Annotated in this window: 54 protein-coding genes and 3 pseudogenes (2 of these 57 cut by a window edge); 32 read left to right on the forward strand and 25 right to left on the reverse strand. The window is 62.9% G+C overall.

The window, feature by feature from the left end:
• The 6 genes from AAFG16_RS14675 to AAFG16_RS14700 form a co-directional block, all read left to right on the forward strand.
• On the forward strand, positions 1–337 hold the 3' portion of the coding sequence (locus AAFG16_RS14675) for a nitronate monooxygenase family protein (protein WP_342739570.1). The gene continues 674 nt to the left of window position 1, outside the view; 337 of the gene's 1,011 nt are visible here — the last part of the coding sequence; its start codon lies off the left edge, out of view; its stop codon occupies positions 335–337.
• 95 nt (positions 338–432) lie between these two features.
• On the forward strand, positions 433–1,593 hold the full coding sequence (locus AAFG16_RS14680; protein ID WP_342739571.1) for an iron-containing alcohol dehydrogenase: 1,161 nt from the start codon (positions 433–435) through the stop codon (positions 1,591–1,593).
• A 73-nt stretch (positions 1,594–1,666) separates the two neighbouring features.
• Positions 1,667–2,866 carry an ABC transporter substrate-binding protein gene (locus AAFG16_RS14685; RefSeq protein WP_342739572.1) on the forward strand — a complete coding sequence of 400 codons (1,200 nt, stop codon included), beginning with the start codon at positions 1,667–1,669 and terminating at the stop codon, positions 2,864–2,866.
• 151 nt (positions 2,867–3,017) lie between these two features.
• A complete protein-coding gene (locus AAFG16_RS14690) occupies positions 3,018–3,746 on the forward strand; it encodes a glutathione S-transferase (protein ID WP_342739573.1) in 729 nt (242 codons plus the stop codon).
• Between the two features lie 30 nt (positions 3,747–3,776).
• On the forward strand, positions 3,777–4,478 hold the full coding sequence (locus AAFG16_RS14695; protein WP_342739575.1) for an SDR family NAD(P)-dependent oxidoreductase: 702 nt from the start codon (positions 3,777–3,779) through the stop codon (positions 4,476–4,478).
• The gene (locus AAFG16_RS14700; protein ID WP_283086887.1) at positions 4,451–4,636 is read left to right on the forward strand and encodes a hypothetical protein; all 186 of its coding nucleotides are present in this window, start codon (positions 4,451–4,453) and stop codon (positions 4,634–4,636) included. The genes AAFG16_RS14695 and AAFG16_RS14700 overlap by 28 nt, the downstream gene beginning before the upstream one ends.
• A 353-nt stretch (positions 4,637–4,989) precedes the next feature.
• On the opposite strand, the gene AAFG16_RS14705 is transcribed toward AAFG16_RS14700, so the two are convergent.
• Both AAFG16_RS14705 and AAFG16_RS14710 read right to left on the reverse strand, forming a co-directional pair.
• Positions 4,990–5,250, reverse strand: a complete 261-nt coding sequence (locus AAFG16_RS14705; RefSeq protein ID WP_283085196.1) for a hypothetical protein — start codon at positions 5,248–5,250, stop codon at positions 4,990–4,992.
• 174 nt (positions 5,251–5,424) lie between these two features.
• Positions 5,425–6,213 carry an SGNH/GDSL hydrolase family protein gene (locus AAFG16_RS14710; protein ID WP_283085197.1) on the reverse strand — a complete coding sequence of 263 codons (789 nt, stop codon included), beginning with the start codon at positions 6,211–6,213 and terminating at the stop codon, positions 5,425–5,427.
• Between the two features lie 138 nt (positions 6,214–6,351).
• Between AAFG16_RS14710 and AAFG16_RS14715 the strand changes: the two genes are divergently transcribed.
• The 6 genes from AAFG16_RS14715 (at position 6,352) to AAFG16_RS14740 (ending at position 12,271) form a co-directional block, all read left to right on the forward strand.
• The gene (locus AAFG16_RS14715) at positions 6,352–7,584 is read left to right on the forward strand and encodes a hypothetical protein (protein WP_342739576.1); all 1,233 of its coding nucleotides are present in this window, start codon (positions 6,352–6,354) and stop codon (positions 7,582–7,584) included.
• Positions 7,585–7,589: 5 nt separating this feature from the next.
• A complete protein-coding gene (locus tag AAFG16_RS14720) occupies positions 7,590–8,174 on the forward strand; it encodes a protein-S-isoprenylcysteine O-methyltransferase (protein ID WP_342739577.1) in 585 nt (194 codons plus the stop codon).
• A gap of 201 nt (positions 8,175–8,375) precedes the next feature.
• Positions 8,376–8,573, forward strand: coding sequence for a hypothetical protein (locus AAFG16_RS14725; RefSeq protein ID WP_084334208.1), 198 nt, complete (start codon positions 8,376–8,378; stop codon positions 8,571–8,573).
• Between the two features lie 88 nt (positions 8,574–8,661).
• On the forward strand, positions 8,662–9,351 hold the full coding sequence (locus AAFG16_RS14730) for a hypothetical protein (protein ID WP_283085200.1): 690 nt from the start codon (positions 8,662–8,664) through the stop codon (positions 9,349–9,351).
• A 640-nt stretch (positions 9,352–9,991) separates the two neighbouring features.
• On the forward strand, positions 9,992–10,438 hold the full coding sequence (locus tag AAFG16_RS14735; RefSeq protein WP_342739578.1) for a Rap1a/Tai family immunity protein: 447 nt from the start codon (positions 9,992–9,994) through the stop codon (positions 10,436–10,438).
• 216 nt (positions 10,439–10,654) lie between these two features.
• The gene (locus AAFG16_RS14740; RefSeq protein ID WP_342739579.1) at positions 10,655–12,271 is read left to right on the forward strand and encodes a B12-binding domain-containing radical SAM protein; all 1,617 of its coding nucleotides are present in this window, start codon (positions 10,655–10,657) and stop codon (positions 12,269–12,271) included.
• On the opposite strand, the pseudogene AAFG16_RS14745 reads toward AAFG16_RS14740, so the two are convergent.
• Positions 12,251–12,469: pseudogene (locus AAFG16_RS14745) on the reverse strand (lipid A biosynthesis lauroyl acyltransferase); the annotation flags it as partial. The gene AAFG16_RS14740 and the pseudogene AAFG16_RS14745 sit on opposite strands and share 21 nt — an antisense overlap.
• Positions 12,470–12,818: 349 nt before the next feature.
• Between AAFG16_RS14745 and AAFG16_RS14750 the strand changes: the two are divergent.
• Positions 12,819–16,178, forward strand: coding sequence for an adenylate/guanylate cyclase domain-containing protein (locus AAFG16_RS14750; protein WP_342739580.1), 3,360 nt, complete (start codon positions 12,819–12,821; stop codon positions 16,176–16,178).
• A 63-nt stretch (positions 16,179–16,241) separates the two neighbouring features.
• On the opposite strand, the gene AAFG16_RS14755 is transcribed toward AAFG16_RS14750, so the two are convergent.
• On the reverse strand, positions 16,242–17,495 hold the full coding sequence (locus tag AAFG16_RS14755) for a patatin-like phospholipase family protein (RefSeq protein ID WP_342739581.1): 1,254 nt from the start codon (positions 17,493–17,495) through the stop codon (positions 16,242–16,244).
• A 414-nt stretch (positions 17,496–17,909) separates the two neighbouring features.
• Here AAFG16_RS14755 and AAFG16_RS14760 point away from each other — a divergent pair, with 414 nt between their 5' ends.
• Entirely contained in the window at positions 17,910–18,353 is a 444-nt protein-coding gene (locus AAFG16_RS14760) for a winged helix DNA-binding protein (RefSeq protein WP_342739582.1), read from the forward strand.
• Between the two features lie 3 nt (positions 18,354–18,356).
• Here AAFG16_RS14760 and AAFG16_RS14765 read toward each other — a convergent pair whose 3' ends face one another.
• Positions 18,357–18,689, reverse strand: coding sequence for an aminotransferase class III-fold pyridoxal phosphate-dependent enzyme (locus tag AAFG16_RS14765; protein ID WP_283086888.1), 333 nt, complete (start codon positions 18,687–18,689; stop codon positions 18,357–18,359).
• A 378-nt stretch (positions 18,690–19,067) separates the two neighbouring features.
• On the opposite strand from AAFG16_RS14765, the gene AAFG16_RS14770 reads away from it, so the two are divergent.
• The 3 genes from AAFG16_RS14770 to AAFG16_RS14780 all read left to right on the forward strand — a co-directional run bounded on the left by AAFG16_RS14770 (position 19,068) and on the right by AAFG16_RS14780 (position 20,697).
• The gene (locus AAFG16_RS14770; protein WP_342739583.1) at positions 19,068–19,658 is read left to right on the forward strand and encodes a TetR/AcrR family transcriptional regulator; all 591 of its coding nucleotides are present in this window, start codon (positions 19,068–19,070) and stop codon (positions 19,656–19,658) included.
• 270 nt (positions 19,659–19,928) lie between these two features.
• Positions 19,929–20,243 (forward strand): hypothetical protein, encoded by a 315-nt coding sequence (locus AAFG16_RS14775; protein ID WP_342739584.1) that lies wholly within the window; start codon positions 19,929–19,931, stop codon positions 20,241–20,243.
• Positions 20,224–20,697, forward strand: coding sequence for a winged helix-turn-helix domain-containing protein (locus AAFG16_RS14780; RefSeq protein ID WP_342739585.1), 474 nt, complete (start codon positions 20,224–20,226; stop codon positions 20,695–20,697). The genes AAFG16_RS14775 and AAFG16_RS14780 overlap by 20 nt, the downstream gene beginning before the upstream one ends.
• A gap of 279 nt (positions 20,698–20,976) precedes the next feature.
• Here AAFG16_RS14780 and AAFG16_RS14785 read toward each other — a convergent pair whose 3' ends face one another.
• A complete protein-coding gene (locus AAFG16_RS14785; RefSeq protein WP_342739586.1) occupies positions 20,977–21,426 on the reverse strand; it encodes a cytochrome b/b6 domain-containing protein in 450 nt (149 codons plus the stop codon).
• 218 nt (positions 21,427–21,644) lie between these two features.
• On the opposite strand from AAFG16_RS14785, the gene AAFG16_RS14790 reads away from it, so the two are divergent.
• Complete coding sequence (locus AAFG16_RS14790) at positions 21,645–22,823, forward strand: acyl-CoA dehydrogenase family protein (protein ID WP_342739587.1); 1,179 nt, start codon at positions 21,645–21,647, stop codon at positions 22,821–22,823.
• Between the two features lie 650 nt (positions 22,824–23,473).
• Here AAFG16_RS14790 and AAFG16_RS14795 read toward each other — a convergent pair.
• The 13 genes and pseudogenes from AAFG16_RS14795 to AAFG16_RS14855 all read right to left on the reverse strand — a co-directional run bounded on the left by AAFG16_RS14795 (position 23,474) and on the right by AAFG16_RS14855 (position 35,516).
• A complete protein-coding gene (locus AAFG16_RS14795) occupies positions 23,474–24,448 on the reverse strand; it encodes a tripartite tricarboxylate transporter substrate-binding protein (RefSeq protein ID WP_342739588.1) in 975 nt (324 codons plus the stop codon).
• A 23-nt stretch (positions 24,449–24,471) separates the two neighbouring features.
• Positions 24,472–25,188 (reverse strand): GntR family transcriptional regulator, encoded by a 717-nt coding sequence (locus AAFG16_RS14800; RefSeq protein ID WP_283085213.1) that lies wholly within the window; start codon positions 25,186–25,188, stop codon positions 24,472–24,474.
• Between the two features lie 23 nt (positions 25,189–25,211).
• Positions 25,212–25,952: an SDR family oxidoreductase gene (locus AAFG16_RS14805; protein WP_342739589.1), complete on the reverse strand. Its 741-nt coding sequence runs from the start codon at positions 25,950–25,952 to the stop codon at positions 25,212–25,214.
• A gap of 24 nt (positions 25,953–25,976) precedes the next feature.
• The gene (locus AAFG16_RS14810) at positions 25,977–26,756 is read right to left on the reverse strand and encodes an SDR family oxidoreductase (protein WP_342739590.1); all 780 of its coding nucleotides are present in this window, start codon (positions 26,754–26,756) and stop codon (positions 25,977–25,979) included.
• 7 nt (positions 26,757–26,763) lie between these two features.
• Complete coding sequence (locus tag AAFG16_RS14815; RefSeq protein ID WP_028137140.1) at positions 26,764–27,144, reverse strand: carboxymuconolactone decarboxylase family protein; 381 nt, start codon at positions 27,142–27,144, stop codon at positions 26,764–26,766.
• Between the two features lie 27 nt (positions 27,145–27,171).
• Positions 27,172–28,410 (reverse strand): ABC transporter substrate-binding protein, encoded by a 1,239-nt coding sequence (locus AAFG16_RS14820; protein WP_342739591.1) that lies wholly within the window; start codon positions 28,408–28,410, stop codon positions 27,172–27,174.
• 35 nt (positions 28,411–28,445) lie between these two features.
• Positions 28,446–29,681, reverse strand: coding sequence for an ABC transporter substrate-binding protein (locus AAFG16_RS14825; protein WP_342739592.1), 1,236 nt, complete (start codon positions 29,679–29,681; stop codon positions 28,446–28,448).
• Positions 29,682–29,715: 34 nt separating this feature from the next.
• Positions 29,716–30,423, reverse strand: coding sequence for an ABC transporter ATP-binding protein (locus tag AAFG16_RS14830; RefSeq protein WP_342739593.1), 708 nt, complete (start codon positions 30,421–30,423; stop codon positions 29,716–29,718).
• Positions 30,402–30,473 (reverse strand): annotated as a pseudogene (locus AAFG16_RS14835) (hypothetical protein); the annotation flags it as partial. The gene AAFG16_RS14830 and the pseudogene AAFG16_RS14835, both read right to left, overlap by 22 nt.
• A gap of 239 nt (positions 30,474–30,712) precedes the next feature.
• Positions 30,713–32,182, reverse strand: a pseudogene (locus AAFG16_RS14840) (ATP-binding cassette domain-containing protein); the annotation flags it as partial.
• Between the two features lie 2 nt (positions 32,183–32,184).
• Entirely contained in the window at positions 32,185–33,120 is a 936-nt protein-coding gene (locus AAFG16_RS14845; RefSeq protein WP_342739594.1) for a branched-chain amino acid ABC transporter permease, read from the reverse strand.
• Between the two features lie 79 nt (positions 33,121–33,199).
• Positions 33,200–34,591, reverse strand: coding sequence for an MmgE/PrpD family protein (locus AAFG16_RS14850; RefSeq protein ID WP_342739595.1), 1,392 nt, complete (start codon positions 34,589–34,591; stop codon positions 33,200–33,202).
• A 31-nt stretch (positions 34,592–34,622) separates the two neighbouring features.
• On the reverse strand, positions 34,623–35,516 hold the full coding sequence (locus AAFG16_RS14855; protein ID WP_283085222.1) for an NAD(P)-dependent oxidoreductase: 894 nt from the start codon (positions 35,514–35,516) through the stop codon (positions 34,623–34,625).
• A 227-nt stretch (positions 35,517–35,743) separates the two neighbouring features.
• Between AAFG16_RS14855 and AAFG16_RS14860 the strand changes: the two genes are divergently transcribed.
• The 11 genes from AAFG16_RS14860 to AAFG16_RS14910 all read left to right on the forward strand — a co-directional run bounded on the left by AAFG16_RS14860 (position 35,744) and on the right by AAFG16_RS14910 (position 45,145).
• Positions 35,744–37,120, forward strand: a complete 1,377-nt coding sequence (locus AAFG16_RS14860) for an MmgE/PrpD family protein (protein ID WP_342739596.1) — start codon at positions 35,744–35,746, stop codon at positions 37,118–37,120.
• A gap of 28 nt (positions 37,121–37,148) precedes the next feature.
• Positions 37,149–37,538: a carboxymuconolactone decarboxylase family protein gene (locus AAFG16_RS14865; RefSeq protein ID WP_028137131.1), complete on the forward strand. Its 390-nt coding sequence runs from the start codon at positions 37,149–37,151 to the stop codon at positions 37,536–37,538.
• Positions 37,539–37,549: 11 nt separating this feature from the next.
• Positions 37,550–38,359 carry an N-acyl homoserine lactonase family protein gene (locus tag AAFG16_RS14870; RefSeq protein WP_283085224.1) on the forward strand — a complete coding sequence of 270 codons (810 nt, stop codon included), beginning with the start codon at positions 37,550–37,552 and terminating at the stop codon, positions 38,357–38,359.
• A gap of 89 nt (positions 38,360–38,448) precedes the next feature.
• A complete protein-coding gene (locus AAFG16_RS14875) occupies positions 38,449–39,177 on the forward strand; it encodes a GntR family transcriptional regulator (protein WP_342739597.1) in 729 nt (242 codons plus the stop codon).
• A 47-nt stretch (positions 39,178–39,224) separates the two neighbouring features.
• On the forward strand, positions 39,225–40,187 hold the full coding sequence (locus AAFG16_RS14880) for an ABC transporter substrate-binding protein (protein ID WP_283085226.1): 963 nt from the start codon (positions 39,225–39,227) through the stop codon (positions 40,185–40,187).
• A 5-nt stretch (positions 40,188–40,192) separates the two neighbouring features.
• Positions 40,193–40,948, forward strand: a complete 756-nt coding sequence (locus AAFG16_RS14885) for an ABC transporter permease (protein WP_283085227.1) — start codon at positions 40,193–40,195, stop codon at positions 40,946–40,948.
• Positions 40,927–41,733: an ABC transporter ATP-binding protein gene (locus AAFG16_RS14890; RefSeq protein ID WP_342739598.1), complete on the forward strand. Its 807-nt coding sequence runs from the start codon at positions 40,927–40,929 to the stop codon at positions 41,731–41,733. Before AAFG16_RS14885 ends, AAFG16_RS14890 begins: the two co-directional genes overlap by 22 nt.
• A 7-nt stretch (positions 41,734–41,740) precedes the next feature.
• The gene (locus AAFG16_RS14895) at positions 41,741–42,538 is read left to right on the forward strand and encodes an ABC transporter permease (protein ID WP_092218420.1); all 798 of its coding nucleotides are present in this window, start codon (positions 41,741–41,743) and stop codon (positions 42,536–42,538) included.
• 9 nt (positions 42,539–42,547) lie between these two features.
• Positions 42,548–43,207 carry a polysaccharide deacetylase family protein gene (locus AAFG16_RS14900; protein ID WP_342739599.1) on the forward strand — a complete coding sequence of 220 codons (660 nt, stop codon included), beginning with the start codon at positions 42,548–42,550 and terminating at the stop codon, positions 43,205–43,207.
• Between the two features lie 3 nt (positions 43,208–43,210).
• Positions 43,211–44,065, forward strand: a complete 855-nt coding sequence (locus tag AAFG16_RS14905) for a fumarylacetoacetate hydrolase family protein (RefSeq protein WP_342739600.1) — start codon at positions 43,211–43,213, stop codon at positions 44,063–44,065.
• Positions 44,066–44,101: 36 nt separating this feature from the next.
• Positions 44,102–45,145, forward strand: a complete 1,044-nt coding sequence (locus AAFG16_RS14910) for a 5-methyltetrahydropteroyltriglutamate--homocysteine methyltransferase (RefSeq protein ID WP_283085231.1) — start codon at positions 44,102–44,104, stop codon at positions 45,143–45,145.
• A 152-nt stretch (positions 45,146–45,297) separates the two neighbouring features.
• Here the strand turns inward: AAFG16_RS14910 and AAFG16_RS14915 are convergent, their stop codons facing one another.
• Genes AAFG16_RS14915 through AAFG16_RS14930 form a run of 4 tightly spaced genes read right to left on the reverse strand, consistent with a single transcriptional unit; the run spans position 45,298 to position 48,270 of the window.
• Positions 45,298–45,915 (reverse strand): HupE/UreJ family protein, encoded by a 618-nt coding sequence (locus AAFG16_RS14915; RefSeq protein WP_283085232.1) that lies wholly within the window; start codon positions 45,913–45,915, stop codon positions 45,298–45,300.
• A complete protein-coding gene (locus AAFG16_RS14920; RefSeq protein WP_283085233.1) occupies positions 45,912–46,517 on the reverse strand; it encodes a HupE/UreJ family protein in 606 nt (201 codons plus the stop codon). The genes AAFG16_RS14915 and AAFG16_RS14920 overlap by 4 nt, the downstream gene beginning before the upstream one ends.
• Positions 46,518–46,534: 17 nt before the next feature.
• A complete protein-coding gene (locus AAFG16_RS14925) occupies positions 46,535–47,527 on the reverse strand; it encodes a HupE/UreJ family protein (RefSeq protein WP_342739601.1) in 993 nt (330 codons plus the stop codon).
• Positions 47,524–48,270: a peptidylprolyl isomerase gene (locus tag AAFG16_RS14930; protein WP_342739602.1), complete on the reverse strand. Its 747-nt coding sequence runs from the start codon at positions 48,268–48,270 to the stop codon at positions 47,524–47,526. The genes AAFG16_RS14925 and AAFG16_RS14930 overlap by 4 nt, the downstream gene beginning before the upstream one ends.
• A gap of 458 nt (positions 48,271–48,728) precedes the next feature.
• On the opposite strand from AAFG16_RS14930, the gene AAFG16_RS14935 reads away from it, so the two are divergent.
• The 3 genes from AAFG16_RS14935 to AAFG16_RS14945 all read left to right on the forward strand — a co-directional run bounded on the left by AAFG16_RS14935 (position 48,729) and on the right by AAFG16_RS14945 (position 51,898).
• A complete protein-coding gene (locus AAFG16_RS14935; protein WP_342739603.1) occupies positions 48,729–50,750 on the forward strand; it encodes a hypothetical protein in 2,022 nt (673 codons plus the stop codon).
• A gap of 38 nt (positions 50,751–50,788) precedes the next feature.
• A complete protein-coding gene (locus AAFG16_RS14940) occupies positions 50,789–51,184 on the forward strand; it encodes a hypothetical protein (RefSeq protein WP_342739604.1) in 396 nt (131 codons plus the stop codon).
• 90 nt (positions 51,185–51,274) lie between these two features.
• Positions 51,275–51,898, forward strand: coding sequence for a 2OG-Fe(II) oxygenase family protein (locus AAFG16_RS14945; protein ID WP_342739605.1), 624 nt, complete (start codon positions 51,275–51,277; stop codon positions 51,896–51,898).
• A gap of 9 nt (positions 51,899–51,907) precedes the next feature.
• Here AAFG16_RS14945 and AAFG16_RS14950 read toward each other — a convergent pair whose 3' ends face one another.
• Together AAFG16_RS14950 and AAFG16_RS14955 are read right to left on the reverse strand one after the other, a co-directional pair.
• Positions 51,908–54,538: a spermidine synthase gene (locus AAFG16_RS14950; RefSeq protein ID WP_342739606.1), complete on the reverse strand. Its 2,631-nt coding sequence runs from the start codon at positions 54,536–54,538 to the stop codon at positions 51,908–51,910.
• Positions 54,539–54,690: 152 nt separating this feature from the next.
• Positions 54,691–56,370: the 3' portion of a TonB-dependent receptor gene (locus AAFG16_RS14955; protein WP_342740906.1), read on the reverse strand. Its footprint extends 333 nt past the window's final position; 1,680 of the gene's 2,013 nt are visible here — the last part of the coding sequence; its start codon lies beyond the right edge, outside the window — the gene reads right to left on this strand; its stop codon occupies positions 54,691–54,693.

Raw genomic sequence — 56,370 nt, forward strand, 5'->3', positions numbered from 1 at the left:
CGTGCTGGTGATGCGCGCCCTGCGCAACACCGAGCGGGTGCTGAAGAACAAGGGCGTCAGCGAATTGCTCGAGATCGAGCGCGAGAAGGGCGCAAGTCTGAAAATCGACGACATCCTCGACCAGGTGGCCGGCGTCTATCCGAAGGTGATGGTCGATGGGGAGATGGATGCCGGGGCCTGGAGCTGCGGCATGGTGGTCGGGCTGATCCACGACATCCCGACGGTCAAGGAACTGATCGACCGCATCATGGCGGAAGCGGAGGCGATCATCCGCCAGCGGTTGACCGGCTTCCTTGACGGCAAGGTCGAGACGCAACGGGCGCGTGCGGTCGCCTGACGAAGGGCGAGATACGAGCACAAGACCGGGGTGGCTGACGGCGTCGCGATGCTGACGCCGCAGTGGTGAGCAGAAAAGAACATCAGGGAGGAAGCATGCCTGTCGTAGGTAGCCATCAATACCCCACCATGGAATCCGTGATCTACGGCAAGCCCGCGGCGGAGGCGCTGCGGGAGGAGGCCGAGCGCCTGGGCGCCAAGCGCGTCTATCTGATCGCGAGCCGCACGCTCAATACGACGACCGACGAGATCGAGAAGATTCGGACGGCGCTCGGTCCACGCCATGCCGCGACCTTTGACGGGGTGCCGCAGCACACGACCCGGGACGTGGTCACGCAGATCGCCCGGCAGGCCAAGGACGCCCAGGCCGACCTGGTCGTTGCAATCGGCGGCGGCTCGGTGGTCGATGCGGCAAAGATCGTGCTGATGTGCATGGAGCACGAGATCTTCGAGCCGATGGGGCTCGATGGGTTCGAGACCACGCCGGACCGCCGCTTTGGGCCATTCCGAACCCCGAAAGTGCGCATGATCGCCATCCCGAGCACGCTCTCCGGCGGCGAGTACAATTCGGGTGCGCTGGTCACCGACACCGGCCGCAAGCTGAAGCAGATTTTCAATCATCCGATGATGATGCCGCGAAGCATCATCCTCGATCCAGCGATCACGAAATACACACCCGAGAAGCTCTGGCTGGGATCAGGTACGCGCGCGATGGACCACGGCATCGAGGCGATCTGCTCCAGCCGTCCCAATGTGCTCGTCGACGCCGTGTGCCAGCGAGGCTTGCGCTATCTGTACGACGGACTCCGGCGCACCAAGGACAATCCGAACGATGAAGCGGCGCGGCTGAACTGTCAGTTGGGGTCCTGGATGTCAGCTTTCGGGTTGCAATCGCGCGTTCCGATGGGTGCCAGCCATGCCATCGGCCATGTCCTCGGTGGAACCTGCGACGTGCCGCATTATTTCTGCACGGCCGTGATGATGCCAAGCGTGCTCCGATACAACCGGCCCGCTACGGAGGCTGCTCAGAGAACGATCGCAGCGGCGCTTGGCGCACCGGAACGGGATGCCAGCGACGCATTTGCGACGTTCATCGCGGAGCTCGGCTTGCCGCAGAGGCTCGCGGACGTCGGCGTTGCCGAGGACCGTTTCGAGTTGATCGGCAAGAACGCAATGCTGTCCATCTTCACGAGGGCGAACCCTCAGCCGATCCGTGAGCCCGGCGACGTCGTCAAGATCCTCAAATTGGCCGCCTGAAGAAGCGCCAAGTGTCCGTCACGGCCTGCCGCACGGAAGGCCGCGCGCAAAAGCAACACTGGAGGAACACGTGATGTTCAGGAGCATCCGACTGGCCTGTGCACTCTTGATCGTGGCAGCCGCACCCTGCTGGGCGGGCGATTCGGTCGGTGTCACCGCAACAAGCATCAAGATTGGCGGCATCTTTCCGCTCAGCGGACCAGCTTCCTCGATCGGCCAGGTCGGACATGGCGTGCTGGCGTATATGCGATCGGTCAACGAGCGCGGCGGCATTAATGGACGCAAGATCGACTATCTGCTGCTCGACGACGCCTACAGCCCGCCGAAATCCGTGGAGCATGCACGAAAACTCGTCGAGAGCGACGAAGTGGCGTTCATGTTCAGCCAGCTCGGTACCGCAGGCAACACGGCGGTGGCGAAATATCTGGCTGCCAAGCGCGTGCCGACGATTGCGATCGTCACAGGCGCGAGCAAGTTCACCAGTGTCAAGGATTATCCGCTGACTACCACCGGACTCGTCAGCTATGACACCGAAGGAAAGATCTACGCCAAGTATCTGACGCGCGCGTTGCCCTCGGCGAAATACGCCATTCTCTACCAGAATGACGATCTCGGCCGCGACTACGTCAACGCGTTCAAGGCCGTTCTCGGCCCTGAGTTCGACAAGCGCGTAGTCACCGCCAGCTACGAGGTCACCGAGCCGACGATCGACTCGCAGGTCGTGGCGCTGAAGAGTTCCGGCGCGCAGGCGCTGTTCATCGCCGGCACGCCCAAGTTCGCCGCGCAGGCGATCCGCCGGGCGGCCGAGACGGCGTGGAAGCCGACGATCCTGATCAATTTCCCATCGTCGTCGATTGCCGGAACGATCAAACCGGCGGGGCTGGAGAATTCCGTGGGCGTCATCGTCGGCACCTTCAACAAGGATCCAAACGACGAGAGCTGGAAGGACGACGAGGCCATCAAGGCCTATCGCGCCTTCTTCGATCGGTATCTGGCGGGCTCCGATATCACCAATACGAGTTATCTGACCGGCTATCAGCAGGGCATGCTGCTGGAACAGATCCTCAGACAATGCGGCGACGACCTCTCGCGCGAGAACGTCATTAGGCAAGCGAAGTCGCTGAAGAACTTCACACTGTCGACCGCATTGCCCGGCATCCGGATCAACACCAGCGAAACCAACAACATGGTCTGGACGCAACTGCAGCTTCAGCGCTGGACCGGAACCCGCTGGGAGCCGTTCGGCGGGATTCTTGACGCGAGCTCGGAGTAACCCATCCGCCGCGTGACTTCTCGGCCTCGAGGCGAGGACCGACGAGGGCGGAGACGATCAGGAGGAAGCCATCATGGCCGACTTGCGGATATTCTCCTACTTGCCGAACCCCCGGGTCTGGAAGGCGACCATCGCAGCGCGGTTCTGCAGTGTGGAGGTCGAGGTCAGGGGAGCTCCGCCCAAGGAGCTGCGGGACTGGTTGTGGGACTATGACGCCCATCCTTTGGCAGAGCATGAACGCTCCTCGCTATCTTCGCTGGCGCGAGCCGGTCGCGTTGGGCTGACCGGCTCGCGCCTCTTCAAGACCGATGCGTTCATGACAGCGCAGCCGTTCGGCAATGTGCCTGCTGCCTTCGGGCCTGATGGCAAAATCGGGATCTTCGAATCGAACAGCATCATGCGGGCGGTGGCACGGCTCGGCGAGTCGAAGTCCGGGCTCTACGGGCACGATGCCTATGAGGCGTCCAGGATCGACAGCTTTCTCGACGTCAGCTTGGTGTTTGCCCGGGATGCGCAGATCTATCTCTTGGCGCTGTCGGGCGGCACGGTCGATGCGGCCGTTCACGCACGTGCAAGGGAAGCGTTTGCGATCTATGCATCAGGGATCGAGCAGGCGTTGTTCCCGCGGCGCGAGGCACTGGTGGGTACGGGATTATCGCTGGCCGATATCTGCTTTGCCGCAGAGCTTGCGCTGTTCATGAATGAGCATACGCGGGCCGATCAGTTGCGCAAGCTTGGGCTGGGGAGGATCCTGCATCCGGCAGTGCAGGATGACTATCCGCTGACCTTTGCTCATTTCACCCGTCTCGTCGAGCACGTGCATTTCCAGCCTGATCTGAAGCCATACGTCGAAAAGCTGATGGCGAAGGCTGGCAACTGACCTGCCGGCCGAACGTGGAGGACTAATCGCATGACCGCGCCTGTCTGCCTGATATCTGGTGTCGGCCCTGGCACAGGTTCCGCTCTCGCCAGGCGGTTTGCCGAGGGTGGCTATCGCCTCGCTCTGCTCGCCAGGAACGAGGAGCGCCTCGCTGCTCTTGAGAAGGAACTGCCGGGCGCGAAAGGATTCCGCTGCGACGTTTCCGATCCCGAGCAGATCGACGCGGTAGGGTCGGCCGTGGAGCGCGATCTCGGCAATCCCGCCGTGGTCATCCACAACGCCGTCGGTGGTGCGTTCGGCACGTTCCGCGAGATCGATCCGTCGATCCTGAATCGCAACTTCCAGGTCAACACCATGGGACTGTTGTATCTGGCGCGGCGGTTCGTCCCCGCGATGCTGACGGCCGGAAAGGGTGCGATCGTTGCCACCGGCAACACCTCGGCCTTGCGCGGCAAAGCCGGTTTCGCCGGCTTCGCGCCGACCAAGGCGGCGCAGCGAATCCTGGCCGAAGCGATGGCGCGCGATCTCGGGCCACAGGGCGTTCACGTCGCTTACGTCGTGGTCGATGCCGTGATCGACCTCGAGTGGACACGGAAACGCTGGCCAGATCGGCCGGACGATTTCTTCATCAAACCGAGCGCTATCGCCGACGAGATCTGGCACGTCGCCCACCAGGATCGAAGCGCATGGTCGTTCAATGTTGAATTGCGGCCGTTTGGAGAAAGCTGGTAGCCGAGAAGCGCTTCATTGCCGATCCGTATCGGCCCGAGCGTCACTACATGCGCGGGCCGGGCCCAAAATGGTTCGCCAAACATGGTGCATCCGCATCTGTCACGATTCGCTGGAAGCAAGCCTTGAGTTCCCGGCGCAGCCAATGGCAACAGCTCTAACGTCCTAGTACTCGCCGGACGCAAAGCATTCTGATTTCGTTGGTTTGGTGTAGTTGCTCAGCACTCGGGAGATCAATGGAGCCTAGAGTCTCGGTACTAAACTTCGTTTCCAATTCTGAAGCCATGCAGATGCAAATCTGCAAGCAAGCGTCCGTCGAAAGGCCGCCTTGCTGCCCGCAACCGTTTCGGCACGCTGAGAGAAACTGCGGTCGCCATTCTGCAGCCGTGGCGACTGGTATAAAATTGAGGGCAGCTATCGTCAGAGCTGGGAGGAACGCGGACATTGCTTCGCTTCCCTTTTTTAGTTTGCTGATGGGAGGCTCTAATTCGACTCTATCTTTTTCAGTATCGAGCTACTTGCGTAGTTGTCCCCTGAAGCGGAACCACAAATGACCGATCAGCGATAGGACGATGGCGGCCACAATTATCGGGAGCCAAATCGACGTGGTTATGATGAACAAGGAAACGATGACCGCACGTCCAAAGACCGATTCGCTGACCGGATTCTTAAGGCGAGCGAAATAGACGTAGATAATAAAAATGGTGGCCGGCACCATCCACACGGCGACAAGCACCAGTAATAGGTCAACAAGTTGGCTGGCATAATGGTGCATAAGCGCACCTCCTGACAGCGTCGGCGCGAGTTGCTATCACCGCTGCGAGAGATGCGGCGATTGTCGACGATAATTGGTCTTTGTTCGCGTTGACGGGCATCTGCACGCTCGGCATCGCTGTCACGGCCGGTGCCCAAACCCACGCGAACCCACAGCCCTCGAAGCTAGGGCCTCTCAACGCGCACTCGCTGAGATGGCTCGGGCAAGGGCTCGTCCAATGCAATTATAACCATCGGCGGTGTTGTGCAATCCGTCCCACGTTACAAGCGCGCTTTGCGCAACTCCGGCACTGACCGAGTTTCGCATCAGCGCAAAACGAGAGAACAGCCCGACCCGCTCCTGCTTTGCGACATCGATGATGATGTCCTCCATCGTCGAATAGCCAGCTGAAGCGAGCACCTGTGGCGCATATTGCAGATCCATCAACACGACATCGGCAGACCCCGCCTTAAGTGCTCTTACCCCTTCAAGAACGCTTCTCTTGAGCCCGTGGTCCGGCCGGCCACCCCAGGCGACGTCATTAGTACCTAATTGCCAGATAACGAGATCAGGCGTGTGCGCGAAAACGTCACGCTCGAACCGTGCAACGTTGTTCGGAATCGTATCGCCGACTCGGCCGCTGTTGATCACCTCGATCGTCGCGTTCGATCTAAGTCTCGCTAGCTCTCGGCGCATGACCTCCGGGTATGTGGCCGCGGACCTAAGCATCCAGAGTCCCACTGTCGACGACGATCCGATCGCTACAATCCTTAACGGCTCACCGGATTTCAAACGCGACGCCGTGCGGGGCAATTGTGCACCCAGCGAGGTGTTGAAATTTGCCGAAAGGCATTTCTCGGCAGATGATAACTCGTCCTGCGCTTGAGAGGACCCACTGCCGGACAGTCCGATAAGCAGGGCCGCGCCGATTGACGCCATTATTCCAGCGGCTCGGGTCCGGAGGGCAAAATAGGTCAAAAACATGTTCCCCCAATAACTGGTCGATTCTCTCTTGACAACCGTTAGCGTCAGACGTTTCGCTATATATCCTTGAATTGCAGGTGGATTGACGCGTGGGCAGTGAGTAACCCGATGAATCCGCGGGTAGTCGCGGGTGAGACCATGACCGGACAGCCTGTAGCGAAGCGGCTGGTATTCCATATCGGCGGCTACGATCCAATCACGTTGCATGTCAGCGCGCAACGACGCTTCGTGCGCGAAATTGCCAGGTTCCAACGTACCTGGTCAGTGAAAGCGACCGTCGACGATTCGCATGATACCGCCGACCAGATCCAATGGAACGTGACGACAACCGGCCCCGATTGGCTCGTCGAAACCGATTACCGTCTGGTCCGATGGCACGATGTCATCGAGGTGTTCGGGGGGCGAAGCATCGGCTCACGCATTTCCGTGGGCATTCTTGCGTTTCTGGATTTCGTATTGGCCGGCACTCTCTGGCGTTACTTGCAGGCCAATTGGCGATACGCACTTTTCTTTCTCTATCCATTCGTCACGTTCGGATTGCTCATCGCGGCCGCCTTTTTGATCGGGGTGGCTGCATTCAAGATCACCGGATCAATTCTCATTGCTACAGGTGGCGGCCTCTTCGGGCTCGCAGCCGTGTTGGCGGGGCCGTGGCGCTGGCTGCACCTGGGCGACTTGTTCGACGATTGGATTTTTTCTTGCGAGTACATTCGATTCGGTAATTCGAAAATAGAGCAAAGGCTGGACAGGTTGGCCGCCGAGCTGGTGGTTGCTGCGACCAACTCTGCCGCAGACGAAATTTTGGTCGTGGGGCACAGCCTTGGCGCCGTACTAGCGGTCGATCTACTTGATCGCGCCTTGAAGCTGGACCCTGCGCTCGGTCGGAAAATGAGTCCCGTCACATTCTTGAGCGTTGGATCATCGATACTCAAGATCGGCCTGCACCCGAAGGCAGTACGCTTTCGCAGGACGGTGGAACGCGTCGCCAATTCCCGCGCGATCTTCTGGGGCGACTATCAGGCCCTCACCGACGCGTTGAATTTTTACAAATGCCGGCCAATGGCCGAAATGGGCTTGTCGACAGAAAACGAGGCGACCGTCAGGGTCGTGAAGATTAGTCGAATGCTTAACGACGACATGTATCAACGCATTCGCTTCAATTTCTTCCGCGTGCACTGCCAGTTCGTCAGTGGAAATGACAGGCGAACATCGTACGACTACTTCATGCTCACATGCGGACCCATTTCAGCCAAATCCCAGACGCTCGCCCCGGACGGCGCTGTGTCGATGATCGCTGACGACGGAGGCCTTGTTGCGGGCGCGCCGGTGTCGGAAAGCGAACTGCTGGGAAGTCCGGGCGCGGCAGCCTGATTTAAATGACGCCCACCATTTCAAAAGTCATCTTTGTTGCGTTGGTGATCGGCTGGTACCTCATACGCTATAAGTACGCGCGGCGTTCCCGCCGTGCGAGGGTTGTGTGGAGCGCTCGCGGCCCCCTGGAAAACGCGCTCCTGCTCATATCTCTTTCGGGGCTTGGACTTGTGCCGCTCGTCTACGTAGCGACAGGAATGCCTCGTTTCGCAGCTCACGGCTTTTATCCCGCGTTGGCTTGGCTGGGGTCTTTCTTTGCGATTGCGGCTTTGGGCGTGTTTCACCTGACACATCGTGCACTCGGCCGGAATTGGTCGATAAGTCTCGACGTGCGGGAGAATCATGAGCTCGTGACGGAAGGGATTTACCGGAGAGTTCGACACCCGATGTATTCGGCATTTTGGCTGTGGGCTATCGCCCAGGCATTGCTGCTGCCGAATTGGATTGCCGGTTTCGCGGGCCTGGCCGGCTTCGGGGTCTTGTTCTTTGGCCGCGTCGCAAGGGAAGAGCGAATGATGTTGCAGACGTTTGGCGACAGCTATCGCGAGTATATGGCGCGGACCGGTCGGGTCTTCCCATGGATAGTCTGAGGTAGGTCCCGGCACGTCTAACCCTATGGTACCCAGAAACTGATTTGGAACCAGACGCCTCGATTTGCGTGCCATTTCCGCAACATACGGTAGAAAAAGCTGTCGGAACCGCGTCTATTCGTTGCTGCCGTGGCGAGTGTCAGGTTATTCCTAAGCGTGTCAGGTGAATACCAATCGCTCCCGAACAAATGGTGAGATCCGATGCTGAAATTCGTTGTCCTTGGAATCGCGTCTTTGGCTTTCGTGGGAACCGCAGCTGCTGCGGACCTGCCACGGCCTCAGCCGGTTGCCGCCGCGGCGCCGGTTGGCAAAGCTCCGATCGGCAAATATCCCGTGGGTAAGAGCCCCGTGGGCAAATACCCGGTCGCCGCCCCGGCTCCGTTGGTGACCAAGGGTTGATCTGACTATCTATTCGGACGCCAGCGGCGTCCGTTTGGGGTAGCAGACTACCTGTGGCATCGGATCTTGGATCCAAGAGGATTCGAAGATGGCTGGAGTGATTCGGAAATATCCGGGTCTAAAGCTTCTTGCAAAGGCCGCCATGCTGGCGGCCTTTGTAGGCTTGGGGGCCGGGATCAGTAGCGCGCAACCAATCGTGGCGCGTACCGATCAGCAGCAACGGGACGCTCTCCCCAGTTCGGTGACGAAGCATGCAGCGACCATGGCTGCTGCTACGCCGGCGATATCCGATGTAAAGCCAGCTCGAAGAGCTGCTGCCACGGGTCCCTACTACGTTGATTTTCGTGCCCGCACGGCGGCAACGTACGGTCATGCCTTCGTCTGGTACGGAAAGACGGGCGAAAAGCAGGTCGAGGTCGCTGGTCTGGCTCCGGCCGGCGACGAGGTGCCCTATATCCTGGGACACATCATGTTTGTCCCTTCTGAGACGGGTGCGACCTACGGTGATCTTGACGAGCAATATCTGACGGCCAGTTATCGCGTCTATTTGTCTGAGGCCGACGCCAAGAAGGTCTTTGCTTATATCAAGCGCCAGCAGGAGACTTCGCCGCTCTGGAATGCAGCAACGGCAAACTGCACTGCCTTTATCGGCCGCATAGCGACGTTCATGGGCCTGAACGCTCCGTTTCATCTGCTAAAGCCTGAGGAATACGTCAACAGACTCAGAGAGCTGAACGGGGGGCGAAAGACGGTGCAGCTCGAACCCGGTCGAGGCTAGAATCCTCGGATTGAGTTCATCCAGTTTTCCGCGCGTCAGGGTGGACGTGAGGTCTTCAAGACATTCAATCGAGCTTATTCTTTGAGGATGCGGTTCGATACGACTGACATTCGTGGGCTGCCTCGCTTGGTGACGAATGGGCCAGGAAGATCATGGGAACGCCCGTGGCGTTGCCTGCAAGGCAGGTCCACCTCTGCTTTGACATTGCTAAGCTCTCGTGCGAAACCGTTCCGGGGGCGAAGTCTTCCTTGGCGTAGTTGAGGAGGATTCGCAGAACTTGTCGTCGCAGACGAAGATTACTGCTGAGGCAATGGTTCTGCGTCGAGGCCGAGCATCAACATCAATCGACCAGTGCACGTCGCGTACACCGCGCTGAATCGAGATCTGTACCATCAGCACGCTTGTCGCCGCCTATGTCGATCCGCGATCATGATCGCGGTGTAGCCGACCTTTGCGGCGGTCACCGCGCGGAAAGCTGCGTGTTATCAAGTCGACAAGCGCTCTATCGGCTTTGTGAAAATGGAAGAGCTGAGTTCACGTCACTCGTATTCGAGTACGATGGATCAGGCGCTTTTTTTGAGCTAAGCCGTCTAGGCCGCCTGGAACGGCGCGGGCGGCCGCTCTATTGCGGCATACTCAAATGCCTGCAACCTATCGCGCCGGTATTCGGGGGACGCGGATGCGGGTCCATATGATTGTTGCCGGCCTTACCCTAGCGATCATCGGGAAGGCCAATGCCACGGTTGTCGACAAGGGAGCCGACGCGCAAAAGTCTTGCGAACTGCTTGTCAAGAATTCGCCTCGCAATCAGGACGAAGCTCGGTCCGCAGGGGCATGTGAGGGGATGATCGAAACCGCGATGCTCTTTTCACCGAATCTGCCCGCTGACGTGCGTGCATGCCCCCCCGCGCAAGGCAGCCCTTTGCAAAGTGCGAAGGTTTTTCTGCAGTATCTTGATAGCAATCCCGATCGAATGAATGAACCGGGGATCACCGTCGCTATTGCAGCATTCAGGGATGCCTGGCCCTGCCGTGGGGACGATGCCGGAACTGGACCGAGAAAGCGTGCCCAAAAAAAATCCAAATAGAACGCGTATCTGTGCATACTGATGCTAGCCTCACGGTCTGCGATGTCCGTGTCAGGCCTGAATGATTCGCAATGCACTACCGTCGAGGTGCGCGAACTGAATCGCAGCGCTCACCTCCATAACCAGCACTCAAGCGCCTTATCGACGAGCCAAGCGAACCCTTGAGCCCCGATAAACAGCGGGGCATTGTGTCATCAACGCCGGGGCTGGAACAGCATGACAATCGCATGCCGCGTCCTGATGATCTATCCGAAGTTCGTTCCGAATTCGTTTTGGAACTATGCGGAGGCCTGCGAACTCGTCGGCGCGAAGTATCCCACGGCGCCGCTTGGCCTGATCACCGTCGCCGCTATGTTGCCGAAGCATTGGGACATCCGGCTCGTCAACCGTAATACCGAGGCGTTGACAGATGCGGACCTCGATTGGGCCGATCTTGTGATGATCGGCGGTATGCTCAACCAGCAGCCGGATGCCATCTACCTGATCGATCTCGCCCACCTGCACGGCAAGCCAGTATGTGTTGGTGGGCCGGACGTCTCCTCCAGCCCGCATCTTTACGCGGACGCGGACTTTCAGGTGATCGGCGAGGCCGAGCACGTCATCGAGCAGTTCATCGCCGCCTGGGAAAGCGGCGAACGCAAGGGCGTGTTCATCGCCGAGAAATTCAAGATTGATGTCACGCTGAGCCCGATGCCTCGCTACGATCTGCTTAACTTCGATCACTATCTATACATCGGCGTGCAGTATTCGCGTGGCTGCCCGTTCACCTGCGAGTTCTGCGATATTATCGAGCTGTATGGTCGCGTGCCGCGTACCAAGACCAACGATCAGATTCTCGCCGAGCTGCAGGCGCTCTACGATCACGGTTATCGCGGGCATGTCGATTTCGTTGACGACAATTTCATCGGCAACAAGAAGAACCTGCGCACCTTGATGCCGCGGCTCAAAGCCTGGCTGGAAGAGCACGACTATCCATTCGAGTTCTCAACCGAAGCCTCGATCAACATCGCGGACGACAGCGAGCTGCTGCAGGCAATGAAGGATGCGAACTTCTTCGCGATCTTCGTCGGCATCGAGAGCCCGGATCCCGAGACGCTCGTGCAGATGAAGAAGAAGCAGAACACCAAGCGCAACATCGCCGAGTGCATTCACAAGATTTACGGCTACGGCATGTTCGTTACCGCTGGTTTCATCGTCGGGTTCGACAATGAAAAGGCCTCGATAGGACAGGCGATGGCCGACCTCATCGAGGAGACGAGCATTCCAGTCTCCATCGTTGGGCTTCTTTATGCGCTGCCCGGCACGCAGCTCACACGGCGGTTGGCCACGGAGGGCCGCTTGCACCGCGGCCATGACCTTATGAACGTCGAGCAGGCGGGCGATCAGTGCACGCTCGGATGCAATTTCGATACCAAGCGTCCACTTCGTGACATCCTTTCCGATTACAAGGCCGTGCTCGGGCACGTCTACAGTCCGGCGGCATATGCGGGACGGCTGTCCCGTCTCGCAGCCATGCTCGACCGATCCGACCGGCGCCGCGATCTGCCGGATGGCGATGTGCGCAAGAGGCTTGGCGGCATCGACAGCCTAAACAAGATTATGCGGGCTCTGCCGAAAGTTCGTGAGCCGTTCTGGAAGACCTTTGTCGAAGTCGCCAAGACCAATCCGGGCGCGCTGCGTTACATCGTGATGCTGATGGCGTTGTACATGCACCTCGGGCCGTTCTCGGAACGCGTGATCGGCGAGATTGACCGCCGCATTGCCGAGTTGGACGATGTGCCTCCACCAAGGGCTACCGCGGCCAGTCAAGTGCTACCTCCAGCGACGGTGTAGCCACAGCCACTGATCGGGATAGTCGCGGATCCAGCCCTCGATGACCGATGTGACCGCCTGCACCATTCACTGAATGTCGATTTGTCCTCCGGGATCGTGGACCGGCTTCACTTCTTCAGACAATTCGCCACGAAAGCGCTGTCCGGGCAGCCGGATAATGCGCGCACCATGAATCGGGCACTCAATCTGCCGCAGCAGATCTAGTGCACGGCGCGCGGCGCAATCGACTAACTGATCGCGCCAACTGCGTTGCTGCCACGCCAGCCGATCGGCGCGACTGCGCCGCCGCGCCGCCAAATCAGAAATCGACTTCGCGACATGCTGCCGCATCTTTCGATAGGCAAACGCGTCAGTGATCGAACGCGGTTAGGCCTTCAAGAACAGGGGCCGGGACGCCATCGAAAGTACGTACTACGCCGCGCGATTTCAGTTGGCCCACCGTGTTAGGCCGAGCGAGAAGGTCCGACGATCGGCGATTCCATCGACGGATGCTCCTTCGCAGACCCCTCCAATGTGCTATTCTCATGGCATAGGCCATAGGTATCCCATGACAGGTACTGCAGAGTGGCTCGCATCGATCGGTTTGGCGGAGTACGCCCAGCGTTTCGCTGAGAACGCCATCGATTTCTCGGTCGTTGGCGATCTCACGGAGCAGGACCTCAAGGATCTTGGCGTCCTGCTTGGGCACCGGCGCAAGATTCTGCGCGCGATTGCCGAACTCAAGAGTGAAGGCGTCGTATCAGTCCAAACGTCCGCTAAACCAGCGCCGCGAGACAGCGCCGAGCGGCGCCAATTGACGGTCATGTTTTGCGATCTGGTGGAGTCGTCGGCACTTGCGACCCGACTGGATCCAGAGGACCTGCGCTCGATAATCGGTGCTTATCACGACTGCATCGCTGGTGTTATCGCCCGGAATGAAGGCGTCATCGCGCGGTACATGGGGGATGGCGTGCTTGCCTATTTCGGCTATCCCCAAGCGCACGAGGACGATGCCGAGCAGGCGACGCGCGCGGGGCTGACACTGGTCGATGCCGTGGCCAACCTACAGACAGATATCGGTACGAGACTACAGGTCCGCGTCGGCATCGCCACCGGAATGGTCGTCGTGGGTGATCTGATTGGCGAAGGCGCCGCCAAGGAGCACGCAGTCATTGGTGAGACACCGAACCTGGCCGCTCGCCTGCAGCAGTTCGCCGAGCCCGGTATGGTGCTGATCTCCGAGAGTACGCACCAGCTCACACATGGACATTTCGAATACCGCGATCTCGGCTCTGTCGTGCTCAAAGGATGGGCGGAGCCAATACCTGCCTGGCAGGTACTCGGGATCAGCGGAGTGGAAAGCCGCTTCGAAGCGCAGCACAAGACTCGGTTGACGCCGCTAATCGGGCGTGACGAGGAGATCGAGCTGCTGTTGCGGCGCTGGCAGCACGTCGCATCGGGTGAAGGCTGCGTCGTGGTTCTAACTGGAGAGCCAGGTATCGGTAAGTCGCACATCGCGCTGGCCCTTCAAGAGCGGCTCAAAGCCGAACCACACATTACGATCCGCCATTTCTGCTCGGCACACCACACCAACAGTGCGCTTTACCCGTTCATTGCCAATCTCGAACGTGCCGCCCGGTTCGAGCGAGGCGAGACGCCGACGGAGAAGTTTGCCAAGCTTGAAGCTCTGCTGTTGCGGTCCGGCGCCGATGCAGATCGCGTGGTGCCGGCCCTGGCCAACCTTCTGTCGCTTCCGCTCAACGACCGCTATCGCCTGCCCGAGATGACCCCGCAGACCCGCAAGGACATGACGCTGGCGGCGTTCCTGGCCGAGCTTGAGGCATTGGCGGCGCAGCGGCCAGTGTTCGTCATATTCGAGGATGCCCATTGGGCGGATCCAACTTCGCTGGAGCTGCTCGCTGTTACACTGGAAAAGCTGCCGCGGCTTCGAGTGCTGCTGCTGATTACCGCGAGACCGGAGTTCGCGCCGCCCTGGCCTGGTCATGCACATGTGACGACGATCTCGCTCACACGGCTTAGTCGGCGCAACGGGGCGGCGTTGGTCGAGCGTGTCACGGCCGGGAAGACGCTCCCGGAGGAGGTCATGCACCAAATCCTCGCCCGTACCGATGGCGTACCCTTATTCGTCGAGGAACTGACGAAGACCGTGCTGGAAACAGGGCTGTTACAGGAGAGGGACGACCATTACACGCTCAGCCGTCCGCTACCATCGATGGCGATTCCAACGACGTTGAGCGCATCGCTGATGGCCAGGCTCGACCGATTGGCTCCAGTGAAATACGTGGCTCAGATCGGCGCCGTCGTGGGACGCGAGTTCTCTTACGAACTGCTGAGCGCCGTTGCCGAGTTGCCAAGGCAGACGCTAGAGGAGGCGCTCGCCCAGCTGGTTCGGGCGGAGCTGATATTCTGCCGCGGCGAGATACCGCGTGCGGTCTATACTTTCAAGCATGCGCTCGTGCGAGATGCCGCAGAATCGGGGCTTCTGAAGAGCCGGCGCGCAGCACTGCACGCCACCATCGCGGACGTGTTCGAGCAACGGTTCCCGGAAATTGTGGAGGCTCAACCCGAGACTCTCGCACTCCACCTTACGGAGGCGGGACTGTTCGAAAAGGCAGGAGAATATTGGCTGCAGGCGGGGAGGAAGGCGGCCATGCGCTCCGCCAACCTCGAAGCTATCGCACACCTGCGCAAGGGCATCGAGGTGCTCGCCCATTTGGCTGACGGCGCTCGGAAGGACAGACGAGAGCTTGATTTCCAGTTCGCGCTGGGACCATGCTTGATCGCTACCCAGGGACCGGCCTCGCCACATGCGGTGGCGATCTTCGCTCGCGCGCGCGAGCTGTGCCAGCGCCTCGAGGATCCCCCTGAGCAACTACAGATCATGTTCTGGTTGACCACTGCGAGCGTCATTCGTGGTGAGTTGCCGGTCGCCGTGGAAATGATCTCGGCGCTGCTCGAACTCGCGGAGGCGCGCGGCGATCGACCAACGTTGCTCAACGCGATGCGCGGGCAAGGCATGATTCGACTTTTCATGGGTCATCTCGAAGGAGCCCACGACGTTATCGTACGGGCCTTCGAAGCGTTCGAGGCAAGCAACGAGCAGGACAGATTGGCGGCGCGTGCCGCTGGCCAGGATGCGGGCGTGGCCGACCTTGCCCTGATGTCGTGGGCGCTCTGGCTGCTGGGCCGCCCCGATACCGCACTCGCACGACTGGATACCGCCATTCAGCGTGCCGACGCCATCGGTCATCCGCATTCGCAGGCCTATGGATGCTACTATGCGTCCATTCTCCACGCTCTTCGGGGCGAGTTCCCGGCTGCGCACGCTTATGCCGAACGCTGTCTTGCCTTGTCGGAGGAGCATGGATTCCGGCAATGGAGAGGATTGGCGCGCGCCGTTCGGGGGATAAGTGCCACCTTTCTTGATCCTTCGTCCGCCGCGCTCGCGGAAATCCAGGCTGCGATGAACGAATATCGCAACGCGGGCTATCAGCTCGGCATCACCGCGCTCTACGTGCTCCTGAGCCCGGCCTTATTGTCGATCGGCCAGCGCGAGGCCACGCTCGAGCTGATCGAACAGGGGCTTGCCACAACCAACCGCAATAGCGAGCGGATATTTGAGGCCGAACTGTATCGACTGAAGGCGCGCGTGCTGCTCTTTGATGACGTACCGGGAGCCGGTGCCGAGGCGCAATCACTGTTCGAGTGCGCGCTGACAACTGCAAGAGGCCAACACGCCAAGGCCCTTGAACTTCGAGTTGCAGTTGACCTCGGCGCCTTGTGGATCGATCAGGGCAGACGCAAGGAAGCGCTCGACTTGCTCGCCCCCGTCTATGCGGGGTTCACCGAGGGCTCTGAAACGCAGGATCTCAAGCAAGCTAAGGCGCTACTCCACCGACTGCGGTAATTCTGCCTGGACGACAGATATTGGAGTCTGGCTCAACGGTCGTAGAGCTGCTTTACCTTGGCACTACGCATCCGCTCGCTCTCGGCATTTATGATACGTATCTTGCACCTTTTGCCATCCCACCTTGTCGTTCTTCTCCGGATGCTCATTTATGAAGTGTGGCCCGTCATGCGGCGGAAGGTCTCCATGTGCGTGATACCTTTTGATGGCCTGTTCCGCCGCGGCTTTTCCCAGCTCCCGGCCGTTATAGAGGTTGCTGTGATTCCATTTGAAATTGATGTGCCCCGGCACCTGGATCTCGACGATTATGCCGTCCCATTTGGGCTGGTCGTACTGCACGTGATATTTGAAGATCCTGACGTCGTCCTCGCCAACGGTCGCTGCGAATAACTGGCAGAGATTCGCCAGGGCATCATGAAGGTCTTTCGGTTTGCGGACCTGCCCGGAATCGACGATCCTGCTCACCCATATTTCGTCCAGATCACGGTGCTCCTCGAGCAAGCTCTCGAAGTTGACCGTGTCGACCAGCGCTCCCTCGCAGTAAGTAACTCCGTCGATCTCTACGGTTTCTTCGATGAAGGGAAGAGCTGAACACGCACATAGGCTGGACGCGCTGATTGGCCCTTTGTACTCTTTCTTGTCGCTTTGCTGGGTCATTGGTCGGTTGGAAAACAACGCGAGCTTATGGTCGTCAAGATTCCAGGCGTTGTGAAATATGAAGGGGAATGGTTCAGCCTTTTCAAGCGCCTTGAAATTTATGCTCTTCATGAATTGGCTATGCGGATAGTTGATCTTGGAGAGGCCAGTGACGTGGGACAGGTACATCATGGACGTGAGATAGCGAACGAATGGATTGGGTGCCAGCACCTGGTTAAGGATCCATCTGTTGATGTCTCCCTCGTCCGGGATCGTGAACTTCTGTTGAGGGAACCAGAGCGACAGAGTCTCCCTGACGGCGTTCAACATGCTCGATGGGTCCCATAAATGCTGATAGTTCTTGGGATCTATGACGAAGCTGGTCAGAGCCCTGCTAATGCTTCCTGCCCAATCCGGGCCGAACACGGTGTTGATGGGAAAGCGCTTGTAGCCTTCGTTGTCTCGAAACACGCCATTCTTGAAGAATTGATAGGTCTTTTCCGCCCTGGCTTTGTTTTCAACTCCATCAAATTGATTGTAGACAATCCCAACCCAGGCGCCGATGCAGGACAACGCCCACACGTCAAACTTTATGTCTGCATTGGCGAGAGCTTCCAGAACACCGATGTGCAGTCCTGCTGCCGGACCGCCTCCGCCGAGTGCAATAGCTCTCTTCACCATTTGGATTCCTCCACTCAATTTATCGCAGCACTTATTCTCCGATCGGATTCCTGAATTACGTGGCGATGTCGAGGTTCGACGGGTTCTAGAACATGCCGCCCGCACCGGCACATGGCGACCAAGAACGCAACTCAGCGTATCGCAGTCTGGCCCGTCCAATTGTGAACCAGTTCACCTTTGATGTTTGTCACGAGAGCGTGGGTATTTGGCGTCGTCTTCTGCGCGCATGGCGGATGCGGCGATTCCAAGAACTCGGTACGCCTGGCTGAACTTTCGCGTCCGCGGACGTTACGCTGCTTCGCGTCGGCAGACGATGGGCCAAAGCGTGTGTTCGCGAGCGTCAGCCCTGTCTTCCCGCAATCAATCGCCGCGCTTCACCACGAACTGGACGCGTTCCCCTGCAAATCGGGTCTCATGATAGACGATCGGGCGCCTGTCGCGGTCGACGTCGACGCTCTCGACCGCAAGGATGGGCGTCATCGCGGATTGTCGCAGATATCGAACGTCGTCCTGCGAGGGATTTCGCGCAACGAGGCGGGTCCGCTGACGGCGACCCAGCTTGCGCAATTGACCTCGTCCGATGCGTTCAAGGTCGCGCGCTCCATCGAATTGCTGGTGCGTCGAGGGTTGATTTATCGTGACGTGGATAAGGCCGACCGCCGCCGCGCCAGCCTGAGCCTCACGGCCGATGGCCGCAAGGTCTACAAGGACATTGAGAAATTCGTCGTTAGGGTCGAGCGCAAGCTCATGGCCGCGCTCGATCCGCACGAAGTCGAGGTTTTAAGGCGAAGCCTCGACAAGCTCGATCGGCAGCTGGAGACCGAGATCAAAGCGCAAGGCCGCGACAATTTCCTATGACGGTCAGACCGTCCGAATGCCGTTCCTGATACCATCGGCGATCTGACTAATCTGCTCCTCGCTGATGATGAGAGGCGACGATAGGATCAGTGTATCGCCAACGGCGCGAATGAAGATTCCGTTTTCGAGACAATGGTTGGCCACGGCGCGGGCCCGTTGACCAGGAGCATTCGGGGCAGCCTCGATCTCTACGGCCCCAAGTAGCCCGAGGTTGCGAATGTCGCGGACCACGCCGCCGGCGCTCCTGATGTCGTGAATGGCGGCTTCCCATTTTCCGGCCATGCGCGCGACTCTCTCGAAGATGCCTTCCTCCTGATAGACATCGAGCGTGGCAATCGCGGCGGCGCAGGCAAGCGGGTGGCCGGAGTAGGTGTAGCCATGAGCGAATCGACCGTGGCCTCCGGTCCCTGCGACATGGCGTCATGCACGTGTTGATGGATCAGCACGCCGCCCATGGGAACGGCGCCGTTGCTCATCCCCTTGGCGCAGGTGACGAGATCGGGCGTGACGCCCAAAGCCTGCGCGGTAAAGGGCGCTCCCAGTCTCCAGAAGCCTGTGACGACCTCGTCGAAGATCAGCGGGATGCCGGCCGCCGCCGCTGGGCGGGATACCGCTCGGCCGGCCAGCAAAAAATGTGTTCTCCCAAGCATTGCGTTCCGATGGGTCTTCGCTTAACGAAACTAGAGCTGAACTCTAGAGCGGAAACTTAGAGCAGTGAGTCAGTATGGAGCGGCGAAATCCGCGATACTTTCAGCGGGTCTTAGAACCTTTGAAAAGGTTGGGTTCGACGGCGCCACCGTGACGTCAATCTGCGCCCTGGCCGGGGCGTCGAACGGGAGCTTTTTTCATTTTTTCGGATCGAAGAAGGGGCTGGCCGCGGAGCTGCTCCTTGCCGCGCTTCGTTCGTATCATTCGGCCATGCTGGCACCGCTGGCTTCTTCTCCCGACGCGAAGACCGGCGTCGCAATGTTGGTTGCAGCGCATCTTGGATGGGTCGTGGAACAGCGGCGGGATGCCAAGTTTCTGTTTGAGCAGTCGCGAGCGGAATGGCTGGCGGACTTCCGCAAGGAGCAGCAGGCGGAGAACGAGGCCTTTCGAAATGGACTCGCGAGCTGGTTCGATCCACTCGTGGCATCGGGCGCTGCGCGCGAGATGCCGATCTCGATCTTCATCAGCCAGATCATTGGTCCAGCGCAGATATTCTGTCGGGCGTGGCTGTCGGGTCGCGAGCGCAGCGATCCGCGAACGCATGCCCAGATCCTTTCACAATGCGCAATTCGATCGGTCGTTGTGGAGAGTCGATGATCGTACACACTGGAGGCAGCATCAGATCGAGGGCCCCTTCGAGTGCGTGTCTGCTCTGTTGCGCCGCCGGCTAAGGAGCCTTGTGCCGAAGGGACATCGCTCCCGAAATGACGCTTTGCGACAACGAGACTCAACGAACGGCCGAACTGTGTCTGCCGGTCGTTGGGTGGCGTTCGAAGAGACCGTGTTTCGGGCAACCGTGCTCGATGGCGAAAAGCAGTTCGTCCCGCTAATCCATATCATCTTGCGCCATATAGCCTTTGAGCTTCTATGAGGGTCGATACAAATCAATCGTTATTGTCTGTTTCTACCGCGAGAGCCGCCGGAGCAAATACACGGATCATCATCGCCGATGGCGACTTTACACGCCGGCTCGAGATGGTCCGCTACTTCGAAAGCTTTAGTATGAACGCGACCTCAGTGTCGGGATGGCTGGAACTGCGCCGATGCCTTATGCAGCCGGGCGCATACCTGGTGATCCTGGATCTTGAATTGCTTAGAGAGGGTGGGCTTGATCTGCTGCGTGAGATCCGATCCCTCTTTCACGCGCCAGTCATCCTCATCGGTGGACCTCGACGAGGGTGATGGGATCGCGGGCCTGGAACGTGGCGCCGACGACTATCTTGCACGGCTGCTGAGTCTGCGTGAACTGGTCGCACGAACACGCGCGATATTGAGCAATCAGCCAAATGTCGCCGGTGCATCGCCTCATGGCGTCAAACCCCGCGGATACTCGTTTAACGGATGGACGCTGGAGCGACGCTCGCGGATTATGCGGGACGAAACCGGAGATCCGGTCGCCCTCACGAAGAGCGAGTTTGCCCTTCTGTTTGCGTTTCTGGAAAAGCCTCAGGAGATCGTTTCCAGGTTGGACCTGATGCAAGCGGTCCGTTTGAATTTGGACACTATGGATCGGAGCATCGACGTCAGCGTCTGTCGCTTGCGGCGGAAACTACAAAACTCTCCGGGCGCCCCGGAGGCCATCGAGACCGTGCGCAATCTCGGATACGCCTTCAAGGTGCCGGTCAAACCATTGTGAAACGTGTCGAGGCATGGGAGGCCGGGCGTCTGTGAGGCGCCTCTCGTGTGGGGGCAGGGGTTTTGAGCCGTTGGTGCGGCCTCGCTGACCGATGGTCGCTGACGGCGGTGTCGGCATGTTGAAACTGAAATGCTCCTTGTGCAGGGAAGGCTCGAAGGCGAGCGCGGCTCAGTTCGGCTGTCGGCGACCGTCACCATCAGACGGCGTCGCGACACGCATTACAGCGGTAACGCTTGCGCGATTGCTGTCTGATCGAACGGATGCTTCGTGTTGATTGCATCAGGCTTTTCGCCTGGGCAAACATCGGCAATACGGAGATTGAGCATGACAGCATCGACAATGAAGCCCACGATCCCATCCATCAGCTCCGAAGGCGATGGCGAATGGCTGCAGACGAGGCCCGGCGAAAGGTGCTGCATCCGGGTGTCTGCTGCCGAGACCGGCGGGGCGTATTCCCTGGTCGAGATCGTTTCCAGCCCTGGAGATAGCACGCCGCAGATGCGACATCGCGCGGATCGCAAGCTGCGCAAGAACGATCAGGAACACCAGCACGCCGAAGGATTTGTGCCAGGGATAAAGCAGGTTGAACTTCGCCGCGAGGGCGTCATCCAGCACGGTCATCGTCCAGCCAGCGGCGATGAGGCCAAGGATCAGCAGGGCGCGCACCCAAAGCAGGATCCGCAGTGCCGCCGGATACTTATCGATCCTTGGCCGAACGTCGTGAATCATACTTTGAACTCCTTGCCGGGAACGGCCGCGAATGCACGTCAGGCAATGCGCATCGGCCCGGATGTCGTCACGCCTCGGGCGCCTTGACATGTCCTTGGGCAGGGAAATAGTTTAGGCTTAAAGCAGTTATGGCACGGCCTGCATTGGCGCCTACGATCGCCGGCGCGGCAGAGAGCCTGCCGGCCGCCCGGCAGACACCCGACCTTGCGGAGCGACAGATGGGCTCACCGGCAAAGACAATCTTCCGCGACTGGCTGGACTGGCCGTTCTTCGAGCCGCGTCATCGTGCACTTTGCGATGCGCTCGATCGTTTCGTCGCGCAGCGTGGTCTTCAGGCTGCCGATCACCGCGACGTCGATAACGCCTGCCGCAAGCTCGTGCGTGCGCTTGGCGCGGAGGGGTTGCTCGATTGCGCGGTTGCGGCGCCGGACGGCGACGTGACGAGCATCGATTCCCGCTCGATCTGCCTGTCGCGTGAGACGCTGGCTTATGCCGATGGCCTCGCCGATTTTGCCTTCGCCATGCAGGGCCTCGGATCCGGCGCCATCGCGCTTGCCGGGTCGGCGGAGCTGCGACATGCCGTGCTACCGAAAGTCCGTTCGGGCGAATGGCTGGCGGCCTTTGCGCTTTCGGAGCAGGAGGCCGGCTCGGATGTGGCGGCCATGACCTGCACGGCACGCGAAGATGGCGACAGTTATGTTCTGAACGGCGAGAAGACCTGGATCTCCAACGGCGGCATCGCCGACGTCTACACGGTGTTTGGCCGAACCGGCGAAGCGCCCGGCGCGCGCGGCATCTCCGCATTCGTCGTGTTTCCGGACGACCCCGGCCTCAGCGTTGCCGATCGCATCGACATCATCGCGCCGCATCCGCTGGCGACCCTGCGGCTGGACAACTGCCGCATTCCGAATACCCGGCGGCTCGGGGCGCCTGGCGGGGGGTTCAAGATCGCGATGCGGACCCTCGACATCTTCCGGGCTTCGGTTGCTGCAGCCGCGCTGGGTTTTGCCAGACGGGCACTGGAGGAGGCGCGACTGCACGCACAGGCACGACGCATGTTCGGTGCGACGCTGTCGGATCTGCAGCTCACCCAGGCCGCGCTCGGAGACATGGCGACTGAAACCGACGCCGCGGCGCTGCTGACCTACCGCGCCGCATGGCGCCGCGACGTCCAGAAGCTCCCCACCACGCGTGAAGCTGCGATGGCAAAACTGGCCGCCACCGAGACCGCCCAGCGGGTCGTCGATCGCGCGGTGCAGATGTTTGGCGGACGCGGCGTGCGCAAGGGCGAAATCGTCGAGAGCCTGTATCGCGAGGTCCGCGCCCTTCGAATCTATGAAGGGGCGACCGAGGTCCAGAAGCTGATCGTCGCGCGCGAACTGCTCAAGCCGCGCTAAGCCGGCCCTCGCATCTGGAGCAAAGCAAAATTCTTCCGGTGCATCCCGATCACGCCGCGCCGCCCCGTCTTTCGGTTCTCGCGGAGCGGTTCCGATCGATGCACAGAGCGCATGTCGACACGATCGGCTTGAACTCATTGCTTGCTTGAAATCTTGCGCTCCTGAACCCGCATCGCTGCCGTCGAACTTGCCGTTGCAATCAGCAGATCGCTCGAATCCCGTTGCTCCGCTTCCATAAAGCCGATGCTGCGTCCGCGCCGGATCACGCGTCCATATGAGCGGTGCAGGCCCGGATGTGCACGGCAATCCCTGGCTCCCCGCTCACAAGGCATGCGGCTGCCATCGCGACATCCATCCTGCGACGACGCCGCCCTGGACGATGCCACCCTTTTGCGGGCCCTTGGACCGAATGACGGTGACGTTATTCGGCATTCCATAACGCATGGCCATGCTGCGTGAGGAGGCCCTTATCCAAGTCGTACAAAAGACCACAAGCGCAATCAGCGAGTCGCTGAAGTAAGCCGCTAAAGCATGATCTGGAAAAGTGCGAAGCGGTTTTCCGGAAAGATCATGCGTAAACAACGACCTCAAGCGCGATGACGATTCATCCAAATCTCATCGCGCTTTAGTGTGCCACCGCCGCTTGGCGTCTATTGGGGCTCGATTCCGGCCGCCTTGATAATCCGTCCCCATTTGCCAATCTCGGACTTCAGGAAGGATTCCAGGGCATCCGGCGTTGCGCGGCTGGATTCGACCGGCGCCATGCTGAGTTCGGCAAAGCGGCTGATCAGGGCAGGATCCTTCAGTGCCGTCTGCAGCGCGCCGACGAGATGGTCGACCACCGGCTTCGGTGTGCCGCGCGGGGCGTAGAGACCGTACCAGGTCGTGACGTCGAATTCGGGAACGCCGGCCTCTGCCGAGGTCGGCACGTCAGGCAGGGTCGCGACACGCGCTTTGCTGGTGATCGCGTAGCCCTTGATCGTCTTTGACTGGATATACGGCGTCGGCCCGGTCGCGGGATCGCAATAGATATCAATATGGCCGGCGATGACGTCGTTCAGAGCCGGGCCGCCGCCCTTGTAATAGATCTGCGAGAGCTTGGTATCGGTGGTGCTCATGAACATCAGGCCGCAGAGCTGCGAGGCTGAGCCGAGGCCGACATTGCCGAAGGTCATCTTGTCACCCTCGCTGCGGATGCGCGCGATCATCTCGCTCAGATCCTTGGCCGGAAAGTTCGGCCGGGCCACCAGGATCATCGGCACATCGGTCACGAGCCCGATCATGGCGAAGTCGCCGACAGGATCGAACGGCAATTTTGCGTAGAGAGCGGGCGCTGTGGCCTGGCCGACATGCATGAGCAGCAGCGTGTAGCCATCGGGCGCGGCCTTGGCGACACGGTTGGTGCCCAGCGTACCGCCGGCGCCGACGACGTTCTCGATGACGATGGACTGTTTCAGCGTCGCACTCATGGCGTTGCCGAGGATGCGCGCGATGACGTCGCCGGGGCCGCCAGCCGAGAACGGCACGATCATCGTGACCGGGCGATTGGGATAGTCGTCCGCGATCGCGGTGCCGCAAGGGTAGAACAGGAAAAGCAGGATCAGCGATCGTACGAGATACTTCATCGAACACTCCCTGGCGGCATTTTTCAGTCGTCGGAAGGCGCCGCCTCCTTGGCCGCCGACGATTTTTCAATCATGTCCAGCGCGGCCACTGCGGCCGCGTTGATGTGGTCGACGCAGCAGCGCTCGGCGAGATCCGCATCGCCGCTCTGGATCGCGCGCCAGATCGCCGTGACCTCGCGCAGGCTCTTGTTGATCCGCTTCGGCTGCGACATCGACGTAATGCGCAACAGCTGGATGCGGTCGTGGAGCGGCTTGAGCATGCGCTCGATGAACGCGTTGCGGCAGCCGGCGATCAGCGCGGCGTAGAAATCGGTCTTGGCTTCCAGGCAGCCGACCAGATCCTGCCTGGCGGCAGCGGCCTTCAGCCGTGTCAGGGCATCCCCGATCCGGCGTGCGACTTCCGGGTCGTGAAGCCGGGCGCATTCGCGGCCCGCGTATCCTTCGAGGACCGCGCGTGCCGCGTAGAGCTGCCGGGCTTCCTCCAGGCTGATCGTCGAGACCACGGGGCCACGGTGCGGGACGGTATTGACCAGCCCGTCGGCCTCGAGGGCGCGCAGCGCTTCGCGGATCGAGGGGCGGCTGACGCCCATCATCTCGCAGAGCTCGCGCTCGACCAGGCGCTGGCCCGGTTTCAGCGTTCCGGACATGATCGCCTCCCGCAGCTTTTGCGCGACCATCGCCCGGACGGTCGGGACGTCCTCGATGCGGAGTGTCGACTGCAATTCGCTACGTCTTTCCATGTCCGGGTCCTGTTCGGGAAAAGTCAGTACCGGTTTACAGGCAGAATCATCATTTCGGCAATTTGAACGTGCGGCGGCTGGTCGAGGGCAAAGACGATGGACCGGGCGATATCGGCCGGATCGAGCGCCATCCTGAACTGGTCGAAATAGTCCTTTTCCTTGTGCGTATCGCCGCGGTAGCGGGTCAGGATGATATTGGTCCGGGTCAGGCCGGGCTGGAGCTCGGTCACCCTGATTGCGGTTTCGGCCAGCTCGCCCCGGAGGGTCTCAGTGAACATGTGCACGCCCGCCTTGCTGGTGCTGTAGGCGGCCATGTCAGGGACGATACGGACGGCATTGATCGAGCTGATGTTGACGACATGGCCGGTATTGCGCAGGACCATGCCGGGGAGGATCGCGCGGGTGACGCGCATCAGGCCGATCAGATTGGTCTGGATGATGTTGGACCAATCGTCGGCGGAGCCGATGTCGAAGCGGGTCCGCCCACCGATATCGTGTCCGGCGTTGTTGATGAGGACGTCGACCGGCTTGAAATGACCGGGAATCGCATCCGGCATGCCATCCACGGCCTTTGCGTCGCTGATGTCGAGCTGGATCGGAAACACCGCGTCGCCGCCCGTCGCCGCCAGTTCCTGCAGCGCCTTGGCATCGCGATCGACCAGCACGACGCGGCGGCCGCTCTCCAGCAGCGCCTTGGTGATGGCGCGACCCATGCCGCCGGCGGCACCCGTCAGCACGACGGTCTGGCCCGATTGTTCAGTCATTGCAGCACTCCCATTCCAAGGTCCTCATGCGACCGACCAGCCGCCGTCGATGGGCAGGCTGGCTCCGGTGATGTCGTTTGCGGCCGGGCTACAGAGAAAAACGACCATGGCGGCGACCGCATCCATTCCGATGAAGCGCTGCGTCGGCTGGCGCTCGCCGAGATATTCGCGCGTCACGTCATCGACCGGACGGCCGCTATTGGCAGCAATGCCGGCGATCTTGTTGAGGATCGCCGGCGTCGGCAGCGTGCCCGGGCAGATCGTGTTGCAGGTGATCCCGCTGCGGGCCGTCTCGATGGCGACGGCACGGGTGATGCCCAAAATCGCGGTCTTGGTGGTGACGTAGTCGATGCGCTCCTCGACCGCGCGGCTCGAATAGATCGAGCCCAGATTGATGATCCGCCCCCAGCCGCGCTGCTTCATCGCCGGCAGCGCCAGGCGGATCAGGTGGAACGGGGCCGACAGGTTGACGGCCAACGCCTGTTCCCATTTCTCGGGCGGAAACTGCTCGGTGGCAGAGAAATGCCTGATGACGGCGTTGTTGACGAGAATATCGATGCCGCCGCAGCGGCTGACCAAATCGGCCATCATGGCCTCGATCGCCTCGCGCTGGGCGAGATCGGCGCTTGCCGCGACGACCTCCACGCCGAAGCGGGCGCGGAGTTCGTCCGCGGTCTGCTTCGGCGCGAGGAGATCGTGAAGGACAATGTTGGCACCCGCGCCGGCAAGGCCGTCCGCCATGGCCCGTCCGAGGCCCGCGGTCGCGCCGGTCACGAGTGCCCATTTGCCCTTCATCACAGCCATCGCTCCGCTACTTCTTGTCGAGCTCGGCGAAGACTTCCTTGGCGTTGCGGAACGCATCGACGCCGGCGGGCACGCCGCAATAGATCGCGACCTGCATGAAGACCTCGCGGATTTCCTCCTTGGTGGCGCCGTTGGCGAGCGCGCCGCGGACATGCGTCTTCAGCTCGTGCGGGCGATTGAGCGCGCAGAGCATCGCCAGGTTCAGGAAACTGCGGGTCTTGCGTGTCAGGCCCTCGCGGCCCCAGACGTAACCCCAGCAATATTCCGTGGTGAGGTCCTGCATCGGGCGATTGAACTCGTCGGCGGACGCGATCGCCTTGTCGACGAACTCGTTGCCGAGCACGCTTTTGCGGATTTCGAGGCCGCGGTCATAAGTCGCCTTGTCCATGTTGCTCTCCGTTTCTTGTTGGTGTTGTCAGGTCTTCGGCCAGAACGGCTTTGCCAGCGCGAGCTCGGGCGGGAATACCGTCACCGGCACGCCGGACTGCCACTGCACGATGGTCATGCCGGCGCCGACCCGGCGGCCCTTCTCGTCGAACTTGATCTCGCCCAGCGGGTAATATTTGGAGGGACCGCCATCCATCGTGCGCAGCGCCTCGCCGACGGCGACGCGATCAGCCTTGCCGGCCTTCTCCAGCGCGTCCTTGATCACCCACATGTCGCCATAGGTGGAGATCGCGTTCTGCGTCATCCACGGCTCCTTGTAGCGGTTCTTCAATTCGGCGATCAGCGCCTCGTGGCCCTTGGCGCCCCAGCTCGCGACGCAGGTCAAGACGCCCTGAAGCAGTTCGGGGCTGACGGTCTGCAGCATGTCCGGCTCGGCGATCGCGATGCCGAACGAGATCGTCGGAACCTTGCCCTGGCCGAGGCCGAATTCGTTCATCTTCTCGAGCAGCAGCTTTGCGTCCGAGATCACCGTCGGCAGGAAGAATAAGAGATCGGGTTTCGCCGAGCGGATCTTCTGCACCAGCGACGTCGCGTCCGCCAAGGGCGGCGTGAACGTCTCGTCGACGATCAGCTGCAGCTGGTTCTCCGCCAGCAGGCCTTCGCGCATCGCCTTTGCGGAGGCGATCGAGGCGCCCGTGTTGTCGGTCAGGATCGCGACCGTCTTCGGCCGCTTGCCCGAGGCCGTCTCTGCCAGCTTGATGAGCTGCGGCAACGCCTGCTTCGCCTGTGAACCCGCGGTGGCCGCGGTCTGGAACACGTATTTGAATCCGCGCTCGGTGATGAGGTCGGAGTAGGAGAGGGTGAGCATGGGCAGGTTGGCGCGCTCGGTGACCTCGGTCACCGCGAGGGTGAAGGAGGAAAGGTAGGCGCCGCTGGCCGCGACCAGATCGGTCTCCTGCGCCACCATGCGCTGGGCCGCGTTCTTGGCCTTCTCCGTGGTGTCGCCGGAATCGAGCACGACGAGCTTCAGCTTGGCGCCACCGAGCGCCTTGATGCCGCCTTGGGCGTTGATGTGATCGACCGCCATCTCGGCGCCTTCGCGCATCACCGTGCCCGGGCGGGCATAGAGTCCGGAGATCGGTACCAGCAGGCCGACCTTCACCTCGGAAGGTTGCTGCGCCCAGCCGGCGCGGGATGCGATCAGCGTGCCGGAGGCACCGGCAAGCAATGTTCGCCGCGATATCGTGATCTTGTTCTTTGCAGTCATGACAATTCTCCTCCCTGAAAAATCGCGCGACGCTGTTAGGATTTCTTCGGCCAGAACGGCTCTGCCTGCGCGAGCTCGGGCGGATAAACGGTGACCGGTACGCCCGACTGCCATTGCACGATGACGACGCCGGCGCCGACGCGGCGGCCCTTTTCGTCGAATTTGAGCTGACCGCCCGGATAATATTTCGAATCGCCGGCATCCAGCGACCGCAAGGCCTGTGCGACCGCATTGCGGTCGGCGTTGCCGGCCTTTTCCAGCGCCTCCTTCATCACCCACATGTCGCCATAGGTCGAAATGACGTTCTGCGTCGCCCAAGGCTCCTTGTACTTGGCCTTGAGCTCGGCGATCAGTGCTTCGTGACCCTTCGCGCCCCAGCTGGCGACGATGGTCATGATGCCCTGTACGATCTCCGGGCTCACGCTCTGGAGCATGTCGGGCTCGGCGATGGTGATGCTGAAGGACACGGTCGGGATCTTGCCCTGGCCGAGACCGAACTCGCTGATCTTCTCCAGCCCGAGCTTTGCGTCCGAGACCGCGTTCGGCATGAAGAGCAGCAGATCTGGCTTTGCCGAACGAACCTTCTGGATCAGCGGCGTCGCATCCGAGAGTGGTGGGGTCCAGACTTCCTCCACCACGAGCTGGAGGCCCTCCTGCGCGAACAGCTTCTCCTTCAGCGCCTTGGCGGTGGCGACCGAGGTTGCGGTGTTGTCCATCAGCATCGCCACGGTCTTCGGCCTCTTGCCGGATGCTTTCTCGGCGAGCTTCATCAACGTCGGCAGTCCGAGTTCGGACTGGCGGCTCGCGGTCGCGGCGGTCTGGAAGATGTATTTGAAGCCGCGGTCGGTCAAAAGGTCCGAATAAGAGAGCGTCAGCATCGGCAGTTCGGCACGCTCGGTGACCTCAGTGACCGCAAGCGTGAAGGACGAGAGATAGGAGCCGGTGGCGGCAACGAGATCCGGCTCCTGCGCGACCATGCGCTGTGCCGCGTTCTTGGCCTTCTCGGTGGTGTCGCCGCAATCGATCACGACCAGCTTCAACTTGGCGCCGCCGAGCGCCTTGATGCCGCCCTGCGCGTTGATGTGCTCGATGCCCATCTCGGCGCCCATCTTCATCACCTGGCCGGGGCGGGTGTAGATGCCCGACAGCGGCACGATCAGCCCGACCTTGACCTCGGCGGGTGCTTGCGCGCGTGCCACGCCGGCAAGGCTGACGGCGGCGGCCCCGGACAGCACGGTCCGGCGCGAAAGCCCCTTCGATGTCTTGTTCATTGTGTTCTCTCCCTTGTCCTTGTTCTTGTGTTGGTCACATGCCGAGATAGGCCTTGCGCACGCGGTCGTCGGCGCGCAGCGTGTCGTTGTTGCCTTCGAGCACGACATGTCCGGCTTCGAGAACGTAGCCGTGGTCGGCCGATTCCAGCGCCTCCGCGACGCGCTGCTCGACTAGCAGCATGGTCAGCCCGGACTGGCGGCGGATCTCGATCAGCCGATCGAAGATGAAGTCCGCGGTCGAGGGCGCAAGGCCCATCGAGGGCTCGTCCAGCATCAGGAGCTTCGGCGAGGAGGCGAGGCCGCGGCCGATCGCGAGCATCTGCTGCTGGCCACCGGACATCGTGCCCGCGATCTGGTTGCGGCGCTCCTTCAGCACCGGCAGCCATTCGAATATCCGCTCGATATTGCCCCGCCAATCACGCCTGCCGCTCTCGGTCATCGCACCCATCTCCAGGTTCTCCATCACAGTCAGTGACGGGAACACCTGGCGGCCTTCGGGGACGTGGGCGATGCCGAGATGGGCGCGCTGCGGCGGCGGTACGGCGAGGAGATCAACGCCGTCGAAGGTGATTCCGCCGCCGCTCGGCTTCACGATGCCGGAGATCGTCTTGAACAGCGTGGTCTTGCCGGCGCCGTTGGGGCCGACGATCGCGACGAACTCGCCGGCGCCGACATTGATCGAGACGTTATTCAGGACGGGTTTTGCGGAATAGCCCGCGCTCAATCCTTCAATTCGCAGCATGGCCCACCCACTTCTTGCCGAGATAGGCCTCGATCACACGGTCGTCGCGCGTCACCACCTCCGGCAGGCCCTCGGTGATGACGGCGCCGTGGTCGAGCACGAGGAAGCGATCGACCAGGCGGACCATCGCCTGCATGGTGTGCTCGATGATGGCGATGGTCATGCCGTCGCGCGCGAGTTGCTGGATCACGGCGACGACCTCGTCCGCTTCGCCATGGCCGAGGCCCGCGAGCGTTTCGTCGAGCAGCAGGATGCGCGGCTGGCCGGCGATCGCGCGAGCCAGCTCCATCAGCCGCAACTCCTTGGTCGAGAGCTCGCCAGCGACACGACTGGCCACGGCGGAGAGTCCGACACGCGCGACAGCGTCGGCGGCCAGCTTGCGGGCTTCCTCGTCGGAGCTTGCGCGCACATAGGCGCCGACCACGACATTGTCGAGGATCGACATGCGCAGGAACGGCCGCATCACCTGGAAGGTACGGCCGATGCCGGCCTCGCAGATCACGTGCGGCCGCTGTCCGGACATGTTGCGGCCGTCGATCAGCACCTCGCCCTGGCTTGGCTTCAGGAAGCCGTTGAGGAGGTTGAACAGCGTCGTCTTGCCCGCGCCATTGGGGCCGATGATGCCGAGGATCTCGTTCTTGTGCAGCTTGAAGCTGACATCCTGCACGGCCTTGAGGCCGCCGAACGAGCGCGAGAGGTTGCGGACCTCGAGCACGACCTCGCCTGTCGCGGCGCGCTGCCGCGCGGCGGGCTTCAGCGGTGTGACGTTGGTGGTCGTTGCCTCCGTCGCGTCACTGACCATTGCCTTCGATGCGTTCCGCTTGCGCAGAAGATCGCGCATTTTCCAGAACAGGCCTTCCGGCGCCAGCAGGATGACGCAGACGATGGCGATGCCGAAGATGACGCCCTGAATGCCGGGGATGCGCGCGCCGGCCTCCGCATGGAGGATCTCGGCGAGCGGGATCAGGATCACCGAGCCGATGACCGGACCCCAGACCGTGCCGACGCCGCCAAACATTGCGACCGTCAGCGCCTGCGCGGACACCAACATGCCGAACACCGATTGCGGGGTCACGACCAGCAGCACCTGCGCGTAGAAACCGCCGATGGCGGCGGCGATGGCGCCGCTCAGGGTGATCGCGCGCAGCTTCCAGGCCAGCGTATTGATGCCGGCCGCTTCGGCCGCGGCCTCATTCTGCTTGATCGCAAGCAGCGCCATGCCGAAGCGCGAGCGCTCGATCACCTGCGTCAGCACGATGGTGGCCAGCATGATGGCAAGCCCCAGCAGCGTGTAGATGTGGGGATCGGTGAACTGCATGAAGGCGATCGGCGCGTCGCGCTTGATCGGAAGCGTCACCTCCTGGAAGCCGAGCCATTCGAACACGTAGAGAATGGCGAGCGGATAGGCGAGCATCGCCAACGCGAAGTAGTGGCCCTGCAGGCGGAAGGTCGGAAATCCGATCAGGAGCCCGGCGATGCCGCCGAGCATGGCAGCGATCGGGATCAGCAGCCAGGGCGAGATGTTAAAATAGATCTGCCCGAGCGCGGTCGCATAGGCGCCGATCCCGAAGAAGGCGGCATGGCCGAACGAGATCAGCCCGGTGTAGCCGCTGAGCAGGTTCCAGGACAGGCCGAACACCGCCCACACCGGCACCAGCGTCAGGATCAGCTGGTAGTAGGAGTTGGTGACGCCGAGCGAAATCCCGGCGTAAGCGAGGGTGAAGAGCAGGGGCGGCAGGAAGGAACGCGTCCGAAGCATGATCACGTCCTCTCGACCATGCGCCCGAAGAAGCCCTGCGGACGGAAGAAGATGATGAGGAGGAAGACGGCGAAGATCGCGGCGTTCTGCAATTGCGTCGGCAGGATCAGCGTCGACATCTGCTGCACGAGGCCGATCGTCATGCCGCCCCAGAATGCGCCGATGATGCTGCCCATTCCGCCGAGCACGACGCCGGCATACATGACGATGACGTATTCGAGACCGACGAACGGATGGAACGGATAGTTGGTGGCGAGCAGGCCGCCGGCAATCGCGGTGATGCCGCAGCCGAGTGCGAACGCAGTGCGGTGCGCGCGGTCGACGTCGATGCCCATATAGGTCGCCGCGGTCGGATTGTCGGCGGCGGCGCGGAGCGACTTGCCGATCCGGGTGCGCGCGATCAGCAGCGAGAGCAGGATCATCATGGCGAGCGACACGACCGCATCGATGCTGCGGGCCTTGTTGAGGAAGATGCTCATGTCGAAGAACGGGCCGAGCTCCCAGGCCGAGCTCGACAGCGGCGTGCGGATCGAGGCCAGCACCGAGCCGAACACGATGAGGCCGCCGTTCTGCAGGATCAGCGCGATGCCGAGCGTGAGGATGAGCTGGGCGTAATGGCCTTCGCCTTCGAGCGAGGCGGTGCGCGTGCCGGAGACGTGCGAGATCAGCGTCCGATGGACGAAATAGCCGAACACGGCGAGCACGGGGCCGGCCAGCAGGATGGCGACGAACGGCCCGACCGTATTGCCGAACAGAGCCTGCACGCCGGCGGCGGTGAAGAGATAGAAGGCGGTATACATGCCAAGCATCATGAAATCGCCGTGAGCGAAGTTGATGACGCGCATGACGCCGAAGATCAGGCCGAGCCCGACGCACATCAGCCCATAGACGGCGCCAATCAGCAGGCCCGCGGCGAGCGCTTGCAGAAATCCTTCCATCAGCCACGCCTCCGCGCTGCCGACAATGTTAGACTGGCCTCCAAGCCGACCATGTTTCCCCCGTATTCTCCGGCATTTCTTATGATGCCGATCGTAAGACCCGTTCCGTCTCTAGGCGGCATTGCGCCGCAATGGCGCCGGCATTGCCGAGCCGCTCGCAATCGTCGACGAGTTGTTCGAGCCGGTGCGCGCGATCCTCGCCGAGAACTCTGGCAGCGGCAGCGCGAAAGCGGCCGCGAATTTCTGAAGGCGTTGCCGCGATCACGTCGGGCAGCGCGTGCCGGATCGTCCGGCCACTGCGCAGATGCACGGTCACGTCCGCGCCCTGCTTGCCGGGGAAGGCGGCGGTGAAGCCAGGATCTGCCTCGAGATCCGTGATCGCGACGAGGCGAATGATGTCGGCATCGTCGAGCTCGGAGTAATTCTCTTCCTCGATCTCGCCCCGCGCCAGCGTCGCCGCGACGCTGAAGGGAATGCTCATCTTGGCCTGCAGCGCGTTGCGGTAGGGCCCCATCGAATCGCACCCGGGATAGCGAACGGCGGCATCGGGCGCGCGGATGACGACCCGGTCGATCTCGTCAGGGCTGGCGAGCTCGTGCGAGACGCGGAGCGCGGCCTGCGCGGCGGTCTGCGCGAAGTTGCAGGCCGGCACCGGCTTGTTGTAGACGGCCATGATCTCGCACTCGCCATCAGGGAAGAGCGCGATGCTGGCTGGCGCGGCCTGGCGGCGATATGCGGCGAACAGGCCGGCCTCGCCGTCGAGGATGGTTTCGGAGCCGAAAGCGCCGGCTGCGGCCAGGCCGATCGCCTTGATCGCATTGCTGGCTGCAAAGCCCGGATGGAAATACATGTCGGAGCCACCGGCATGCGGCCATTCGTTCAGTCCGCTGGACGTGTTGGTCGCGATCGCGATGGCGCTGGTGGCTACGTCCTCGGAGAGGCCGAGCGCAAAACTTCCGGCGAGCGCCGCGCCCGGAGGGGCCACGAGGCCGGTCGGACGATAGAGGCGGGCGAGATCGGAGGTCAGCAAAGCGCGGCCGATCCGCGCGCCGGTCTCATAGCCGATGATGGCGGCGGCGAGCAGCCTTGCGCCGTGCAGCGGCGCCTGTTCCGACAGCGCGAGCAATGTCGGCCAGATCACGACGCCGTGGTGCGCGATGCTGGCCGCATGCATGTCCTCGCGGACGAGGCCATGCCCCATCACGGCATTGGCGAAGGCGGCATCGGCCGGCGAGGAGAGTTGCGACGTTCCGATGATCGTCGCGTTGCCGCCGCCTTGTGCGATCGCGACGGCCTGGCGGCTCCAGGCATGCTGGCCGGCCTCGAAGGCGCAGGACAGGAAGTCGAGCAGGCAGAGCTTTGCCTTGGCGACGACGTCCGGCCCGAAATCACCGAGATCGAGTGCAAGCGCGCTCCGCGCCATCTGGCGCGCGAGCGAGAGTTTGCCTGATCCGGTCGGGCCGATCGTCATCGCAATCGCTCTCCCTGAACGCGAGCTGCGCTTAGCCGCGCATCTCGACGCCGGCCCACTCCTCGAGCACTTTTGCGATCGAGGTGAAGTCGGACGACGCACCATATTTGGCATTGGTGATTGCGAGCATCTGCCGCACCACCGCGCCGCAGACCATCGGCACGCCCATCGCCTCGGCCTCGTCCACGCAGAGCCGGACGTCCTTGTAGGAAAGTCCGGTGGCGAAGCCGAAATCGAACGTGCCGGGCAACACTGCGCGTGGGAATTTGTCCTCGGAGGCGCTGTTGCGGCCGCTGCTGGCGTTGATGATGTCGATCAGCACCTTTGCGTTGACGCCGCCCTTGACGCCCATCGCGACGGCTTCCGAGGTGATCACGAGCGCGGCTGCCGCCATCAGATTGTTGGCGAGCTTGGCGGTCTGCGCCACGCCGGGCTTGTCGCCGGTGTAGAACAGCTTGCCGAAATTCTTCAGGATCGGCTGCACGGTTTCGTAGGTCGCTTGCGGACACGACACCATCACCGCCAGCGTGCCGTTGACGGCGCCCTTGATGCCGCCGCTCACGGGCGCATCGACCAGCGTCATGCCCTTGGCCTTCAGGCCTTCCGCAACGAGCTTTGCCGCGCCGGGACCGGAGGTCGAGAGATCAATCACGATCTTGGCGCGATTGCCGCTGCCGATGCCGTCCTGGCCGAGCGTAACCGCCTTGACGATGTCGGGCGTCGGCAGACTGACGAGCACGATGTCGGCGCGCGAGGCGACGTCGGCCGGCGACTTTGCGAGTTGCGCGCCGCGCTTGACCAGCGGCTGCACTGCCTCAGCCTGCGTGTCGTAGACGACGAGCGAATAGCCCGCGTCGATCAATCGCCCCGCCATGGGGCCGCCCATGCGGCCCGTGCCGATTACGCCGAGGATCTCTCCCGCCATCGTCTACTCCCTGTCGCGCGATCCCGTGACGGGCGCGCCTTCTTGATCTCGTTGGTCAACCGTTGTCGCCGGCCGGCCTTTCCGGCCGCCGTCGTCGTGGCAGCGGGATCCCGCGCCAACGGGGCGGATTGTTATGATTGTCAGACAAGCTGTCAAGCATAACATTTGGGGTCGACAGTTTGCCGCGGATCGTCCTATGGTTCGGGAAAACGAGGAAGACGCCCCGCGTGCCACAAGATCCAATTCCGAGTGTGAGCAGGACGCTCGCCGATTTCGTCGCGGCGTCGTCATGGGCGGACGTGCAGGCGCAGAGTGTCGAGGCGCGGCGCTCGATCCTCAATTTCTTTGCGACCGCGCTCGGCTCCGCGCGCGATCCGGTGGTCGTCGCCGCGATGCGGACCTTGTCACCGTTCAGCGGCGCCCCGACATCGACGGTCATCGGTCACTCCGAGCCGATGGATGCGCTATGCGCGTCGTTTCTCAATGCCATCTCGGCCAATCTGCTCGACTTCGACGACACCCATCCCGAGACGATCATTCATCCGGTCGCGCCGGTCGCCGCTGCCATATTTGCGCTTGCGGAGACGCGAAAACTGTCGGGGCGCGAGGTGTTGACCGCGTTCATTCTCGGCGTGGACGTGGAATGCCGCATCGGCAATTCGGTTTCGCCGCGCCATTATGCGCGCGGCTGGCACATCACCTCCACCTGCGGAATCTTTGGTGCGGCCGCAGCCTGTGCGAAGCTGTTGGGCCTGCCTGCGGAAGGCATTGCGAACGCGATCGGAGTTGCGGCGAGCCAGTCGGCCGGCAATGTCGAGAACCTGCCGAGCGCCGCCAAGAATGTCAGCGTCGGCAACGCCGCCAGGAACGGATTGTTCGCCGCGCTGCTGGCACAGCAGGGTTATGAGGCCGCGCCGCGCGCCATCGAAGGTCCGCTCGGCTGGGCGCGCACCATGGGTGACGTGCCGGATCTTGCTCGTTTGCTCGATGGCCTCGGCAAGACCTGGGAAATCGCAAAAAACACCTACAAGCCCTATCCCGCCGGCATCGTGTTCCATTCGGTCATCGATGCCTGCCTCATGTTGCGCGAGCGGATCGGCCGCAACGTCGATCCGATCGAGTCCGTGACGGTGCAGGGCTCAGCGCTGCTGCTCGCGCGCGGCGATCGTCCCGTCAACAACGAGCGCGATGCCCGCGTCAGCATCCATCATTGCGTGGCCTGCGGACTGCTGCTCGGCACCGCGGGTGTGGTCGAGTTCGTGCACGAGACCGTGGTCCGGCCCGATATCGTGCAAATGCGGCAGAAGGTGAGGGCGGAGCTCGATGCTCAGATGCCGGACGGCGCTGCGCGCGTCGCCTTGCGCCTGTCGTCCGGCGAGGTGCTCACCGAGACCGTGACGTCGCCGCGCGGCAGCCAGGCCGCACCGCTGTCGGACCACGACATCGAAGACAAGCTGCGCGAAGGCGTACGGACCGGTCGAAGCGATTGGGATGCGGACCGCGTCATCGACGCTGTCTGGCGGCTCGATGCGGTCGATGACGTCGGTGAACTCCTGCAATCGCTACGTCCGTCGTCGGCGACGCGCCAAACAACTTCCAACTAGACTCTCTCAAGACCTGAAAGGGACGATCATGAGCAAGACCGAACTGTTCGAAAAAGGCCTCAAAGTTCGCAAGGAGGTGCTCGGCGAGGACTACGTCAACAAGTCGATCGCCGGCGCCGACGAGTTCACGCGCGCGATGGCGGAATGGTCGACCGAGTTCTGCTGGGGTGCCTTGTGGACGCGGCCAGGCGTCGACCGTCGCACGCGCTCGATCGTCAATCTGGCGATGCTCGGCGCGCTGAACCGCCCGCACGAATTGAAGCTACACGTGAAGGGCGCGCTGAAGAACGGCCTGACCAAGGAGGAGATCAAGGAGATTCTGCTCCAGGTCGCGGTCTATTGCGGCGTGCCCGCCGGCATCGACGCCTTCCGCAACGCGCGCGAGGCTTTTAACGAGGTCGACGCGGCCGGTTCCTGAGCGAGAGTCCCATGGCTGCCCCAGAATACGAGCTCTTCGCCATCCGCTATGCCACGCGCGATGCGCAGCGGAGCGAGCACTTCATCGGCGGCGACCCGCACGACGGGCCGATGCCGATGGACTACTTCATGTGGTTGGCGAGGGGAGGTGGCCGCACCTTCGTCATCGACACCGGGTTCAACGCGGAAGTGGCAAAGCAGCGCAGGCGAAATTTCCTGCGCTGCCCGGTGGAGACGCTGGCGGCATTCGATGTCGACGTCGCCGATGTCAAGGACGTCATCCTCACGCATCTGCACTACGACCACGCCGGCAATTTCGACCGGTTTCCGAATGCGCGCTTTCATCTCCAGGAGCGCGAGCTTGCGTACGCCACTGGGCGCTACATGCATTATCCACGTCTGTCGCATTCCTTCGAGGTCGAGGATATCTGCGGAATCGTGCGGCTGAACTACGCGCGGCGGGTGCTGTTCTACGATGGCGACGCTGAGATCGCGCCCGGATTGACCGTTCATGCCGCCGGCGGCCATTCCGCCGGTCTTCAGTTCGTCCGCGTCAACACGCGCCGCGGCCCCGTCGTGCTCGCCTCCGACGTCAGTCATTTCTACGAGAACATGACCAGCGAGCGTCCGTTCACGACGGCGTTTCATGTCGGCGACATGCTGGTGGGTTTCGACAAGCTGCGCGCCGCAGCACCCAGCGCGGACCACATCGTCCCCGGCCATGATCCGCTGGTCATGAAGCTTTACCCGGCGCCCAGCCCCGAACTGAACGGTGTCGCCGTTCGTCTCGACGTCGCGCCGTCCGGAGCCCCTCATCCTTAGGACATCGAGCACGGGATGGCGCAATCTGACCAAAAAATCGATTTTCGATTTTTATTGACCTGCGAGCCCGGCCTTGTAATCATCCCACCATGGGTCCGCTTCAGTTCCAATTGTCCGGAAGCCCCGGGAATGGTCCGCGCAGCCTGACATCGGCGCTGCATGAGCGCCTGCGTGCCGACATCCTGGCGACGCGGCTGCTGCCGGGGCAGAAGCTGCACATCGCGGGACTAGCCAAGCAGTTCTCCGTGAGCCTTGCCGCCGTGCGCGAAGCATTGTCGCGCCTGGTCGCCGACGGTCTTGTGCAGGCCTCCGACCAGCGCGGTTTTCGCGTCAGCCCGGTCTCGCTCGCCGATCTCGCCGACGTGACGCAGACGCGCATCGACATCGAGGGCCTTGCGCTCCGCCGCTCGATCGAGCGTGGCGGCGAGGCCTGGCTCGCATCGGTGAAATCCGCCTGGGCGGATCTCAAGGCCGTTCCCTATCATTATCCTGATGATCCCACCGTGCACTACGAGGAATGGGTGATCCGTCACCGCATCTTCCATCGTGCGCTGGTCAATGCCTGCGGCTCGCCGTGGCTGCTCGGCTTCCGCGACGTGCTGCATGAACAAAGCGAGCGCTACCGCCGGCTCTCGATCCGTCGCGCGCTCGGCAGCAAGTCGCGTGACGTCGAGGCCGAGCACAAGGCGATCGTCGCCGCCGTGGTAAAGCGCGACGCGGATGCGGCAGTTCGCGCGTTGTCAAAGCATTTCGGCATCACCAAGGAATTCGTGGAGCTCGCCGCCTCGCGCATTGCGGAGGTGAGCCGCGCGACCTGACGATCCCTAGAAATTCGGCACAAAAAAATACAGACCGGGAGGAAACAATGAAGATCAATCGCCGTCATGCGCTGATGTCGCTCGTTGCCGCCGCAATGCTGGCCGGCCCTGCGAGCGCCGCCGACACCATTCGCGTCGGTTTGCCCACGAAAACCTATTGGCCGACGACGATCGCCGAGACGGCCGTGCGGCAAAAGCTGTTCGAGAAGGAAGGCATCCAGGCCGAGCTGACCATCTATCGCAGCGGGGCCGAGACCTTCGAAGGCATGGCCGCGGGCGCGGCAGACATCATCCTCGATCCGCCGTCCCTGGTCTCCGCGGGTCGCAAGAAGGGCGTGATGTCACGCATCGTCGCCAATGCCGCGATGGGTAATTTCGGCTGGCAGCTGATGGTCCCGACCAAATCGACGCTCGACGTCAAGGATCTCAACGGCAAGAAAGTGGCGATCACCGCGGCCGGCTCCGGCTCCGACCTGCTCGCGCTCTGGACCATCCAGGACAGGAAGATCGATTTCACCCGCGTTCCTGTCGGCGGCGGTGGCCTCGTGCCGAACCTGCTGGCTGGCAACGTCGAGGCGGCCGTGGTCTATTCGCCGCTCAGCTTCCAGATCTCGAAGTCCGGCGAAGCCAAGACCATCCTCGATTACGCGACCGCGGTTCCGCCGAACCTTACGGCGGGGTGGATCGTGCTCGACAAGTTCGCGGATGCAAAGCCCCAGCTGGTGCAGAAGGCGGTGAACGCGCTCTATGGCGCGGTTGCGTTCATGCGTGCCAACCGCGACGTCACCGTCAAGCTGATCGCCGAGCTCTACGAAATGCCGCCGGAGATCGCCGGCCTGGAATACGACAACACCATCATGAAGCTCGAGACCAGCGGCGACATGGGCGCCGCTGACGTGAATGCGGCCGTGCAGCTGTCGCTCGATCTCGCCAAGCTCGGCGGCCTCAAGGACATCGTCCCGGTCGAGGACGTGATCTCGACCAAGTTCAAGCCCGTCCCGACCAAGTAGCAGCGATGCAGAGCACGCTCGCCATCAACCTTTCGCGGATCGCGATCATCGTCGCGATCCTGGCGCTGTGGGAAATGCTGTCGCGCACCGGCATCGTCAATCCGCGCCTGCTGCCGTCGGCGTCCGACACGTTCGCGACGCTCGGCGATCTCCTGCAGCGCGCGGCGGTGCAGAAGGATCTGATGGTGACCGCGACCGAGGTGCTCGCCGCGTTCGCGCTGGCCGTGCCCTTCGGCGCGGTGATCGGCTTCCTGGTTGCCGAGAACCGCTACTTCGCCGATGTCGCCAAGCCGCTGCTGTTCTTTGCCTTCAGTATCCCGAAGTCGATCTTCCTGCCGATGTTCATCCTGGTGTTCGGCGTCGGCTTTGCCCAGAAGGTCGGCTTCGGCTTCTTCTCGACCATCTTCATCGTGATCATGTCGACCACGACGGCGGTGGACTCGGTCAAGGTCGAGCATCTGACGGTGGCGCGCTCCTACGGTGCCACGCCATGGCAGACGGCGTTTCGGGTCTATCTGCCGAGCATGCTGCCGGTGCTGCTGGAGGCCTTGCGGATCTCCATGATCTTCAACCTGACCGGTGTGATCCTTGCCGAGATGTACGCCTCGCGCGACGGCATCGGCCACCAGATCGCGACCTGGGGCGAGAATTTCCAGATGAAGCAGCTCCTGGCCGGCGTCGTGATGGTGGCCGCGATTGCCATGACCTTCAACGAACTTGTCAGATGGGTGGAAACGCGATGCAGCCATTGGCGAACGTGACCCCGTTGAAACCCGCCGCGCGGGCCGGCGCGATCGAGGTGAAGAATGTCGGCCAGGTGTTCAAGACCAGGTCGCAGGACGTCGTCGCGCTGGAGGACGTTTCGCTGGAGATCAAGCCGGGGCGATTCGTCGTGCTGGTCGGCCCGAGCGGCTGCGGCAAGTCGACCCTTCTGATGATGATGGCCGGCCTGCGTCAGCAGACGTCCGGTGCGATCACGATCAGCGGCGCGCCGATCCCGCAGCCCGACCCCGACAGGGTCGGGGTGGTGTTCCAGGAAGCGAGCCTGTTTCCCTGGCTCACGGCCGAGGACAATGTCGAATTTCCGCTGGCGCTACGCGGCGTGTCCAAGGCTGAGCGCCGCGCCAAGGCGCAGGATGCGCTCAAGCTGGTCGGGCTCGAAGGTTTCGGCAAACGCCATCCGCATGAACTGTCCGGCGGCATGAAGCAGCGCGTCTCGATCGCGCGCGGGCTGGTGCAGGATCCGCCGGTGCTGCTGATGGACGAGCCGTTCGCAGCGCTCGACGAGCAGACCCGCATGACCATGGGCGACGAACTGCTGCGGATCTGGGCGGCGACCGGCAAGACCGTCGTGTTCGTCACGCACAGCCTGACCGAAGCCGTGTATCTCGCCGACGAGGTGGTCGTGATGTCGGCGCGGCCTGGCCGTATCGTCGACCATCTCCAGGTCCAGCTCCCGCGGCCTCGCACCTACGAGATGCTGAGTGGCGATGCCTTCGGCGCGTTGCGTGATCGCATCTGGCGGCACATCCGCAAATCGGCGTGAGGCGGAGATGAGCGCCAAAACGCTGCGATACCTGATCGTGATCGGCCTGATTGCCCTGTGGGAGCTGTTGCCGCGCACCGGTCTCATTCCCGAGCTGTTTCTGCCGTCGCTGTCGTCGACGCTGATGGCGGGATGGACGGACGCGGCCGAATATGGTCACGCGCTCGCGGTGACACTCTACGAGGTCGTCGTTTCCATGGCATTCGCCTGCGGTGGCGGCATCCTGCTCGGCGCCATCGTCGGCAGCCTGCCGCGCCCGCGCGTGCTGATCATGCCGATGGTGTCGAGCCTCTATGCGGTGCCGCTCGTGATCCTCTACCCCGTCTTCACGGTCTGGCTCGGCATCGGTTCGGAATCCAAGATCGCGTTCGCCTCGATCTACGGCTTCCTGCCGACGATGCTCGCCACCGCCGCAGGCATCCAGACCATCGATCCGCAACTTCTGCTCGCCGCGCGCAGCATGGGCGCGACGCTGAGCCAGCGGCTGGTCCGCGTCATCATTCCCGCGGCGATCCCGACCGTGCTGTCCGGCCTGCGCGTCGGCGGTGCGCTTGTCATCGTCGGCGTCGTCGTCTCGGAGATGCTGATCTCCTCGGCCGGCATCGGCTATCTCATTTCGCGTTACCGCACCATCCTCGACAGCCCGCACGTGTTCGCGGGCGTATTGCTCGTGCTGTTCCTCGCCATCGCCTTCAATGCCGCGATCCGCTGGATCGAGCGCAAGGCGGCGATCTGGCAGACCGGCACCCGCGCCGGTCAGGCCAATGACGAGATCGCGTCGGGCGCGATGCAGCCGGCGACCTGAGGTATCCGCGTGTACGATTTGACCCTGACATTCGACAACGGCCCCGATCCCGAGGTGACGCCGCGCGTACTCGGCATCCTCGCCGAGCGCGGGATCAAGACCACCTTCTTCGTGATCGGCGAGAAGCTCGCCGATCCCGCACGGCGCGCGCTTGCGGCGCGAGCGCACGGGGAAGGGCACTGGATCGGCAATCACACCTTTACGCACAGCATTCCGCTCGGTGAGCAGAAGGATAGCAACACGGCAGAGCACGAGATCGGCCGGACGCAAGTTGCGATCGGCGATCTCGCGCACCCGCAGCGCTGGTTCCGGCCGTTCGGTGGCGGCGGCAATCTGGATGCGCGGCTGCTGAAGCCGTCCGTCGTCGACTATCTCGCCCGCAACAAGCACAGCTGCGTGCTCTGGAATGCGATCCCGCGCGACTGGGATGATCCTGGTGGCTGGACCGAGCGCGCGCTCGACCAGTGCAGCCGGCAGCCCTGGACGCTGATGGTGCTGCACGATCTGCCGACCGGCGCGATGGATCATCTCGAGCGGTTCCTCGATCGCGCTGAGGCGGCCGGCGCCCGCTTCGGCCAGGATTTCCCGCCCCAATGCGTTCCGATCCGCAACGGCGAGATCGCACTTCCGATCAACGACTATGTATCCTCCATCGAAGAGAGTGTTTGACTGATGAAAGTTGCAAGCTTCACGATCGCCGGCAGCCCGAGCTATGGCATCGTCACCGACAACGGCGTCATCGACGCCGGCAAGCGTCTGAAGGCCTATCCGACGCTGAAGGCGCTGCTGGCGAAAGGCTCGTTCGACGAACTGAAGAAGCTCGCCGCCGAGAAGCCCGACTACGCGCTGCAGGATGTTGCGCTGCTGCCGACCATTCCCGATCCCGACAAGATCTTCTGCATTGGCGTCAACTACGCTACGCATCTGGCCGAGAGCGGTCACCCGACGCCGGCGCATCCGATGATCTTCACCCGCTTTGCCAACAGCCAGGTCGGCCACGGCCAGCCGATGATCCGGCCGCTGGAGTCGGAGCGTTTCGACTACGAAGGCGAGATGGCCGTCATCATCGGCAAGGCGGGCCGTCGCATCTCGCGCGAGGCCGCGCTCAGCCATGTCGCGGGCTATGCCTGCTACAATGACGGCAGCATCCGCGACTGGCAGCGCCACACCTCGCAATTCGCGCCGGGCAAGAACTTTGCCGGCACGGGCGGCTTCGGCCCCTGGATGGTCACGACTGACGAATTGACCGACGTCACCAAGCAGACGCTCATCACGCGCCTCAATGGCGTCGAGGTGCAGAAGGCGCCGATCTCCGACCTCGTCTTCGACGTCCAGGCCCTGATCGCCTATTGCTCGACCTTCACCGAGCTCGCGCCGGGCGACGTCATCGTCACCGGCACGACCGGCGGCGTCGGCGCCTATCGCACGCCGCCGCTGTGGATGAAGGACGGCGACACGGTCGAGATCGAGATTTCAGGCATCGGCATCCTGCGCAATCCCGTCAAGAACGAGCGACGCGCGGCCTGATAGCCGCGTTTTCACAACAATAAGAAGGAGATCCCCATGCCCATGCCAACGCATATCCTGCCGACCACTGTGGTCGGCAGCTATCCGCAGCCCGAATGGCTGGTGAATCGAGCGATGCTGTCGAAGGTGGTGCCGCGCACCCGCCTGCATGACATGTGGCGGCTGCCGGCGGAGCATCTGGAGGAGGCGCAGGACGATGCCACCATTGTCGCGATCCGCGACATGGAGCGCGCCGGCATCGACATCGTGACCGATGGCGAGATCCGCCGCGAGAGTTACTCCAACCGCTTCGCCACGGCGCTCGACGGGATCGACGGCGACAATCCCGCGATGATCGTGGCGCGCACCGGGAACACCCAGACGCCGGTGCCGCGCGTCGTCGGCCCCGTCAAGCGCAAGGGCCCTGTCGAGCTGCACGACATGCAGTTCCTGCGCAAGAACACGGACCGCGCCGCCAAGATCACGCTGCCGGGTCCGTTCACGATGAGCCAGCAGGCCAAGAACGAGTTCTACAAGGACGAGGAGGAACTCGCGATGGCGCTCGCTGAGGCCGTCAATGCCGAGGCGCTTGATCTGCAGAAGGCCGGCGCGGACGTAATCCAGCTCGACGAGCCCTGGGTGCGTAACAATCCCGAGCTCGCCAAGCGCTATGCCGTCAAGGCGATCAACCGTGCCCTGCAAGGCATCACCGTGCCAACCGTCGTGCATCTCTGCTTCGGCTATGCCGCGGTCGTGCCAGGCTCGAACAAGCCGGCCGGCTATTCCTTCCTCGCCGAGCTCGACGACACCATTGCCGACCAGATCTCGATCGAGGCGGCGCAGCCGAAGCTCGATCTCGGCGTGCTCAAGGATCTCTCGTCCAAGAAGATCATGCTCGGCGTGCTCGACCTCGCCGATCCCGCGGTCGAAAGCGTCGATATCGTCGCGGACCGCATCCGCAACGGCCTCAAATATGTGTCGCCCCACCGGCTGGTTCCCGCGCCGGATTGCGGCATGAAGTACATGCCGCGCGCAATTGCGTTGGGGAAGCTGAAGGCAATGTGCGACGCCGCGGCCAAGGTGCGGCAGGAGATTGGCTAAAGAAGCACCACGCTCGGCTATGGCGTTCGTCTATCAGCGGCAGTCGGCCGGCCGGGCCGCTCGAAGTCCGCGCGCTTGTGCCCGCTACACCATTTGCCGGGCACGGTCCCGGCTTGTCAGTGAGATCAGTGTCGCGATCGATTTCGGTCCGCTCACGTCGCGAGAGCGAGGCTTGCCATCATCAGGCCGATCGCCGCGATCCAGCCTCCGAGGGCGCGAACGGCGATGGCCCGCCAAGATGCCGAATTGTCCGACGTCGTTTGCCTGAAGACGGCGGTCAGCGCCATCGTCAGCGTGATCACCGTGTAGCCCGCACAGGCAAGGCCGGCCGCAAACAGCAGCCGGTCGGTTTCGGGTCCGAGCTCGGCCCCGTTCGCAGCGCCCCGTATCACGGCGACCGCGAATGCAATCGCGCACAACACGAAGGTGGGAACTTGCGCGGCTGCTGCGAGCAGCATGCCGATCGCGAGCATCATGGTCGCGTCGGCGAGCTGCGTCGCGGCCGCGCCGAACAGGGACGCGAACGGCAGTCCGGCCAGCAGGCCGAGCGGAAACACCAGGATGAGCCAGCGTCCCCTGGCGGCGCCAAGCGTGCCTGCCAGCAGGCCGGTCGCGGTCCAGAGCAGGACATCCTGAAGATCGGTGAGCGGGTGCGAGGCTCCCATGTAGAAATCACCGAGGCGGGCAGCGACGATATGGGCCTCGGCTGCGTTCGCCCCGGTCAGCAGCAACGCTGCAGCGGTCAAGGCCCGTGCAAGGTGCGATCTCATGCGACGGCTCCGAGACCCTGCGCGAGGAAGTAGCAGCCGATCCCGGCGATGCCGGCGCCAAGTCCCTGAATGATGCGCTCGCCGGCGGGCCAGCGCGTCAACGTGCCGATCATGATGCCGCAGAGATGCAGGAGGCCGGTGGCGGTGACGAAGCCGACGCCGTAGGCCAGCGCATTCGCCGCGCGGGGAAGCTCTGCGCCGTGCGCATGTCCATGGAAGATCGCGAAGATCGCGACGATCGCGGCGGCCGCGGCAAAGGGCAGGCGCAGCCGGGCCGCAACAGCCACGCCGAGGATCACGGCGGAAATGGCTATCATCAGCTCCGGCATCGGCAGCGGAACATGCAACACGCCCAGCACTCCGCCGACCGCCATGACGAGCGGGAACGTGATCGGCAGGATCCAGATGGCGGGCGCGCCGAGCTGCGCGCCCCAGATCCCGACGGCCACCATCGCGATCAGATGGTCGATGCCGGTGACCGGATGCAGCAGGCCGCTGGCGAGGCCGCCGGCCACGCCAGCCTGCTCGTGCGCGAGAGCCGGTTGCGTCAGCGCGATTGCTGCGATCGCCGTGGTGAGGGCTCGGGAGATGTGTAGATTCATTGTGCTGCGACTCTCGCTCAGATCACGGCGAACACGCGCGCCAGACGGCCGAAGAACCAGAACATCGACACCGACCCGATGAGATAGGCCGGCAGCGCCTCGCCCCAGCGCGGCACGACGGCATCGAGCCGCCGATGCGCCCAGATCAATGCGAGCACGAGCAGCACGAAGGCAAGCTGTCCGATCTCCACGCCGATGTTGAAGAACAGCAGTGCCGCGGGCAGCAGGCGGCGTTCGAGCCCAAGTCCCGCCAGGGCGCTCGCAAAGCCGATGCCGTGAACCAGGCCGAAGGTGAAGGCCACCATCCAGGGATAGCGCGCGGTGAGCCCGATCTCGCCGCGCTGCTGCTTGACGATCTCCACGCCGACGAAGGCGATGCTCAACGCGATGCAGGCGTTGAGCGGGCGTTCCGGCACGCCGATCAGGCCGAATGCCGCCGCGGCCAGCGAAGCGCTGTGCCCGATCGTGAAGGCGGTGATGGTCTTCACCAGAGGCCAGCCGCCGCCGACGATCCAGATCAGGCCGAGCACGAACAGCAGGTGATCGGCGCCGAGCAGAATGTGATCGATACCGTAATTCACATAAGTCTTGGCCAGCTCGATCCAGGTCTCGAGCGTCGGTGCGCCGGTGCCGAGCACGGAGACGACGGGATTGGCCGTCGAGATCGTGTAGCTGCGCGGCTCGCCCTCGATCGGGACGACCTTGATCAGGACCACCGACATGTTGGAGCCGAGATTGGTGATGGTGATCGGGCCAATCAGTCCCTTCTGGCCGCAGTTCATCTCGGGCAGACGCAGGAAGCAATGCGGCGGCACCCGCAGATCGACCCGCGAGGCGCCGATCGACGGCTCTATGCTCCAGCGGCCGACGAAGGCGCCTGGGCGAACCTCGCGGAATTCAAGCACGCCCACCGCCGCTTCATGCGCATGGAGCACCGATGGCCGGATCAGCACGGCCAGAGCGAAGGTCAAGGCCAGCAGCGCAAGCCGCAAATATCGTATCGTCGTCACGGCTCGTTCCGCACTTGATAGGATGCCTTGAGCCGCTTGACCGCTTCCCAGGCGCGCTTGCGGGTTTCCTCCGTGTGCCAGTTCCTGGCCGCCTCATCCCGAACGCTGTCGAGACTGGCAAGATTTCCGACTTGCCGAGAATCCAGCCGGGCGACGTGCCAGCCATCCTTGGACTGCAATAGCTTCCATTCCCCCTCCGGCATCGCCAGCAATCCGTCACGGAAATTGTCGCCGAAGGATGCCGAGAGACTCTCGACGGGGCGGCCGAGGATGGCGCGCGTGAGCTTCTGCAACTCCTCGGATTCGCGCTGCTGAGTGATGTCGTCGAGCTGACGCTGCGCCGTTTCCTGATCGGTGGGCGGGGTGATGTAGAATGAAACGCGCTCAGGCTCGTCGAAGCGGCCGTGATTTTCCGCGAACCATGCTTGCAACTGCTCGTCGGTGGGACGCGGCACGCGGATCTGATCGAAGATCAGCAATTGCATCTTGTAGGCGATCCGGTCGCGGATCGTCTCGTCACCGCGGTCGACGGCAAGCGCCTTGCCTTCACGATAGAGAATCTCGCTCGCGACCCAGCTGTCGATCATCTTCTGGAGCTGCGCCTCGGAAGGCGCGCGTTCCTTGTCCTCGTCGAAATTGTCGATGAAGGACTGCCGCATTGCCTTGGTGACGGTGATGACTTTTTCGTCCTTGGCCGGAGGATGCAGCACCGCGTCGATGCCGAAGATGATTGCTCCGAGCAAGGTGAAATGCAGCAGAGGCTCGCGCGACAGCCGCGCAAATAGAGAGACAAGCGAGCGCGAAGACTTCGTTGCGCCGTGGGCGACATCGTTCGGATCTGAATCGTCGATACGCGATATCGGAAAGGGCTGCACTTCAACTGGTGTCGCTGGCATTGACATACGGTTGTCACAAACTTTCTTGGCACGCGCGTCGCCGCGTCTTATGCGGCAGTGCTTTTCATCTGTCATCCTCTAACGCTCATGCGGCGAAGAAAAATGCAATGGAAAAACGCAAGAGACAAGATGCCGCACACGCAGTGCGCAGTTGTCGCGGTCAAACACAAATCCTTCACGAAGCTGTATCGTAACTCTGGCCAGTATCGCCGCGTGCAGGGAGCCGCGCACGCGGATGAGCCAAACGGCTCTCACTCTCCGCACCTCTGGCTAATTTTCTCGATATGTGACACGAGGGGCGATAGATGTTTCCATCCGGCAAGACGATCCTGTTGACTGCAGCATCGGCAACCTTGGCGCTGACGCAGAGCGCTGCAGCCGACGACTGGGGGCGCGGCGAGCGCCGCGGCAATCCCTATGTTGCCGGTGACATGCACAACCACAACACCTGCACCGATGGTTCGGTCGCAGCCGGCTACACGATCGATCGCGCGGTCGGCCGCGGCACCGCGTCCGCCGGCGGAAACAATTTCGATCTCGACTGGTTCACGCTCGGCAACCATGGCGGCTCCGGCAACCGCGACTGCCGCTTCAGCGACACCAGCGCCAATCTTCCGGGACAGACCACGACGACCTGGAGCCAGACGCTCGGCCAGACCATCGACGGCATCACCATCAGCAGCCTGAAGGGCACCCCGAACGGCACCGGCAGTGGTGCGCAGATGTGGCGCTGGCAGTCGATCCGCGAGGTCGAGTATCCGACCATCGTCAATCGCACCAACACCTACGACAAGGTGCTGATCGAAGGTCTCGAGTGGATCGCGCCCGGCCATGAGCACGTTGACGTCGCCGTCATCACCGGACAGCACCCGAAGCACCGGTGGAAGCCCGGCAACGCGGACAAGATGGCGGAATTCGAATACCGCTTCGACCGCGCCGACACCGACGCGATCGGTCCCACCATCGACGCCGGCGGCAACCAGCTCTGGCCCGGCAAGGACAACGTCAACAACACGGGCACCGCGGGTCACCAGAAGGCGCTCACGGGCATCAAGTGGCTGCAACAGAACTATCCGCTGCAATCCTACGTCATCCCGACGCACACCGAGCGCCAGGGACCGTTCAGCGCGACCGCCAATAAGGGCTATAACATCGAGCACTTCCGCGACTTCAACAACGCGGGCCCGACGGTGGCGTTCGGCATCGAATCGCCCGGTCACTTCGCCGAAGGCGGCGCCACCGGCGGCTCCGGCTCGTACACGCCCAACGCGGTCGGCGGCGGCACCTACGGCATGAGCGGCATCTACACCGCCAAGGTCGGCGGCCTCTGGGACGGTCTGCTTGGCGAAGGCCGCAACTTCTTCATCTTCGTGAGCTCCGACTGGCACAGCCGCGGTGCGGGCGGTGCGCGTGATTCCTTCACGACGGCCGACTTCATCCCCGGCGAGTACACCAAGCTGTACGTTCCGAATGCCGGACGGTTCTCGTCGCAGCACGTTGTCGACGGCATGCGTTCGGGCAACTCCTACTCGGTCAATGCCGACCTCATCGGACCGGATCTGGTGTTCCGCGCCAAGGCGCGCGGCGACGACTGGAAGACGATGGGCGAGACGCTGGTCGTGAGGCCGGGGGACAAGGTGACGGTCGAGATGGAGATGACCGTCCCGGCCGAGAACAACGCCCCCTACAGCTTCAACAACCCGCTGCTGCTGCCCGTAGGGATCAAGCAGCCGCTGAACAAGCCGTCGCTCGACCACGTCGACCTCATCACCGGCAAGATCACCGGCGTTGTTGCGCCCGATGCGGCCGGCTATTCGGTTCCGAATGCGGCCGGTACGGCTGGTGCGGCGATCGTGTACAATCGGACGGCGACCATCGCGCAGCAGATCCTGGCGAAGCAGATGCATCGCGAGCATCAGCACCATGGCGCTGTCCGCCTGAAGTTCACGACGACGTTCACCGCCGGCAACACGCCGTTCTACATCCGCGCGCGCGGAACCAACATTCCGAACGGCACCCCGAACGTCACCGACACCGCCGGAAACCCGCTGCTCGACGCCAACAACGCGCTGGTCAGCTGCACCGATCCGGCTTGCCCCGCGCATCTCGAAACGGTGAACGGCGCCAAGAAGGTGACCCACGACGTTCAGGCCTATTCGAACGCCTGGTTCTACGCCAACCCGATCTTCGTGCGGCCGGAGCGTTCGCCGAAGCTGCTGGTCGAGACCAATGCCGAGCTGGCTCGCCGGCTCGGGCAGCGCGCCGATAACGATCATGATCACGACCATGACCATGGTCACGATCACGATCATCACGACCATCACTGACGCGATGATTTGAGGCCATCCGGCGGGACGCATGACAAATGCGTCCCGCCGTACCTGTTTTACAACCCGCCAGACCTGTCACCACGCTCGCGATGTCACTGTTCCGTATCTCGGTCTGCACACTATCCCTTCTCTCTGCCGGCTTCGGTTGCGCGCTGGCCACCCCCGGTGCGGTGCCTGCCTCCGACGAGCCTACCCGGGAAGACTGCAACGCCGCGGTGGCGGAGGCGCGCGCATTGGCGGCCGATCTGCCGCCCGATCATCTGTCCCGCTACTTTGCCGAGCGGCATTTGCACCAGGCCCTGGTCGAGGCCGGCAATGGCGAATTCGACGAATGCGTCGATATGGCCGCGCGTGCCTCCGACGAGGTGCGCGAACGCCGCCATGAGCTGCAGCCGGGCGAGCAGCTGAGAGTGCTCAAGCCGAACGAGTAGCGAGAGCGGAGATCTTGCGCGCTGTCATCGCAGCGTCATCTTTCCCCGCGCATTGTTGGCCGAGCTTCACCAACAGGTAGATGTCGCGACATGGATCAGATCGAGCCGCTTTTCCCGATTCCCCTCATGCGCTCGCCTGGGCTGCTGCCGCCATCGCTGAACGAGGCCGCGGTCGCCGCGATCCGCAGCACCAAGATCGAAGGCAATCTGCGCTCGGGCCAGCTGTTTCACACCGAGGTCGCCGATCCGCGCGACAACGAGCTGTTTCGCCAGATCGCCGAGCTTGCCGCACCGAAGCTGGTCGATTTCGGCGTCCTGCTGTTCGGCGAGCAGCTGCGCTGGACGGTCAAGGAGATGTGGACCAACATGCTCGAGACCGGCGGAAACCAGACGCTGCATTCGCACGCCAACAGCTTCGTGTCCGGCATCTTCTATCTCACGCCCTCGCACGCGGCGTGCAAGACGGTGTTCGTGCGGCCGCCTGGTGGCTCAGACTTTTCCTTCCGCCACCACACCCGCAGTGCCGCCATTGGGCCCTTCAATGCGGGCAAGTATGTTTTGCCCGAAGCCGAGCCCGGCGATCTCGTGCTGTTCCCGAGCTATCTCTATCACGAGGTGCCCAGAAATCCGGGCGGGCAGCGGATCACGATCGCCTTCAACGCGATTCCGGACCATCTGGACTGCTGGGGCTATCGCATCAACTTCGCGCCGTGAGGCCGTCGATCACTCGTTTCTCATGCCGAACTCTCGAAGCAGCAGGTCCCTTGCCTCGCGGCGGGACGGTGCTGCCTCGTTGATCTTGCGCAGCAGGCGTGCGGCGGCCGCGCGGTCAGAGCCGAGCAGGGATTTTGCCATCCCCATCAGCGGTCCATAGGCCGGATCGAACTCTGCGCTCAGGCGAAGCGCGTCGATGAGGCCCGGCGACGCAGCGTCGATCAATGCGGCTCCGCGCGGATCGCCTGGCAGAGACGCACCGGCTTCGAGGAAGCGGTTGCGCGCGGCCCAGTAGGCATTGAGGCGTGTGCCCGGCGCGCCGCGCTCGGCTGCGCTCACGAGCAGTTCATTCGGATCCGGGCGAATCTCCTTCGTGACGGCAAGCAGCAGTGACCAGGGCGCCGCCGTGAGCGCACGGACGTTTCGGCGCGCATCGAAGGTCACGAACGGATAGTCGTCCGTGTTGCGCGGACCCTCGCCGGCGAATGCGGAGAGGGCGCGCGGGCCTGCCAGATATTGACCGAGGAGATCGATCGGCGCCTCGAAGCCGAGCGGGCGAACGGCGGATGCGACCGCGGGATCGCGAAGCCGCGCAGCCAGCGCGTCGGTGTCGAGATGGCCGCCGTCCCGCGTTCCGACCAGCGCAAGCATCGGTGTGCGGACGCTGTAGTGATTGAGCCAGGCCGCGCCGTCGGGATAAACGTCGAGAAAGCCGCGGACGATGGCGCGCAGCGACGGCATATCGAGCTGGTACAGCGGCAGCCATTGGCAGAAGATCCCGCCGGGCGCGAGGCGCCGTTTCACGGCTGCGAAATGCTCCACCGTGTAGAGCGCGCCGCTGCCGTCGAGCGCGGGATGAAACAGGTCGGCGATGATCACGTCGTGCTGGCCGGTGTCAGCAGCGACGTAGCGGCGGGCATCCGCCACCGTCACAAGCGGCGCTGATGCCGGCGGCGGATTGACGAACCAGGGCAAGAGCTCCACCACTTCGCGGGAAAGTTCGACGGCGCGCACGCTGACGCCGGGCATCTGCGCGCCGCCGACCATGGTGGCGCCGGTGCCGATACCCAGGAACAAGGCGCGGTGCGGGGCCTCGTGAAGCAGCAGCGGCAGCATCGCCTGCCGGTAGTCGGAGCGCGTCGAGCTCGTCCCGCCCATGCGGAAGTGGCCGTTGATCTCGAGGTAGCGCACGCCTGCGGCGTCATCGACGACGCTGGCCGTTGCCATCGGACCTTCACGGACTGCGAGCAGCGCGCCACCCGGCGGCACGCGCGTCAATGATGGCGCAGGATTGAGCCACAGGATGATCGCGGGGACTGCCGGTACCGCGGACCACAGCAGCGCCGATCGGCCGGGCGGCAGCAGCAGCAGATAGCCGACCGCAACGGCAAGCAGCGCCGTCCATGCGCCAAGGGCCGGAATCAGGAATTGCGCCGCCAGCAGCGGCGCGATGCAGGCACCAAGGCTGTTGATGCCGACCGCCGCTCCGACCGAGCCGCGCTGATCGCTCACCCGTTGCGCCAGCAGGCCGAACAGCGCGCCCATGGCGGTCGCAGGGACCAGGAACAGCGCGATCGCCACGGCCAGCTCACCAAAGATGTCCGCCGATGACAGTGCCTCGACCAGACGGCCGGCATATGGGGCCAGCGCCGCGGTCGCGATGCAGGCGAGCGCCGTTGCGGCCAGCAGGCCGCGGAGATTTCCATCCCTGGCATCGCGCCCGGTCCGCTGCCAGAGCAGGCTCCCCGCCGCGGTGCCGAGCAGATAGGCGGCGAGCAGCCCGGCGAACGTGTAGACGGTGTCTTCCATCACCTGTGCGGCGAGCCGGACCACGAGGACCTCGAAGGCGATTCCGAGCAGTCCCGTGGCGAACAAGGTGATGGTGAGCCGCAAGTCGCGAATGCGTTCCGGCCGCCGTTCCTCGGCATAGGCCGTGGCGGCTGGCCCGAGCGCGAGCGCGCCAAGCGCGCAGAACGCGTTGACGGCGGCAAGGCAGAGCAACGTGCCCGAAAATCCCAGCGCCGGGATCAGAAGGAATGTCGCGACGAGCGTGCCGGCAAGAGCCCCGGCCGTATTCGCGCCGTAGACGCCGGCCGTGACGCGGGCTTCGCCACGCGCGTTCCGCATCATCCGTTCCAGCGCGGCCAGCGTCCCGCCCATCGCCATCGTTGCCGGCAGCAGCACGAGAGTCGGCAGCGCCAGGCTGCCGGCCCAGAGCAGGGCAGCCGACGGCTCGGTGCCGAGCAGGGGGGCCAGAGCACGACCCGCGGCGGGCAGCAGCCAGACGCTGATCAAGCCCCAGACGGCAATGACGGCTTCGAGCATCGCATAGACGCGCCATGGCGATGCGGCGCGGCGGATCGGCCGATCGAGCGCGAACGCGCCCAGTGCCAGGCCGCCGAAGAACCCGGCAATGACCCCGAGCACCGCCATCATCTCGGTGCCCAGTACAAGGCTCAGCTGGCGCGTCCACACGATCTCGTAGCCGAGGCCCGCAAGACCCGACGCGGTCACGATCGGCACGAGAGCCCAGGCGCGGCTTGCAGCCTGGCGCGTGCGCGCCGGCGCGGCCTCATCCTGCGCCGCGCCTGCGAACCGGCCAGCCGAAGCGATCGCGATGCTGTCCGGCTCAGATTGCATTCCTTCACTCCTGTTCGAACGCGACCGACTGCGCGGGGCAAGCTGAACGCTTTGCATCGGCCGAGTGGCGTTCTCGGCCGATCAGAGCATTCGCTCTATGTCAGATTTTTTCAGGATTTGTGACGACCGGTCAGGACCCGTTGTCGCTGCGATCAGAATCTTGCTGCCACCGTCAGCCGCACCGCAAGCGGTTCGGCCGGATGGACGTGACGGTCAGCGACGCCGTCGATGGGCTCTCCCGCCAAGCGCGACAGATAATAATATTCGATCTGGTTGGTCTGGGCGTTGAAGAGGTTGAGCACGTCGAGCTGCACCCGCACGCCATTGTCGAATCTGTAGCCGGCGCGCGCATTGAAGATCAGCGAGGACCGCGAACGGACGCTGTCGTCCTCGGTGAGCGGACGCGGACCGAAATAGCGCGCCTTCAGGCTGCCGAACCAGCCGGTGTCGCCGCCCAACGTGATCGCGCTGCTTGCGACCCACGCCGGTGCGCCAGGGATGCGGGACCCGGCGGGGTCGAAATCGGTGAAGCGCGCGTGGGTCTGCGCGACGTCGAGGTCGACCGTCATCCATGGCAGAGGCTTGTACTCGTTCGTCCACTCGACGCCGACGCGGCGGCTGGGCCGGCTCGGCTCGGTAGTGCCGGCGTCCCCGACGAAGAGCAGCTCTGAGTCGAAGTCGAGCACGAAAACTGCGAGCGTGCTGGTGAGACCCTCGATCACTTTGGTGCGGATGCCGAGCTCGGCGCCGCGCGAGCGCACCAGCAGCGGCACGCGGTCGAGCGGGGTCACCTTGTCGTTGGGATCGACGGTGATCGTCGCGCCGCGGATGTCGTTGCTGTGCAGGCCGTAGCCGGCATTGCCGTAGAACTCGGTCTTGTACCAGGGGCCGAGCACGATGCCGGCTTTCGGGCTCGCCATCGAGGCCTGCGCGTTGCCCGAATTCTCCGGCGTGTCGCTGTTCACGTGTCCGGCAAAAAAGTCCTCGCGGATGCCGACCGTGGTGCGCAGCCAGTCGTTCCAGCGCGTGGTGGTGTCGGTCCAGAGGCCGACATTGCCCTCCTGCACGTGGTCGTCGCGCACGGTCGAGAGCCATGAGCGCTGCTCGGTCTTGAACAGCCCGACATGGATGTCGTCGTAGCGCGTCTGTACGCCGACACGGGTGTGCGATTCGAGCCCGCCGAAGCGCCAGTCGAACGTGTGCCGCGCGTCAAAGCCGCCGAGCGTGCGACCATCGAGCTGGCTGAACTGGTCGCCATTGACGGGATTGTCGAGGAAATAGGTGAAATTGTTGAACAGCCGCAGGTCGGAGCGCACGACATAGGCGCTGACATTGGTTTGCCCATAGTCGCTCGACTGTGCCCAGTTACTCGACAGGCTGAAGCGGCTGGAGGTGCCGCCATCGGTCGGATCGAGCGTGCCGAGACGGGTGATCAGGCCCTGGTCGATCGCGCGTTGCGGGACCTGATCGGTCGAATTCCAGCCGTTGGAATAGGCCATCGCCGTCAGCGTCAGGCCGTCGGTCGCGGTGCCCTGGCTGTAGCGCATGACGCCGTTCAGCTTGCGGACATCGTCGGGCACGTCCCATGGCCCGACATATTTGTTGGCTTCAAATGCCGTCAGCAGCGTGCCGTCGCCGACGCTGGTCGATCCCGCCGCCAAGGCGCGGCGATAGCCGAAGCTGCCGAAGGTCAGCTCCGCGAAATTGTGCGGCAGCTTGTTGACATAGTCGATCGCCACGGCGCCGGCGGATGCGAAGTCGCCCTGGTCGGCGAAATACGGTCCTTTGCGGACGTTGACCGACCGGATCAGCTCCGGGATCAGGAAGTTGAT

Origin of the sequence: Bradyrhizobium sp. B117, assembly GCF_038969555.1 — a bacterium.
Lineage (GTDB): Bacteria > Pseudomonadota > Alphaproteobacteria > Rhizobiales > Xanthobacteraceae > Bradyrhizobium.

Excerpts from the sequence above, each read along its gene's own strand:
- AAFG16_RS14680 (WP_342739571.1), top strand. The coding sequence starts at position 433 with ATGCCTGTCGTAGGTAGCCATCAATACCCCACCATGGAATCCGTGATC.
- AAFG16_RS14685 (WP_342739572.1), top strand. The coding sequence starts at position 1,667 with ATGTTCAGGAGCATCCGACTGGCCTGTGCACTCTTGATCGTGGCAGCC.
- AAFG16_RS14695 (WP_342739575.1), top strand. The coding sequence starts at position 3,777 with ATGACCGCGCCTGTCTGCCTGATATCTGGTGTCGGCCCTGGCACAGGT.
- AAFG16_RS14705 (WP_283085196.1), bottom strand. The coding sequence starts at position 5,250 with ATGCACCATTATGCCAGCCAACTTGTTGACCTATTACTGGTGCTTGTC.
- AAFG16_RS14710 (WP_283085197.1), bottom strand. The coding sequence starts at position 6,213 with ATGTTTTTGACCTATTTTGCCCTCCGGACCCGAGCCGCTGGAATAATG.
- AAFG16_RS14715 (WP_342739576.1), top strand. The coding sequence starts at position 6,352 with ATGACCGGACAGCCTGTAGCGAAGCGGCTGGTATTCCATATCGGCGGC.
- AAFG16_RS14720 (WP_342739577.1), top strand. The coding sequence starts at position 7,590 with ATGACGCCCACCATTTCAAAAGTCATCTTTGTTGCGTTGGTGATCGGC.
- AAFG16_RS14725 (WP_084334208.1), top strand. The coding sequence starts at position 8,376 with ATGCTGAAATTCGTTGTCCTTGGAATCGCGTCTTTGGCTTTCGTGGGA.
- AAFG16_RS14730 (WP_283085200.1), top strand. The coding sequence starts at position 8,662 with ATGGCTGGAGTGATTCGGAAATATCCGGGTCTAAAGCTTCTTGCAAAG.
- AAFG16_RS14735 (WP_342739578.1), top strand. The coding sequence starts at position 9,992 with ATGCCTGCAACCTATCGCGCCGGTATTCGGGGGACGCGGATGCGGGTC.
- AAFG16_RS14740 (WP_342739579.1), top strand. The coding sequence starts at position 10,655 with ATGACAATCGCATGCCGCGTCCTGATGATCTATCCGAAGTTCGTTCCG.
- AAFG16_RS14750 (WP_342739580.1), top strand. The coding sequence starts at position 12,819 with ATGACAGGTACTGCAGAGTGGCTCGCATCGATCGGTTTGGCGGAGTAC.
- AAFG16_RS14755 (WP_342739581.1), bottom strand. The coding sequence starts at position 17,495 with ATGGTGAAGAGAGCTATTGCACTCGGCGGAGGCGGTCCGGCAGCAGGA.
- AAFG16_RS14760 (WP_342739582.1), top strand. The coding sequence starts at position 17,910 with ATGATAGACGATCGGGCGCCTGTCGCGGTCGACGTCGACGCTCTCGAC.
- AAFG16_RS14775 (WP_342739584.1), top strand. The coding sequence starts at position 19,929 with ATGAGGGTCGATACAAATCAATCGTTATTGTCTGTTTCTACCGCGAGA.
- AAFG16_RS14785 (WP_342739586.1), bottom strand. The coding sequence starts at position 21,426 with ATGATTCACGACGTTCGGCCAAGGATCGATAAGTATCCGGCGGCACTG.
- AAFG16_RS14790 (WP_342739587.1), top strand. The coding sequence starts at position 21,645 with ATGGGCTCACCGGCAAAGACAATCTTCCGCGACTGGCTGGACTGGCCG.
- AAFG16_RS14795 (WP_342739588.1), bottom strand. The coding sequence starts at position 24,448 with ATGAAGTATCTCGTACGATCGCTGATCCTGCTTTTCCTGTTCTACCCT.
- AAFG16_RS14800 (WP_283085213.1), bottom strand. The coding sequence starts at position 25,188 with ATGGAAAGACGTAGCGAATTGCAGTCGACACTCCGCATCGAGGACGTC.
- AAFG16_RS14805 (WP_342739589.1), bottom strand. The coding sequence starts at position 25,952 with ATGACTGAACAATCGGGCCAGACCGTCGTGCTGACGGGTGCCGCCGGC.
- AAFG16_RS14810 (WP_342739590.1), bottom strand. The coding sequence starts at position 26,756 with ATGGCTGTGATGAAGGGCAAATGGGCACTCGTGACCGGCGCGACCGCG.
- AAFG16_RS14815 (WP_028137140.1), bottom strand. The coding sequence starts at position 27,144 with ATGGACAAGGCGACTTATGACCGCGGCCTCGAAATCCGCAAAAGCGTG.
- AAFG16_RS14820 (WP_342739591.1), bottom strand. The coding sequence starts at position 28,410 with ATGACTGCAAAGAACAAGATCACGATATCGCGGCGAACATTGCTTGCC.
- AAFG16_RS14825 (WP_342739592.1), bottom strand. The coding sequence starts at position 29,681 with ATGAACAAGACATCGAAGGGGCTTTCGCGCCGGACCGTGCTGTCCGGG.
- AAFG16_RS14830 (WP_342739593.1), bottom strand. The coding sequence starts at position 30,423 with ATGCTGCGAATTGAAGGATTGAGCGCGGGCTATTCCGCAAAACCCGTC.
- AAFG16_RS14845 (WP_342739594.1), bottom strand. The coding sequence starts at position 33,120 with ATGGAAGGATTTCTGCAAGCGCTCGCCGCGGGCCTGCTGATTGGCGCC.
- AAFG16_RS14850 (WP_342739595.1), bottom strand. The coding sequence starts at position 34,591 with ATGACGATCGGCCCGACCGGATCAGGCAAACTCTCGCTCGCGCGCCAG.
- AAFG16_RS14855 (WP_283085222.1), bottom strand. The coding sequence starts at position 35,516 with ATGGCGGGAGAGATCCTCGGCGTAATCGGCACGGGCCGCATGGGCGGC.
- AAFG16_RS14865 (WP_028137131.1), top strand. The coding sequence starts at position 37,149 with ATGAGCAAGACCGAACTGTTCGAAAAAGGCCTCAAAGTTCGCAAGGAG.
- AAFG16_RS14870 (WP_283085224.1), top strand. The coding sequence starts at position 37,550 with ATGGCTGCCCCAGAATACGAGCTCTTCGCCATCCGCTATGCCACGCGC.
- AAFG16_RS14875 (WP_342739597.1), top strand. The coding sequence starts at position 38,449 with ATGGGTCCGCTTCAGTTCCAATTGTCCGGAAGCCCCGGGAATGGTCCG.
- AAFG16_RS14880 (WP_283085226.1), top strand. The coding sequence starts at position 39,225 with ATGAAGATCAATCGCCGTCATGCGCTGATGTCGCTCGTTGCCGCCGCA.
- AAFG16_RS14885 (WP_283085227.1), top strand. The coding sequence starts at position 40,193 with ATGCAGAGCACGCTCGCCATCAACCTTTCGCGGATCGCGATCATCGTC.
- AAFG16_RS14890 (WP_342739598.1), top strand. The coding sequence starts at position 40,927 with ATGCAGCCATTGGCGAACGTGACCCCGTTGAAACCCGCCGCGCGGGCC.
- AAFG16_RS14895 (WP_092218420.1), top strand. The coding sequence starts at position 41,741 with ATGAGCGCCAAAACGCTGCGATACCTGATCGTGATCGGCCTGATTGCC.
- AAFG16_RS14905 (WP_342739600.1), top strand. The coding sequence starts at position 43,211 with ATGAAAGTTGCAAGCTTCACGATCGCCGGCAGCCCGAGCTATGGCATC.
- AAFG16_RS14910 (WP_283085231.1), top strand. The coding sequence starts at position 44,102 with ATGCCCATGCCAACGCATATCCTGCCGACCACTGTGGTCGGCAGCTAT.
- AAFG16_RS14915 (WP_283085232.1), bottom strand. The coding sequence starts at position 45,915 with ATGAGATCGCACCTTGCACGGGCCTTGACCGCTGCAGCGTTGCTGCTG.
- AAFG16_RS14920 (WP_283085233.1), bottom strand. The coding sequence starts at position 46,517 with ATGAATCTACACATCTCCCGAGCCCTCACCACGGCGATCGCAGCAATC.
- AAFG16_RS14935 (WP_342739603.1), top strand. The coding sequence starts at position 48,729 with ATGTTTCCATCCGGCAAGACGATCCTGTTGACTGCAGCATCGGCAACC.
- AAFG16_RS14940 (WP_342739604.1), top strand. The coding sequence starts at position 50,789 with ATGCGTCCCGCCGTACCTGTTTTACAACCCGCCAGACCTGTCACCACG.
- AAFG16_RS14945 (WP_342739605.1), top strand. The coding sequence starts at position 51,275 with ATGGATCAGATCGAGCCGCTTTTCCCGATTCCCCTCATGCGCTCGCCT.
- AAFG16_RS14950 (WP_342739606.1), bottom strand. The coding sequence starts at position 54,538 with ATGCAATCTGAGCCGGACAGCATCGCGATCGCTTCGGCTGGCCGGTTC.